This is a genomic window from Novosphingobium sp. BL-S-32 (genome assembly GCF_056857055.1).
On the sequence record NZ_CM166476.1, the window covers coordinates 1,365,956 to 1,423,626 of the forward strand.

At 65.3% G+C, this 57,671-nt stretch carries 41 protein-coding genes and 1 pseudogene (2 of these 42 running past the window's edge); 13 read left to right on the forward strand and 29 right to left on the reverse strand.

Annotation, left to right across the window (positions count from 1 at the left end; genetic code table 11):
- A protein-coding gene (gene cyoA, locus AC1VVK_RS06255; RefSeq protein WP_132387043.1) for a ubiquinol oxidase subunit II crosses the window boundary here: on the reverse strand, window positions 1–750 show its 5' portion. The gene continues 513 nt to the left of window position 1, outside the view; only the first 750 of its 1,263 coding nucleotides appear in the window; it begins with the start codon at window positions 748–750; its stop codon lies beyond the left edge, outside the window.
- Window positions 751–944: 194 nt separating this feature from the next.
- On the opposite strand from cyoA, the gene AC1VVK_RS06260 reads away from it, so the two are divergent.
- Both AC1VVK_RS06260 and AC1VVK_RS06265 read left to right on the forward strand, forming a co-directional pair.
- Window positions 945–2,258: an MFS transporter gene (locus tag AC1VVK_RS06260; protein ID WP_132387045.1), complete on the forward strand. Its 1,314-nt coding sequence runs from the start codon at window positions 945–947 to the stop codon at window positions 2,256–2,258.
- Between the two features lie 242 nt (window positions 2,259–2,500).
- On the forward strand, window positions 2,501–4,945 hold the full coding sequence (locus tag AC1VVK_RS06265) for a TonB-dependent receptor (protein WP_482904795.1): 2,445 nt from the start codon (window positions 2,501–2,503) through the stop codon (window positions 4,943–4,945).
- A 79-nt stretch (window positions 4,946–5,024) separates the two neighbouring features.
- On the opposite strand, the gene AC1VVK_RS06270 is transcribed toward AC1VVK_RS06265, so the two are convergent.
- The 6 genes from AC1VVK_RS06270 to AC1VVK_RS06295 form a co-directional block, all read right to left on the reverse strand.
- Window positions 5,025–6,434 carry an efflux transporter outer membrane subunit gene (locus tag AC1VVK_RS06270; RefSeq protein WP_482904796.1) on the reverse strand — a complete coding sequence of 470 codons (1,410 nt, stop codon included), beginning with the start codon at window positions 6,432–6,434 and terminating at the stop codon, window positions 5,025–5,027.
- 17 nt (window positions 6,435–6,451) lie between these two features.
- Entirely contained in the window at window positions 6,452–9,637 is a 3,186-nt protein-coding gene (locus AC1VVK_RS06275) for an efflux RND transporter permease subunit (RefSeq protein ID WP_482904797.1), read from the reverse strand.
- Between the two features lie 59 nt (window positions 9,638–9,696).
- Window positions 9,697–10,974, reverse strand: coding sequence for an efflux RND transporter periplasmic adaptor subunit (locus AC1VVK_RS06280; protein WP_482904798.1), 1,278 nt, complete (start codon window positions 10,972–10,974; stop codon window positions 9,697–9,699).
- Window positions 10,971–11,366 carry a hypothetical protein gene (locus AC1VVK_RS06285; protein ID WP_132387062.1) on the reverse strand — a complete coding sequence of 132 codons (396 nt, stop codon included), beginning with the start codon at window positions 11,364–11,366 and terminating at the stop codon, window positions 10,971–10,973. Before AC1VVK_RS06285 ends, AC1VVK_RS06280 begins: the two co-directional genes overlap by 4 nt.
- A 467-nt stretch (window positions 11,367–11,833) precedes the next feature.
- Complete coding sequence (locus AC1VVK_RS06290) at window positions 11,834–12,454, reverse strand: TetR/AcrR family transcriptional regulator (protein ID WP_132387063.1); 621 nt, start codon at window positions 12,452–12,454, stop codon at window positions 11,834–11,836.
- A gap of 108 nt (window positions 12,455–12,562) precedes the next feature.
- Window positions 12,563–13,036 (reverse strand): Lrp/AsnC family transcriptional regulator, encoded by a 474-nt coding sequence (locus AC1VVK_RS06295; protein WP_132387065.1) that lies wholly within the window; start codon window positions 13,034–13,036, stop codon window positions 12,563–12,565.
- 148 nt (window positions 13,037–13,184) lie between these two features.
- On the opposite strand from AC1VVK_RS06295, the gene AC1VVK_RS06300 reads away from it, so the two are divergent.
- Entirely contained in the window at window positions 13,185–14,234 is a 1,050-nt protein-coding gene (locus tag AC1VVK_RS06300; protein ID WP_482904799.1) for a Glu/Leu/Phe/Val family dehydrogenase, read from the forward strand.
- A gap of 321 nt (window positions 14,235–14,555) precedes the next feature.
- Here AC1VVK_RS06300 and AC1VVK_RS06305 read toward each other — a convergent pair whose 3' ends face one another.
- The 9 genes from AC1VVK_RS06305 to AC1VVK_RS06345 all read right to left on the reverse strand — a co-directional run bounded on the left by AC1VVK_RS06305 (window position 14,556) and on the right by AC1VVK_RS06345 (window position 24,840).
- Window positions 14,556–15,242: a siderophore-interacting protein gene (locus AC1VVK_RS06305; RefSeq protein ID WP_482904800.1), complete on the reverse strand. Its 687-nt coding sequence runs from the start codon at window positions 15,240–15,242 to the stop codon at window positions 14,556–14,558.
- 74 nt (window positions 15,243–15,316) lie between these two features.
- Window positions 15,317–16,210 carry a substrate-binding domain-containing protein gene (locus AC1VVK_RS06310; RefSeq protein ID WP_482904801.1) on the reverse strand — a complete coding sequence of 298 codons (894 nt, stop codon included), beginning with the start codon at window positions 16,208–16,210 and terminating at the stop codon, window positions 15,317–15,319.
- Between the two features lie 17 nt (window positions 16,211–16,227).
- Complete coding sequence (locus tag AC1VVK_RS06315; RefSeq protein ID WP_482904802.1) at window positions 16,228–17,781, reverse strand: acetolactate synthase large subunit; 1,554 nt, start codon at window positions 17,779–17,781, stop codon at window positions 16,228–16,230.
- A gap of 2 nt (window positions 17,782–17,783) precedes the next feature.
- Complete coding sequence (locus AC1VVK_RS06320; protein WP_159830622.1) at window positions 17,784–18,641, reverse strand: HpcH/HpaI aldolase family protein; 858 nt, start codon at window positions 18,639–18,641, stop codon at window positions 17,784–17,786.
- A 324-nt stretch (window positions 18,642–18,965) separates the two neighbouring features.
- Window positions 18,966–19,964 carry a DODA-type extradiol aromatic ring-opening family dioxygenase gene (locus AC1VVK_RS06325; protein WP_482904803.1) on the reverse strand — a complete coding sequence of 333 codons (999 nt, stop codon included), beginning with the start codon at window positions 19,962–19,964 and terminating at the stop codon, window positions 18,966–18,968.
- A 134-nt stretch (window positions 19,965–20,098) separates the two neighbouring features.
- Complete coding sequence (locus AC1VVK_RS06330; protein WP_482904804.1) at window positions 20,099–21,397, reverse strand: MFS transporter; 1,299 nt, start codon at window positions 21,395–21,397, stop codon at window positions 20,099–20,101.
- 44 nt (window positions 21,398–21,441) lie between these two features.
- Window positions 21,442–22,296: an amidohydrolase family protein gene (locus AC1VVK_RS06335; RefSeq protein WP_482904805.1), complete on the reverse strand. Its 855-nt coding sequence runs from the start codon at window positions 22,294–22,296 to the stop codon at window positions 21,442–21,444.
- Between the two features lie 339 nt (window positions 22,297–22,635).
- A complete protein-coding gene (locus AC1VVK_RS06340; RefSeq protein ID WP_395393560.1) occupies window positions 22,636–23,661 on the reverse strand; it encodes an amidohydrolase family protein in 1,026 nt (341 codons plus the stop codon).
- Window positions 23,662–23,850: 189 nt separating this feature from the next.
- On the reverse strand, window positions 23,851–24,840 hold the full coding sequence (locus tag AC1VVK_RS06345) for an ABC transporter substrate-binding protein (protein WP_482904806.1): 990 nt from the start codon (window positions 24,838–24,840) through the stop codon (window positions 23,851–23,853).
- 452 nt (window positions 24,841–25,292) lie between these two features.
- Here AC1VVK_RS06345 and AC1VVK_RS06350 point away from each other — a divergent pair, with 452 nt between their 5' ends.
- A complete protein-coding gene (locus tag AC1VVK_RS06350; protein ID WP_482904807.1) occupies window positions 25,293–26,540 on the forward strand; it encodes a LysR family transcriptional regulator in 1,248 nt (415 codons plus the stop codon).
- Between the two features lie 243 nt (window positions 26,541–26,783).
- On the opposite strand, the gene AC1VVK_RS06355 is transcribed toward AC1VVK_RS06350, so the two are convergent.
- Entirely contained in the window at window positions 26,784–28,655 is a 1,872-nt protein-coding gene (locus tag AC1VVK_RS06355) for a hypothetical protein (RefSeq protein WP_482904808.1), read from the reverse strand.
- A 324-nt stretch (window positions 28,656–28,979) separates the two neighbouring features.
- On the opposite strand from AC1VVK_RS06355, the gene AC1VVK_RS06360 reads away from it, so the two are divergent.
- Window positions 28,980–31,271: a TonB-dependent receptor gene (locus AC1VVK_RS06360; protein WP_482904809.1), complete on the forward strand. Its 2,292-nt coding sequence runs from the start codon at window positions 28,980–28,982 to the stop codon at window positions 31,269–31,271.
- A gap of 265 nt (window positions 31,272–31,536) precedes the next feature.
- On the opposite strand, the gene AC1VVK_RS06365 is transcribed toward AC1VVK_RS06360, so the two are convergent.
- The 4 genes from AC1VVK_RS06365 to AC1VVK_RS06380 form a co-directional block, all read right to left on the reverse strand.
- Entirely contained in the window at window positions 31,537–33,270 is a 1,734-nt protein-coding gene (locus AC1VVK_RS06365; RefSeq protein ID WP_482904810.1) for a tannase/feruloyl esterase family alpha/beta hydrolase, read from the reverse strand.
- Between the two features lie 138 nt (window positions 33,271–33,408).
- Complete coding sequence (locus AC1VVK_RS06370; protein ID WP_482904811.1) at window positions 33,409–35,199, reverse strand: acyl-CoA dehydrogenase C-terminal domain-containing protein; 1,791 nt, start codon at window positions 35,197–35,199, stop codon at window positions 33,409–33,411.
- Between the two features lie 232 nt (window positions 35,200–35,431).
- Window positions 35,432–37,762, reverse strand: coding sequence for a 3-hydroxyacyl-CoA dehydrogenase/enoyl-CoA hydratase family protein (locus tag AC1VVK_RS06375; RefSeq protein WP_482904812.1), 2,331 nt, complete (start codon window positions 37,760–37,762; stop codon window positions 35,432–35,434).
- Window positions 37,759–38,895: a thiolase family protein gene (locus AC1VVK_RS06380; RefSeq protein ID WP_482904813.1), complete on the reverse strand. Its 1,137-nt coding sequence runs from the start codon at window positions 38,893–38,895 to the stop codon at window positions 37,759–37,761. The genes AC1VVK_RS06375 and AC1VVK_RS06380 overlap by 4 nt, the downstream gene beginning before the upstream one ends.
- Before the next feature lie 295 nt (window positions 38,896–39,190).
- On the opposite strand from AC1VVK_RS06380, the gene AC1VVK_RS06385 reads away from it, so the two are divergent.
- The 5 genes from AC1VVK_RS06385 to AC1VVK_RS06405 all read left to right on the forward strand — a co-directional run bounded on the left by AC1VVK_RS06385 (window position 39,191) and on the right by AC1VVK_RS06405 (window position 43,969).
- Complete coding sequence (locus tag AC1VVK_RS06385) at window positions 39,191–39,526, forward strand: DUF2147 domain-containing protein (RefSeq protein WP_482904814.1); 336 nt, start codon at window positions 39,191–39,193, stop codon at window positions 39,524–39,526.
- A gap of 88 nt (window positions 39,527–39,614) precedes the next feature.
- Window positions 39,615–40,913 (forward strand): OmpP1/FadL family transporter, encoded by a 1,299-nt coding sequence (locus AC1VVK_RS06390; protein ID WP_482904815.1) that lies wholly within the window; start codon window positions 39,615–39,617, stop codon window positions 40,911–40,913.
- 86 nt (window positions 40,914–40,999) lie between these two features.
- Window positions 41,000–42,646, forward strand: coding sequence for a long-chain-fatty-acid--CoA ligase (locus AC1VVK_RS06395; protein WP_482905126.1), 1,647 nt, complete (start codon window positions 41,000–41,002; stop codon window positions 42,644–42,646).
- A gap of 80 nt (window positions 42,647–42,726) precedes the next feature.
- Window positions 42,727–43,122, forward strand: a complete 396-nt coding sequence (locus AC1VVK_RS06400; protein WP_132387487.1) for a MerR family transcriptional regulator — start codon at window positions 42,727–42,729, stop codon at window positions 43,120–43,122.
- Entirely contained in the window at window positions 43,115–43,969 is an 855-nt protein-coding gene (locus AC1VVK_RS06405) for an acyl-CoA thioesterase (RefSeq protein WP_132387101.1), read from the forward strand. The genes AC1VVK_RS06400 and AC1VVK_RS06405 overlap by 8 nt, the downstream gene beginning before the upstream one ends.
- 128 nt (window positions 43,970–44,097) lie before the next feature.
- Here AC1VVK_RS06405 and AC1VVK_RS06410 read toward each other — a convergent pair whose 3' ends face one another.
- On the reverse strand, window positions 44,098–45,258 hold the full coding sequence (locus tag AC1VVK_RS06410) for an isovaleryl-CoA dehydrogenase (RefSeq protein ID WP_482904816.1): 1,161 nt from the start codon (window positions 45,256–45,258) through the stop codon (window positions 44,098–44,100).
- A gap of 113 nt (window positions 45,259–45,371) precedes the next feature.
- Between AC1VVK_RS06410 and AC1VVK_RS06415 the strand changes: the two genes are divergently transcribed.
- From AC1VVK_RS06415 to AC1VVK_RS06425, 3 genes are all read left to right on the forward strand, one after another.
- On the forward strand, window positions 45,372–46,271 hold the full coding sequence (locus AC1VVK_RS06415; RefSeq protein WP_482904817.1) for a LysR family transcriptional regulator: 900 nt from the start codon (window positions 45,372–45,374) through the stop codon (window positions 46,269–46,271).
- Window positions 46,272–46,518: 247 nt separating this feature from the next.
- On the forward strand, window positions 46,519–47,439 hold the full coding sequence (locus AC1VVK_RS06420; RefSeq protein ID WP_482904818.1) for a LysR family transcriptional regulator: 921 nt from the start codon (window positions 46,519–46,521) through the stop codon (window positions 47,437–47,439).
- An 85-nt stretch (window positions 47,440–47,524) separates the two neighbouring features.
- The gene (locus AC1VVK_RS06425) at window positions 47,525–48,058 is read left to right on the forward strand and encodes a phosphoribosyltransferase (protein ID WP_482904819.1); all 534 of its coding nucleotides are present in this window, start codon (window positions 47,525–47,527) and stop codon (window positions 48,056–48,058) included.
- 51 nt (window positions 48,059–48,109) lie between these two features.
- On the opposite strand, the pseudogene AC1VVK_RS06430 reads toward AC1VVK_RS06425, so the two are convergent.
- The 7 genes and pseudogenes from AC1VVK_RS06430 to AC1VVK_RS06460 form a co-directional block, all read right to left on the reverse strand.
- Window positions 48,110–49,102 (reverse strand): annotated as a pseudogene (locus AC1VVK_RS06430) (IS30 family transposase); the annotation flags it as partial.
- Window positions 49,103–49,290: 188 nt separating this feature from the next.
- Window positions 49,291–50,307 (reverse strand): adenosine deaminase, encoded by a 1,017-nt coding sequence (locus AC1VVK_RS06435; RefSeq protein ID WP_482904820.1) that lies wholly within the window; start codon window positions 50,305–50,307, stop codon window positions 49,291–49,293.
- On the reverse strand, window positions 50,304–51,587 hold the full coding sequence (gene guaD / locus AC1VVK_RS06440; protein ID WP_482904821.1) for a guanine deaminase: 1,284 nt from the start codon (window positions 51,585–51,587) through the stop codon (window positions 50,304–50,306). The genes AC1VVK_RS06435 and guaD overlap by 4 nt, the downstream gene beginning before the upstream one ends.
- Entirely contained in the window at window positions 51,587–52,951 is a 1,365-nt protein-coding gene (locus tag AC1VVK_RS06445) for an NCS2 family permease (RefSeq protein WP_482904822.1), read from the reverse strand. The genes guaD and AC1VVK_RS06445 overlap by 1 nt, the downstream gene beginning before the upstream one ends.
- A 94-nt stretch (window positions 52,952–53,045) precedes the next feature.
- Complete coding sequence (locus AC1VVK_RS06450; protein WP_482904823.1) at window positions 53,046–56,621, reverse strand: SdrD B-like domain-containing protein; 3,576 nt, start codon at window positions 56,619–56,621, stop codon at window positions 53,046–53,048.
- Window positions 56,618–57,562, reverse strand: coding sequence for a fimbrial biogenesis chaperone (locus tag AC1VVK_RS06455; protein ID WP_482904824.1), 945 nt, complete (start codon window positions 57,560–57,562; stop codon window positions 56,618–56,620). Before AC1VVK_RS06455 ends, AC1VVK_RS06450 begins: the two co-directional genes overlap by 4 nt.
- Window positions 57,563–57,638: 76 nt before the next feature.
- Window positions 57,639–57,671, reverse strand: the end of a protein-coding gene (locus AC1VVK_RS06460; RefSeq protein ID WP_482904825.1) for a DUF4402 domain-containing protein. Its footprint extends 501 nt past the window's final position; the window shows 33 of its 534 coding nt (coding positions 502–534); its start codon lies off the right edge, out of view — the gene reads right to left on this strand; the stop codon is at window positions 57,639–57,641.

The following is a 57,671-nucleotide window of genomic DNA, read 5'->3' on the forward strand; positions in this document are numbered from 1 at the left end:
TGCCCACTGGTCGAAGCCGGCGTCGGTAACCGCGTGCGTGGCAAAGCGCATGTGCGAGAAGCCCGCGCCCGAGTAGTTGGCCGAGAAGCCGATGAACTCGCCCGGATGGTTGATCACGGCGTGCAGACGCGTTTCCATGCCGGGCATGGCATAGATCTGGCCGGCCATGGCAGGCACGAAGAACGAGTTCATCACGCTCGAAGAGGTGATCTTGAACTGCAACGGACGGTTGGTCGGCACGACCAGTTCGTTGACGGTGGCCACGCCCTGCTCGGGATAGATGAACAGCCACTTCCAGTCGAGGGCGACGACTTCGACCTCAAGCGGCTTGGCGTCGGCGGGAACGGCGGTGGCGGCATCGATACGGCCGATGGTGCGGTAGGGATCGAGAAGGTGCGTGCTCACCCAGGTGATCGCGCCAAGGCAGATGATGATCAGCAGCGGCGCTGCCCAGATCAGGAGTTCAAGCTGGGTCGAATGATCCCAGTGCGGGTCGTAGCGTGCCTCCTTGTTGGATGCACGGTAGTGCCACGCGAAGAACGCGGTGGCGGCCATGACCGGAAGGATGATGATCAGCATCAGCAGCGTGGAAGTGACGACAAGGTCACCCTGCTGCTGCGCGACATCCCCGGAAGGGCTCAGCACTACAGAGTTGCAGGCAGTCAGCGCGCCCGTCAACGACAGGGCGGCAACGATCTTGGCGAGCGCGGATGGATGCCGCGGCTTCGGTCGGGACTCGGGTGGGCGCATGGCGCTGCGCCTAAGCTGATGCCGCGATTGCGAACATAGGACATTTTGTCCAATCCCCTTGAACGCAATCAATGCCGATAGGGCCCCTCCATGTACACGGGCGTTTTCGCGCGTCCGCTTTGATTCGTCCGCGACCGATCGTGCGCGATCCGCATGGCCGGAAACGGACCCGAGACGAAGGCCGCAGATTCGAAATGACCAGCACACCCCAGTCCAGAGACGCCCTGGGCCTGCCGACGTTCAAGGAGCACCACCAGCCCTCCCCGGGTGAGATCGCCATCGGCGTCATCATCGGGCGAACTTCGGAGTTCTTCGACTTCTTCGTCTATGCCATCGCCTCGGTTCTGGTTTTCCCGAAGCTGTTCTTCCCCTTCGTCGACGCGCTGACCGGCACGATCTACGCCTTCGCGGTCTTCGCGCTGGCTTTCGTCGCCCGTCCGATCGGTTCGCTGGTCTTCATGGCGATCGACCGCGCCTATGGCCGCGGCACCAAGCTGACGATGGCATTGTTCATGCTGGGTGGCTCGACCGCGGCGATCGCGTTCCTGCCGTCCTATGCCTCGGCGGGGATGACCTCGATCTACCTGCTCTGCCTGTTCCGCCTCGGCCAGGGCTTCGCCCTTGGCGGCACCTGGGACGGTCTGGCCTCGCTGCTCGCGCTCAACGCGCCCGAGCACAAGCGCGGCTGGTATGCGATGATCCCGCAGCTCGGCGCGCCGTTCGGCCTGATCGTGGCCAGCTCGCTGTTCGCCTTCATGATCGCCGAACTGCCCTCCGCAGACTTCCTTGACTGGGGCTGGCGCTATCCCTTCTTCGTGGCTTTCGCGATCAACGTGGTGGCACTGTTCGCGCGCCTGCGCATCGTCGTCACGGACGAGTTCGAGAACCTCTTCACCACCCGCGACCTTCAGGCGGTGAGCGTCAGCTCGACGATCAGCACCCAGTGGCGCACGATCGTGATCGGTGCCTTCGCCCCGCTCGCCAGCTTCGCGCTGTTCCACATGGACACGGTGTTCCCGCTTTCGTGGGTGTTCCTGTTCACCAACGATTCGCCCACCGGCTTCCTGCTGATCGAAGCCATGGCCGCCGGCTTCGGCGTGCTTGCCATCGTCGCCTCGGGCGTGATCGCGGACAAGTACGGTCGTCGTAACCTGCTCGGCACGTGCGCCGTGGGCATCGCGGTGTTCTCGGGCTTTGCGCCGCAACTGCTCGATGCCGGTCCGCTGGGCGAGATCACCTTCATGGTGATTGGCTTCATCCTGCTCGGCCTGTCGTTCGGCCAGTCTTCGGGCGTCGTCGCCTCGGCCTTCCCGACCGAGCACCGCTATGTCGGCTCGGCGCTCACGAGCGACCTTGCCTGGCTGTTCGGCGCCGGCTTCGCCCCGCTGGCGGCGCTGCTGCTGTCGGCCAACTTCGGCCTGATCGCCTCGGGCGCCTACCTGCTCTCGGGGGCGCTGGCGACGCTGATCGCGCTCTGGCTCAACAAGGGCCTCGCCAGCCGCAACTGATCGGCGGCAACGCTGGCAGATTCGAGGGGGCGCTTCGGCGCCCCCTTTTTTATGCATTTTCTCCCGGCGCGGCAAAGAGAGGCGAATCGCGACATTCCAGTCGCTTGAGCAAGTTTGATCACCTGTTCAAATAACGCCCTCCCGTAGTTTTACAGAAATGAGACCATTTCATTTGACAATCTGCGACGCCCCCTCGCACCCATAGGCATAAGAAAAGTTTATAAAAACCGGAGGGAGAGTTCATGCGCGCTTACAAGCAGCTTCTGTTGGGATCGGTGGGCCTGTTGGGGATGAGCACCCCCGCACTGGCACAGGACCAGCAGCAGCCGGCGGCCGCCGAGGCCGCCGCAAACGAGGCCAGCAACGTCATCATCGTTACCGCGCGTCGCCGCGACGAAGATGTGCAGGACGTGCCTGCGGTGATCGACACGGTAACGGCCGATGACCTCGCCAAGCTCAGCATGCGTGACTTCAAGGAAGTCTCCACGCTGGCACCGGGCCTCCAGCTCGAAACCAATGCCAACGGCATCGGCGGCAGCGCCAAGATGCGCGGCGTCAACTTCGACGTGAACGCCAGCGGCAATAACCCCACCGTCGAATTCTACATGAACGACGCGCCGATCACGGCCGGCGTCATTCTTCAGCAGATGTACGACATCGGCCAGATCGAAGTGCTGCGCGGTCCCCAGGGCACCCTGCGCGGCCGCGCGTCCCCCTCGGGCTCGATCACGATCACCGCGAAGAAGCCGGATCTCTATTCGTACGGCGGCTTCATGGACATGACCGCCAATGACATCGGCACGATCAACGCCAAGGCCGCGCTCAATATCCCGATTGTCGAGGGCATTGCCGCGATCCGCGCCGCCGGCGTCTGGGACGAGAACGAGGGCGACCGCGTCCACTCGATCTACAACAATCCCGATCCGTTCGGCCGGACCAAGAGCGGCCGTCTGTCGGGCCTTATCACGCCGAGCGACTGGCTGCGGTTCGAAGGCATGTACCAGCGGATCGACTTCACCGGCCGCACCTACGACCAGGTCGCCTCGTTCTCCGAGGTCAATCCCGACGCCGATCCGAGCCCGGTGGACATCCGCACCAAGGATCGCCTGTCGATCCAACAGGCTCCGCGCGATATCCGCCAGATCTTCAACATCTACAACTGGCGCGCCGAAGCAAGCCACTGGGGCCAGCGCCTGATCTATCAGGGTCAGCATTACACCCAGAACATCCACTCGACCGACAACGTCGACGACGGCAATTTCTTCGACGGCGACATCAACCAGATCAGCCACACCAAGTCGACCTCGGGATCGCATGAAGTCCGCCTGCAGAACGACGAGCGGCTGTTCGGCATGCTCGATTATGTCGTCGGCTTCTTCGATGCCACCAACAATCCCGATACCGTGCTGAGCAGCCCGACGCCGGTCCGTCTGCCCGATGCACTCGGCGGCGGTATTGCCCAGATCGTCAACACGGCTGTCGAGAGCAAGGGCAAGTCGCACGAACAGTCGATCTTCGGCAACCTGACCGCGCATATCGGCGATCTCGAAATCGCCGGCGGCGCACGCCATATCGACTATACGAACCGGGGCATCCTGCTGGTTGGCGGCACCGCCATTTCCGACCGTACGCAGCATGAGAAGCAGTGGATCTACAGCGGCTCGGTGAAGTACAACTTCACGCACGACCTGATGGTCTATGCTTCGACCGGCAGTTCTTGGCGCCCGGGCATCGACGTGGTGGGTGACTTCAACATTGCCCCGTCCGACCTCGAAAACTCGTTCCTGCACCTGCCGGCGGAAACCTCGAAGTCCTATGAAGTCGGCTTCAAGTCGACGATGCTGGACGGCCAGTTGCGCTTCAACCTCACCGGCTACCACCAGAAGTTCAAGAACTTCCCCTTCCGTGCACCGGGTTCGGGCGTCTATTACATCAACACCGTTGCCGTCCGTGACGCGCTGGGCAACGTAACCAGCACGGCGCAGCAGGTCGGCCAGTTCAACTTCGTCGGCGCCGTTCCGGTGGAGGTCAACGGTATCGAGGGCGACGTCTCCTACACGATCCTTAAGGGCTGGGATCTCAGCGCCGCAGCCAGCTATTCGATGGGCAAGATCAAGAACGGCACGGTGCCCTGTACCGACCTCAATCGCGACGGTGTTCCCGATTCGATCACCAGCGCACCCAGCCTGCAGCAGATGGTGGCGGCCGTCGGTTCGGACAATATCGCGTCCTGCCAGGTCAATCAGCGTTCCGGGTTCATGGCGCCGTTCAGCGCGACCGTGCAGAGCGAATACACCTTCCCGGTCATCAACGGCGGCAATGCCTATATTCGCGGCCTGCTGACCTACTACGGCAAGTCGCAGGTCGATCCGACCAACCCCTATGACGATGTGAGCGACTATGCTCTGGTCAACCTCTTCGCCGGCCTGCGTTCCGACGACGGGGCCTGGGAAATCGGCCTCTATGCGAAGAACGTCTTCGACACCACGAAGACGCTTACTCGCACGACGCCGCTGTCAACCAGCTATCAGCAGCTCGCCTGGGGCGGACAGTTCGATCCGAGCACCGGCCGCCCGGTCTTCACCGGTTCGTCGGGTGCGAACTACACCAGCACCTATACCGGCGTGACCACCACCGCGCCGCGCGAATTCGGTATCAACGTGCGCTACGCCTTCGGCTCGCGCTGATAACCGGAAACGGACACGAAAAGGGGCGGCAAGGCACATGCCTTGCCGCCCCTTTCTGTTTGTGCGGAAGCCGGGAAGATCAGGTTTCCTGCCAGTTCCCGCCCAGCGCGCGGAACAGGTCCACTTGCGCGAAAGCCACCGCACGCGTTGCCGCCGCATAGTCGGCGTCCGCGCTGGCCAAAGTGCGCTGCGCGTCGAGCACATCGAGCGCGTCGATCTGCCCCCTGCTCTGCCGCGCCATGCCGACATCGGCGGCCCGCTGCGCCGCATCGCGCGCAGCGGCGAGCCGGTCCTTGCGCAGCAGCGCGTTGCGATAGGCCGAAAGCGCCGTCTCGGTCTCTTCCAGCGCGCGCAGCACGGTGCCGTCGAAGGTCGCGAGATCGGCCTTGGCATCGGCCCGCGCCCCGCCGATCCGCGAACGGATCGCTTCCTGATTGGGGAACGCCCACGAGATCATCGGCCCCACCAGCCAGCGCAGCGGCCCACCACCGAAGATGTCGGTCGCGCCCAGCGCCGTAGTGCCGATCGATCCGCCCAGCGTGATCTTCGGATAGAGATCCGCCGTGGCCACGCCGATCCGCGCGGTGTCCCCGGCAAGGCGGCGTTCGGCCGCCTTCACGTCCGGACGACGCGCCAGCAGCGCGCGGCCATCGCCCACCGGGATCGGCTGGCCGACATCGGGCGTGGTGGTCCGCTCGCGCACCGAAGCGGGCAAGTCCTGCGGCGTCCGGCCGGTCAGCGTGGCGAGCCGGAACAGCGCCGCATCGCGGGTGGCCTCAAGGCTCGGGATCGCCGCGGCCTGCTGCTCGCGCAGCTGGGTCACGCGGATCACGTCCAGCTTCTGGTTGAGGCCGCGCTCGAAGCGGGCATTGGTGATCCGCTCGGACTTGTCGAGCAGCGCCACGGTATCCTGCGCCACCGCGATCTGCTCGGCCGCGCTGGTGGCATCGACATAGGCGCGCACGGTATCGGCAACGACTGTCACCCGCACCGCGTCGGCATCCTCCTGCGCGGCGCCAAGATCGGCGCGCGAGGCTTCGATCCCGCGCTTTACGCGGCCGAACAGGTCCAGCTCGTATCCGACCGAGAACTCGCCATCGACCGTGCGCCCCTGCCGGTCGGCACCGGGCAGGACCTGGCTTTCCGAAACCCGGCCATATGTCGCGCTGGCGTCGATGCCGGTCTGCGGCAGGGCCTGCGACTTCGATCCGCGCAAGTTGGCGCGTGCCCGCTCGATCCGGGCCACCGCCACGCGCACGTCGGTATTGGCGGCGAGCGCATCGGTGACGAGCCCGTTCAGCACGGGATCGTTGTAGAGCCGCCACCAGTTGTCGTCCGGCGCGGCGGTCGACACTTCGGCGGACTGGACGCCCGTGAAGGGCGCCCCCGCCGTAGCCGGCGGCGTCGGCGCAACATAGTTGGGTCCGACGGCGCAGGCCGAGAGGCTGGACGCGGCAAGAAGTGCCGCGACCAAGGTTTTGATATTCATGGACATCATCCGTCCTTTCATTCCGCCGGGATCACCGCGTGGCTCTCGTGGTGCGGTTCTGCGGGCTTGCGCCGGAGAGCCGCCGCGAGCTTGCGGCAGACGACGTAGAAGGTGGGCGTGAACAGCAGGCCGAAGGCGGTAACGCCAGCCATGCCGAAGAACACCGCCGTACCCAGCGCCTGCCGAAGCTCGGCGCCAGCCCCTGTCGCAATCACCAGCGGCACCGCGCCGAGGATGAAGGCGAACGAGGTCATCAGGATCGGGCGCAGGCGGGTGCGGGCCGCATAGACGGCTGCTTCCACCGGCGAGTATCCCCGCTCCTCTTCGGCCTGCTTGGCGAACTCGACCACGAGGATCGCGTTCTTGGCGGCAAGGGCAATCAACACGACCAGACCGATCTGCGTGAGGATGTTGTTGTCCATCCCGCGCAAGTTCACGCCCAGCATGGCCGCGAACAGACACATCGGCACGATCAGGATGATCGACAGCGGCAGGGTCAGGCTCTCGTACTGGGCAGCCAAGACCAGGAAGACGAACAGCACCGCCATGCCGAAGACGATTCCGGCCGTGTTGCCCGCAGTGGCCTGCTGATAGGCGATACCCGTCCACTCATGGCCGTAGCCCGAGGGAAGCGTTTCGTCCGCCACCTTCTCCATCGTCGCCAGCGACTGGCCCGAGGAATAGCCCTTGCCGTAGCTGCCGTCGATTTCCACCGCCGGGTGCAGGTTGTAGCGCACCACGCGGTAGGGTCCGGTTTCGTCCTTGAAGGTCGCGACCGAGCCGACCGGCACCATCGCACCCGAGTCCGAACGGGCCTTGAGATTGGCGATATCCGCCGTTGATCCGCGATAGGGCGCATCCGCCTGCGCGGTGACGCGATAGGTACGGCCCAACAGGTTGAAGTCGTTGATGTAGGACGAACCGAGGTAGACCTGCATCGCTTCGAAGATCTTCGACGGAGAGACGCCCAGCATGTCTGCCTTGCGGCGGTCCACGTCGGCATAGACACGCGGGGTGTTCATGCTGAACAGGGTATAGACCTGCTGGAGTTGCGGCTGCTGGTTGGCCTGCGCGATCAGGGCGCCGGCTGCCTTCTGGAGTTCACCCAGACCACGGCCTTCCTTGTCCTCCACGATCATGCGGTAACCGCCCGGAGGGACGATGCCGTTGATGGTCGGCGGCGGGATCAGCAGGACCTGTGCCTTGTCGTAACCCTTCATGGCGGCCTGTGCCTGCGCCATGATGCCTTCATAGGTCACGCCGAGTTGCTTGCGCTCCTCGAAGCTCTTGAACGGGAAGTAGATGGCGGCGGCATCGGGCGCCGCGGTCTGCGACGGGCCGTGGAAGCCCGCGAACATAACCGCACCGCGCAGGCCCTTGATGGGCAGCAGACGCTTGGCGACTTCCTGCGACACGGCGTCCGTGCGGCTGAGCGAGGAGCCCGGCGGCAGGAAGATAGCGGCGAGGAAGTAACCCTGGTCCTGCTGCGGAATGAAGCCGGTCGGCGTCGCCCAGAACATGCCCACGGTGGCGGCGATGAGGGCGGCATAGGTCGCCATCATCTTTGCCGGGCGCTTCACCAGCTTGAGCGTCAATTGCGCATAGCGCTCGCTCAACCGTTCGAAGCCGTGGTTAAACTTGTCCGCCGCGCCTTGCAGCGTCCGCTTCCAGCGGGGCGCATCGGCGGGAAGGCCATGCTTTTCCCGCAACAGCAACGCGGCAAGAGCGGGCGAGAGCGTGAGCGAGAGCAGCAGCGAGATCGCGGTCGCCGTGGTGATGGTGACGGCGAACTGCTTGTAGAACTGCCCCGACATGCCGGTGATGAACAGCGTCGGCACGAACACCGCGCAGAGCACGAGGACGATGGCGATCAGCGCGCCGGTCACCTCGTCCATCGAGCGCCGGGCGGCCTCGATCGGCTTCATGCCTTCTTCGATATAGCGTTCGACGTTCTCGACCACGACGATGGCGTCGTCGACGACGATACCGATGGCGAGGACAAGGCCGAACAGGGAGAGGTTGTTGAGTGAGTAGCCGACGGCCGCGAGCATGATCGCAGTGCCGACCAGCGACACGGGGATCGCGATGATCGGAATCACCGCCGCGCGCCAGTTCTGGAGGAAGACGAGGATGACGAGCACGACCAGGATCACCGCCTCGAACAGCGTGTGATAGACCGCGTCGATCGACTGGCCGATGAATTCGGTGGGGTTGTAGATCACCGAATATTCCAGGCCCTTCGGGAAGGACTTGGCGACATCGTCCATCTCGGCGCGCACGGCCTTGGCGGCGTCGAGCGCGTTCGAGCCCGGGCGCTGCAGCACCGCGATCACCACGGTGGGCTTGCCCGAAAGGTAGGTGTTGGTGGTGTAGTCCTGCGCGCCCAGTTCGACACGCGCGACGTCGCGCACGCGGACCTGACGGCCATCGGCGTCGGTCCGCACGACGATATCGGCGAACTGCTCGGGCGTGTTCAGGCGGCCCTGCATCTCGACGCCGACCTGGTAGGCATTGCCTCGATCGAACGGCGGCGCGCCGATCGAGCCGGACGAAACCTGCACGTTCTGCGCCTTCAGCGCGTCCACGATCTCACCCGCCGTCAGGTTCATGGCGGCGGCCTTGTTGGGATCGATCCAGATGCGCATGCCGTAATCGCGCGAGCCGAACAGCTGCACGTCGCCCACGCCGTCAAGGCGCGCAAGGCGGTCCTTCACCTGCGTGAGCGCGTAGTTCGACAGATAGTCGCGGCTTAGCGACCCATCGGGCGATTGCAGGTTCACGACCATCAGGAAGTCTGGCGAGGTCTTGCGGGTGACGACGCCCATGGCGCGCACCGCTTCGGGAAGGCGCGGTTCGGCCACGGCGACGCGGTTCTGCACCAGAACCTGCGCGGCATCGAGGTCGGCACCGATCTTGAAGGTAACGGTGATCGTCACCTTGCCGTCGCCGGTGGACTGCGAGGACATGTAGAGCATGTTGTCGACGCCGTTGATCTCCTGCTCGATGGGAGCAGCCACGGTGTCGGCAACGGTTTCGGCGGAAGCGCCGGGATATTGGGCGGTCACCGTCACCGTCGGGGGGACGATGTCGGGATACTGGCTGACCGGCAGGCCGAAGAACGCAAGCGCACCCACCACGGTGATGAGCACCGCGATGACGCCTGCGAAGATCGGCCGGTCGATGAAGAACCGGGAAAATCGCATGGGAATGTGCCCCTCTCACGGGGAGCGGTCACGGAATGGACCGCCCCCCGATGGGTGGATCAATGGGCGATGGTGGCCTGCGCCGCTGCGGGCGTATCTGGGCCGGAAACGGCCGAAGCCGCATGCGCGTCGGGCGCAATCTGGCCGCGACGGATATTCACCTTGGCGCCGGCAACAGCAGCCTGATAGTTGGAAATGATCACGCGGTCCGTGGGCGTGAGGCCCGTGCGGATCACGCGCAACCCGTCCACCAGCGGGCCGAGTTCGACCGGCTTGGCGGCAACGGTGCCGTCCTTGCCGACCGTCAGCACCACCTTGCGGGCCTGATCGGACTGGATCGCATCATCGGGCACCAGCATGGCCTTGACCGTGCCGCCTTCGGCCAGACGCATGTTGCCGAACATGCCCGGGGTCAGGAAACCGTCCTTGTTGTCGAGCACGGCGCGCACGCGGATCGTGCCCGAACGCGGGTCGAGCCCGTTGTCGGTGAAGTCCAGCTTGCCGTTCCAGCGATAGTCGGCCTCGTCCTGAAGGCGGACCTGCACGCTGGCGGCGTCCTTGTGCTCGGCCTTTTCGCGCTGGGTCTTGAGGAACAGCGCTTCGGATGCGTCGAACGTGAAGTAGATCGGGCTGACCGCATTGATCGTGGTCAGCAGGCTGGCGCCGGTGCCGTTCTCACCCGCGACGAGGTTGCCCACGTCCACGCGGCGGTCCGAGATGCGGCCCGCGATCGGGGCACGCACGGTGGAGAATTCGACATCCAGCGACCGCTGGCTGACGCGGGCCTGCGCGGCGGCAAGCTGCGCGCTGGCGGCGCGAACCTTGGCGCTGAGCTGGTCCACTTCGCTGGCGGCCATCGCCTCGTCACCCTTCAATCCGGCGACGCGGGCATAGTCCGAACGGGCGAGCGCCAGCGCGCTCTGCGCCGAAGCCACGTCCGCCTGCGCTTCGGCAAGCGAGGCGCGATAGGGACGCGGATCGATCACGAAGAGCGGCTGCCCGGCCTGCACGTAGTCGCCGTCGCGGAACAGGATCTGGGTGACCGCGCCCGAGACGCGCGGGCGCACTTCCACCGTCTTGCTGGGCGCGAAGCGGCCAACATAGTCGTCCCATTCGGTCACGTCCTTGACCAGCGGATTGGCGGCCTGCACCAGCGCGGGCGGCATCGGCGCGGCGTCGGCGGGGGCTTCATGGAAGACTTTCCACCCCAGCCCCGCCACCGCGACGACGGCGATCGCGCCGATCGCGACATGGCGCCCGCGCCATCGCTTTCGGCGGGTTTCGCCGCCAAACGGCAGGATCTCGGCCGTTTCTTCGAGTTTTACGGGAAAATTCACGCAGCAAGTCTCCGGACCGGGGCGCGCAGGCGCCCGATGAAATCGATCACCGCACCGACCTTGGCTTCGCTGTGGCCGGCGGCCTGCGCCTCGCGAATGGCCGAGACGGGCAGCGTGTAGCCATGATGCCAGGCCTTCACGGCCAGCTGGCGCAGCGCCTCAAGCTGCTCGTTGGCGAGCATCTTCGAAGGCGGGGTCGGCCCGAAAACGAGACGGGCAAGCCACTTGCGTTCGCGCGGCGGGATGAGGCTCTGAAGCCCGTCTTCGCGCGCCAGCTCGACAACGCGGCGTTCGAGCCGGCTCAGCTGGTCGCCGAAAAGCGAGGCGACAGGGTTGGAATTTGCAACGGGCAGCGCCGGATGCGCTGCATCGGAGAAGTCGATGAAGGCCATGTCTGTGCTCCCTGAAAGGAACCGACGCGCGCCCCGGGACAGGAGGGGGAGGTAAGGGCGCGCGCCGGCGGGCTCCGGCGCAAGGGGCACCGGAAAGTCTTGGGTGCAGACCGGCATCGCACGGAAACAGGGTTCCGCCACGTCGGCTGCTTTCGGTTTTTTCTATGGAGCCGTCCGCGGGGGGTCGGGCGGCGCCGGGGGAGGAACTCCGGCCCCGTGCTCCCGTCTAAACGGCGAGTCGGTCATGCCCTCGTTCTGTACCGATTGGTATATATAGCGGTACAGAAATCGTCAAGCAGTTTTCTGTACCGCTCGGTAAAATTAGGTGCAACGCAGCAATTTCAAGGGCGTGAACGGTGAATGAATAAAATTTTATCCGCCGTTCAGGCTGGAAATCCGCTTTCTGCGGATTTCGGCGCCGCCGCTGTCGTCAAAATCCGCTCGAAGCGGATTTTCAGGCTTACGCCCTACTTGCCGGGCCACATGGTCAGGAAGGTATCGACCACGCTTTTCGCTTCCTGCACGCAAGCACCGCCCTGGGCCTTGACCGACATGCCCTGAAGCACCGTCATGAGGCAGTGCGCCAGCGCGCGGGGATCGATGGTCTCGGGCAAGTCGCCCTCGCCCTTGGCGCGTTCGAAGCGCTGGATCAGCGACTCTTCGGTCGCAAGCCGGCGGGCCGCGATGAAATCGCGGATGGAGGCATCCTCCATCGTGCAGGCCACGGTCGAAATCACGCTGAGGCAGCCGTGCGGGTCGGTACCGTTGCCGCCGCAGTGAGTCGCGACCGCACCATTCAGCAGCCGCTCGGCCACGCCGCGCGCGGTCGGCGCTTCCAGCGCCTTGCCCACATAGGCCATCTTGTCGCGCTCGTAGAGGTCCAGCGCCTTCTTGAAGAGCGCTTCCTTGTTGCCGAAACAGGCATAGAGGCTGGGCTTGGTTATACCCATCGCCTCAGTGAGTTCCGCCATCGAGGCGCTTTCATAGCCGCGCTCCCAGAACACGCGCAGCGCAGCGGTCAAAGCCTGTTCAGGATCGAATTCACGCGGGCGGCCACGAGGGGCGGCAATGGAGTCGGAACATTTCATACCGGTCGGTATATAGTTATCCACACCCACCGCGTCCAGTGGCGTTGCGAGCCAGCGTGAAGCATAGCCCGGTAAAATCCACTGCGGGAGGCATGGGGCAACCCTTCCTTACAAATGGTCCAGCGGCAGCGCCGTGGTGAACTTGATCTCCGAAAGCGCGACCATCGAATTGATTTCCTGCACGCCGGGAACCTGCGACAGCTTCTCGAAGAAGAAGCGCTCGTAGGCCTCGATATCCTCGGTGACAATCCGCAGCATGAAATCGACCGCGCCCATCAGCACGAAACAATCGAGCACCTCGGGAAAGGCGTTCATGGCATCGGCGAACTGCGACAGGTTGGCGCGGCCATGCGCGGTCAGCTTCACTTGCGCGAAGACTTGCGCGCGCAGCCCGATCTTGCGCCGATCGAGCACGCAGACCTCGCTGCGGATATAGCCTTCGTCCTTCAACCGCTGGATCCGCCGCCAGCACGGCGCCTGCGAAAGCCCGATCTCCTGCGCGATGTCCGCCGAGGACCGCGAGGCGTCCACCTGAAGGATCGCGAGAATCTTCTTTTCGAACTCGTCGAGGCCGGATGTCATATTCAATTCCAAAATTAGGCAAACGCGGAATGGATCATTCCAGTCGTAGCCCATATCCGTCGAAATTCGCAATTTTTATCACGCCGAACCCTGCTATTTCGAAGGCTCTTCCGAAGATGGGCTCCCCCGAAGCGAGGATGAAGACGAAATGGTGAACACGGTGGATAGCGAACTGGTCGAACAGTTCGTGGTAATCGACGACCCCGAAAGCGGCGCGAAGGGCGTGATTGCCATTCATTCCACTTCGCTTGGCCCGGCGGCCGGCGGCTGCCGTTTCTGGAGCTATGCCGATCAAGATGCGCTGGCGACCGACGCTCTGCGTCTTGCCCGCGGCATGACCTACAAGAACGCCATTGCCGGCCTGCCCTTCGGCGGCGGCAAGGCCGTGCTTCAGCGTCCCGAAGGTGCGTTCGATCGCGCCGCCATGTTCCGCGCGTTTGGCCGCGCCGTCGAGAAGCTGGGCGGCCAGTACGTGACGGCGGAAGACGTCGGCACCACCATCGCCGACATGCGCGCCATTGCCGAGGAAACCCGCCACGTCGCCGGTCTCGACAAGAAGCCGGGCTTTGCCGGTGGCGACCCCTCGCCCTGGACCGCGCTGGGCATCTTCAAGTCGATGCAGGCCGCCTCGCGCGTGACTTTCGGTTCGGACGTGCGCGGGCTGACCGTGGCGCTTCAGGGTACCGGCAATGTCGGTTCGCACCTTGCCGAACTGCTGCATGAGGCCGGTGCCAAGCTGGTTCTCGCCGACGCCGATCCGGCTCGTGCCGAAGCGCTTGCTGCCAGGTTCGGTGGCCGTGTCGTCTCCGCCGACGAGATTCTGGCGGCCGAGGCCGAAATCTTCGCCCCCTGCGCGCTGGGCGCGGTGCTTAATCAGGCGAGCATCCCCACCCTGCGCGCCCGCCTCGTCTGCGGCGGCGCCAACAACCAGCTGGCCACCGAGCAGGATGGCGAGCGTCTGGCCGCGCGCGGCATCGCTTATGCGCCGGACTATGTGGTCAACGCGGGCGGCATCATCAATGTGGTGGCCGAATACCTCGGCGAAACCGAAGACCAGGTTGGTGGCCGTATCGACCTGATCGCCGAGCGTCTGGGTGAGATCCTCGCCAATGCCGAGAGCGAAGGTCGTCCGAGCCATGTCGTCGCTGACGAGATGGCGCAGAAGCTGGTTGCTCGCGGGCGTCTGGTCGAAGCGTAAGTTGGAGTTGGGGCGGGGTCAGGTACCCTGCCCCCTCACCTTTCGCTTTTGAATGGTGAACTACAGTTCGTCATTGCGAGCGTAGCGAAGCAATCCAGGGGCGGTCGGTGCCGCACTGGATTGCTTCGCTACGCTCGCAATGACGATTCAAAGTGAAGTCATCCCGCACCGACATACACTCCGTCGCCCCCGCGAAGGCGGGGGCCCCGCTTCCTTTCTCCCCGCCGCCAAGAACAAGCGGGATCCCCGCCTACGCGGGGATGACGGGGTGGGTGGTGTGAGGTTGAGGATAGTTTGGCAGGGCAATTGCAGCCCTACCGCTTAGCCCTGCGCTTCGCCGACGGTCCAGTAACCGGACGAGCGCAGCCAACCCAGCGGATGGCCCATCTCATCGGTCAGCTTGGCGCGAATGGCCTGCGCCACCGCCGCTTCCGCCGCGATCCACGCATAGCCCTCGCCGTCCGGCAGCCCGGCATCGCCCAGCGCGGCAAGCAACGGCGCGGCGTCTTCGCCGTGGCCGTCATGCTCCACCCAGACCCAGCTCAGCCCTTCCCGCTCGGCAACCGGCGCACGCTCGATCCCGGGTGCGACCGAGACCAGGGCGGTGACGGGAACGCCAGGGCGCAGTTCCTCGATGCGGCGACAAAACTGCGGGATCGCGGTCTCGTCACCGACCAACAGATACCAATCGAAATCGTCGGTCACTACCGCCGAACCACGCGGGCCGCCGATGTTGAGCACGTCGCCGGGCTTGGCTGCCTTGGCCCATGCCGTGGCGGGACCAGCCGGTTCGTGCAGCGCGAAATCGATGGCGAGTGTACGCGCGGCCGTATCGAACAGGCGCGGCGTATAGTCGCGCATCTCCGGTTTTTCATCAGGGCCGGCGCCCTCGACGGCGAAGAACAGCTTGATATGGTCATCAGGCGATCCGCTTTCGAAATCGGCGAGATCGTCGCCCTCCAGCCAGACCCGCAGCATGGCCGAGCCCAAAGGCTCGACCCGGCTCACTGTAAGGCGGCGTCGCCGGATATCCCGGCGCACGCGTTGAACCGAATGGCGGGCGGGCTGTTCTTCGCTCAGGGTCAGGCTCCGAGGCTTGCCGTCACGTCGTCGAATAGCTGGTCGACAGTGATCTTGTGGGGGATGATCTTCTGCTCGAAGGCCCAGTCGATGGCAAGTTCGATCCCCTTGCGATTGGCCTCAAGGCCGACCGGTGGGAACGGATCGGGCAAACCGCCTTCGGTAAGATCGCGGCTCTCGACTACCATGCGGTAGAGTTCGCGCACCACGTCGGGGCGGGTCTTGGTCAGGTCCTGATGCACCACGAACATGTGGTTGATCGGCACCACGCCTTCGCGCGCGAACCAGTCCTTGGCGGCATTGAAGGGATCGGGGATCAGCCGTTCCACGCGCGGGTCCTTGGGCAGATCGACGCCCTGCAAGGTCGCCGCCAGTTCACCGTCCAGCATCATCTGGCCGATGTCCGAACCCTTGGGCAGGCGCACGCAGTTTGCGGGGTCGGTGTATTCGAGGAGGTGGCCGTCGCCCACGGTCATCCACGTCACCTTGTCGAGATCGACGCCGTATTCATGCTGAAGCACGCCGCGCACCCAGAGGCCGGTGGTCTGCGCATAGGTGCGCACGCCGACCTGCTTGCCCTCGATATCCTTGGGGTCGAGATGGCCCAGCTCGCGGTTGAAGCCCGCGCAGTGGTGCTGGAAACGGCCCGAGATCGGCACCGGCAGCAGCACGAACGGCTTGCCGTAGATCTTCGCCTGAAGGCAGGTGACGATCGCCAGTTCGCCGCAATCGAAGGCGTTCTCACGCAGCATGGCCTTGAAGCCGTTGTGCGCCTTTTCCGGCCCGCAGAAATCGAGGGCAACGATATCGGACGAGACGCGCCCGTCCTTCAGCGCCTTGGTCTGCGGATAGTCCTGTACGTTGGCCTTTAACGTCAGCACGTCGGTCATGGTCATGGTGTTCCTTCTCCCGATCAGTAGAGCTTGACTTCGATCAGGCAGGGGCCGTCCATCTCCGTGGAGCGGGCCATCGCCTTGTGGAAGTCCTCGGCATTGTCGACCTGCACGCCGGGCACGCCCATGGACTTCGCCATGGCGACCCAGTCGATGGTCGGACGGTCGATATCGATCATCGCCATGGCCTGCGGGCCGGGCTGCTGGCCCGCTCCCATGTTGGTGTATTCGGCCTTGAGGATCGCGTACTGGTTGTTCGCGAAGATGATCGTGGTGATCGGCAGCCCTTCGCGCGCCTGCGTCCAGAGCGACTGGATCGTGTACATGGCCGAGCCATCGCCCACCATGCAGAAGGTCCGCCGATCCGGGCAGGCCATCGCGGCGCCGGTGGCGACGGGGGTGCCGTAGCCGATCGAACCGCCCATGTTGTTGATCAGGTCGTGCGGACGCGCGCCCATCGTCAGGCCCATGGTCTGGCGGCCTGTGGTCAGCGATTCGTCGACGAGGATCGCGTTGTCCGGCAGCGCCGCCGAAAGGGCCTGTGCGATGCTTTCGGGATTGAGCGCGCCGCTGGGCGCCGCTGCCTCGATCCGTTCCTGCACCAGCGGCGCGGCGCCCTTCAGGCCCAGCGCGTCGATCAGCATTTCGAGGCCGAGCGCGCTGTCCTCATCGTCCGCGACCAGCGAATGGACCACGGTGCCCGGCGCCTTCAGCAGGCTGGGCTTGTCCGGATAGGCGAAGAACGCGACGGGTTCCTTGGTCTCCAGCGTGACGATGTGCTTGAAGTCCTTGAGGAAGGCCTGCCCCAGCGGCACTGCGTAAGGAATACGCTCCAGCGGCGTGCGCCCTGCGCCGCGCTCGATGCGCGCGGTGAAGAACTGCGAGCCGAGGCGGCAACCGGTGCCGGCCGCGACCACGCCGGCCAGGTCCAGCGCACGGCCACGCGTAGCCTTGTTGCCGAGGATCAGCAGCGTGGGCTCGCCCGAGCGGAGCACCCGCGCCACTTCGTCCACGCGCGCCTGATCGGGCGCGGGGCGAGCGCGGGTCAGACCCTGCGACACGACCGGCGTGCCCGCGTCCTTCCACGCGGTGTCGCCCGGCAGGATCAGCGTGGCGATCTGGCCGGGATGTTCGCTGGCCTTGGCGCAGGCGGTGGCCGTGTCCCAGGCGATGGTCGTCGCGGATTCGGCGCGGCGCACCCAGTGGCTGAGCGGACGGGCCAGCCCTTCGATGTCGGAGGTCAGTGGCGGATCGTACTTCAGGTGCGATGCCGAATGCTCGCCGACCACGTTGACCATGCCGGACGAGGCGCGCTTGGCGTTGTGGATGTTGGACAGGCCGTTGGCGAGGCCCGGCCCCAGATGCAGCAGGGTCGATGCCGGCACGTCCTTCATGCGATACCAGCCATCCGCCGCACCGGTGCAGACGCCTTCGTAAAGGCACAGCACCGACTTCATGCGCGGATTGTCGAGCGCCGCCAGGAAGTGCATTTCCGAGGTGCCCGGGTTCGCGAAGCAAACCTCCACACCGTTGTCGACCAGCGTGTTGACGAGGGTTTCTGCGCCATTGGCCATGATCAGTACCCCGCCAGTTCGCGGCCCTGACCGACCACGCCGTAGCTGCGCGTCGGCGCGGACATCAGGAAGCGGTAGCCCTCGCCGATCAGGCGCTCGACGTTCTTGGCGTTGGTGTGCGGGTTGCCGACGACGACGTTGTGCTTCTTGCAGACCTCGACGATCTTGTTCATCGCGCTCACCACTTCCGGGTGGTCGTACTGGCGGGGGTAGCCGAGCGCCTGCGAAAGATCGCCCTCACCGATCAGCACGAGGCCGATGCCGGGAACATTGGCGAGAATGTCGTCAAGGTTCTCGATCGCCTCGGGGCTTTCGCACATCATGCCCACCAGCAGCTCGCCATGCGGGGCCAGCGGCCAGACGTCGGCCTTGGCGTAGTATTCCGGCTGGGACAGACCCCAATAGCGCGCGGCCGTGGCCGGGCCGTCACCGCGAATGCCCTTGGGCTCATAGAGCGCGGCACCGGTCGGCTTCGCATAGCGGGCGGAGGCGACCATGTTGTAGGCCTGCTCCACGGTCGAAACATGCGGAGTGATCACGCCGTAAACACCGCGATCCAGCACCTGCTTGGCCTGAAACTGGTTCATCTCGCCGCCATTGGCCGGGATGCGCGCGATGGGGGTGACCGACGGCGCGACCGAACCGCTTTCGGCGATCTTCTTGCGGTTGAGCATGTATTGGAGCGCGTCGCCCAGCGCGGCGACGTCGTAAGGGTTGTGCTCCATCTCGAAGACGATGCCGTCATAGGGGGCATCGGTCAGTTCCTGCGCGGTCAGCTTGTCGACCTTCGAGAAGCAGGTGAAAGCGGGCTTGCCGGCTTCGAGAGCGCGGATGATGCCGTTGAGGCGCGTCTGGGTCATTGCTTGGATCTTTCCTTTCGGGCTTGCTCTGCCCGTACCTCGTCCCGGGCGGCATCGCGCGATTGATCCGGCGACCGCCGCCATCGAAAAACCGGCAGGTCCGTTTCGAAACCTGCCCGTGAGGGATGCCTCACTCTCCCGTCAGCCCGCGAGAAAAAGCTCCCACGGCCCAATAAACAAATCCGTCATCCCCGCGAAGGCGGGGATCCCGCTTCTCTTGCGGCATACGAGAGGTCGCAGAAGCAAGCGGGGCCCTCGCCTTCGCGGGGGCGACGATACAATCGTGACCGGCACTCGATGGATGGAGCGCCCGTCACCCCGGTTCTACTCCTCCGGCTGCCAGTACATGAAGCCCATGCCCTCACCCGTGCCGGCCTCCGTGCGCCAGCAGGGCACGTAATCCACCAGAGTCATCTTCGCCCCGGTGTGCTGAAGCGCCATCATCACGATCGAGTAGATCTTCACCTCGCTCGTGCCCGACTGGTAATAGCCGTCCGGGATCGCCGCGAGGCCTTCGTAATCATAGCCCGCCAGCTTCTCCATCACGTCGCGGTCGAACTCCTCGTCGTTGACGAAGTGCGACAGGCCGCCGCTGGCGATCACCGCCACGCGCACGTCTTCCGGCCAGGCCTCGATCGCCTCGCGCAGCACGCGGCCGAATTCGATGCAGCGCGCCATCGAAGGCTGCGTCGGCGGGTAGAACAGGTTGAACAGCACCGGCACATGGCGCGGCACATCGTCGCCCATGATCTGGTGATAGACGAAGCTATAGGCATGCGGGACCACCGGATAGTCCGGCGCGTAGCCCTGCCGTGATTCCATCCAGGTGTTCTGCGGCCACTTCTGCAGATCGTTGAGGTCGAAGTTCTGCTCCTGGAACTTCTTGATCAGATAAGTCGCGAAGTCCGGATAGGCCTGATGCACGACATGATGGTCGGGCGCATAGACCGGGCGCTGCGGCGGGCCGTTGTGCACGTCCTCGCCGGTGTAGATGGTGATCGAGGGCGACTGGTCGGGCCAAATTTCCTTCTGATCCTTGCCCAGCACGATGGCGACATCGACCTTGGCACGCTTGTAGGCCTCGGCCATCTCGTCCAGCGCGGCGCGGCAGCGGGTGGCACGCTCGGTACGTTCCTCAAGCGTCAGGAACGGGGCGAAAGCGGCGCCGCGTTCGGCTTCCAGTTCCGGGTACGTCCACGTGCGATTGCGGTACCAGAGTTCCGGGTTCTTGCGGTCGCGATCGCCGTTGGTCAGCCAGTCCTCGGGGGCCTGCCCCAGCATCCCGCTGTGCGGAACGGCCATGCCGAATACGATCTGCGCCATTGCATCCTCTTTCAGTCAAAAATCTGTTGCGAACCTGTCGCAGCATTAGGGAGCCGCCAGACACGCGGCCAATCCAATCTACGCTTCGGGTGATGCAACCCGCCCCCACGGGAAAGCGTCACCCGGAGCGCAGCTCACTCGCCTGCTGCGAGCGAAATCTTCGGAGCCCACTCCGGGCGCAGCACCAGCCAGGTGGTCAGCGCGCCGATCACGAGGAAGACGAAGATCACCATCATCGGCAGATCGTAGCTGCCCGAAACATGAAGCAGCCAGCCCGAAAGGCTCGCCGCGACGCCGCCGGCAAGGCTGGTCGCCACCTGCTGCACGCCGGTAACAAGGCCCACGGCAGGCGCCGGGATCAGCGTCAGGCGGCAGAGCGCAAGGTTGTTGGCGGTGGCAAGGCCGAGGAACGAGAGCGAGAACACGTTCCAGAACAGCGCCGCATTCAGCGAGTCCGCCTTGGCGCCCAGCAGCACCGTGCAGGCGCCGATGAAGCCGGCGATGACGAAAGCCTTGCGCACGAACACCGGATCTCCGCCGCGTGCGATCAGCTTATCCGCCATCCACCCGGCAATCAGCGCGACGATGGCGATGCCGGCAAAGCTGAAGAAGGTGAACAGGCCGGACTTCTCAAGGCTCAGCCCGCGCTCCTCGACCAGATAGCTGGGCATCCAGGTCATGCAGAAGAAGGTGAAGTAGCCGTAGCAGAAGTTCACTACCAAAGTGCCCCAGACCAGCGGGCTGGAGAGGATGCTGGCGAACGTCACGGACGACGCCTTGCGCTTGATCGCGGCCATATCCTCGCGGCGCGGCAGGTCGTTCTTGACGAGGAACATCCACGGCAGCAGCCAGATCAGGCCGACCGCGCCGGTGGCGATGAACATCACGCGCCAGTCGTAGGACGTGATCAGCCATGCCGCGATCGGCGCGCCGATGGCGGGGCCGAACTTGTTGCCCATCGCGAAGAGGCCGACGGCGGTGCCGCTCTGCCCTTCCTTGAAGTTGTTGCGAATCCACCGATAACTGGCCGGCATCACCACCGCCTCGGCCGCGCCGACGATGAAGCGCATCAGGATCAGCGCGAACATCGTCGAGATCAGGCCGGTCACCGCCGTCGCCAGGCACCAGAGCACGAAGCAGATCGTGTAGGGCGTCTTCACGCCGTAGCGGTCGACCAGCCAGCCGGCCGGAATCTGGATCAGGCCATAGGACCAGAAGAACGCCGCGTTCACCCAGCCCCGGTCCATGTCGGTCATGCCGAAGTGCTGGATGAACGGCGCATCGGCGAGAGCCGACGAGATGCTGGTGCGGTCGACGAAGGCGATCATCACGCCCAGCGCCAGCAGCAGCAGCACCGCCCAGGCGGCCGCGCTGGCAGGTTCGGCTATGCTCGCCGCCCTGCCCGCTCCGCCTCGTTCCAGTGCCTTGTCCATCTCGTCTCTCTCCACGTTATGTCACCTATTGTCGCTTCTGGAGATCAGTCGTCCAGAGCGGGGTAGAGTTTCTGCGCCGTCTTTGCGAAGATCCATTCACGGTCGGTCTCGGTGAGGCAGGCAAGGCGGCTTTCCGCAGTCGCCTTGATTTCGGCCAGCGTGCCGGGCGAGGTCGGATAGTTCGAACCCCAGGCCAGACGCTGCGCGCCGAACACGTCCACCAGCTTGGGGAACAGCGTCTCGGGCGTGGCCTCACCCTTCGTCGAATCGCCCATGATGCGCGGCGTCAGCTTCAGGTAGATGTTCTCGACCGGCGCAAGGTCGAACAGGCTCTGCGCATTCGCATAAGGCGCGCCATCGGTCACATCGGGGCGGCCGAGGTGGTCAAGGATGATCGGCACGTTCGGGAAGCGCTTGGCCAGCGCGGTCACGGCGGCAAGGCCGACCGGGCCGGTCTGGATACACATGGTGAGGCCGAGGTCACCCAGCAGTTCCCACGCCGCATAGGCGCGCGGATCGTCGAGTTCGCTGGGATCGAATTCCTTGGTCGACCCGCCGGTGAACACGCGCAGGCCTTTGAGGCCCTGGTCCACCCACGAACGGATCGTCTGGCCAGCGTCGGGCGCCAGCACGTCCACCGAACCCACCGCGATCAGGCGGCCCGAATAGCGGTTGCACGCATCAACCACGTAGCTGTTGTCGAAGCCGTAAGTGGTGGAGGAATGGACGACGGCGGCCTTGGCAACGCCGGCTTCGTCCATGGAAGCGATCAGCGTCTCTACCGTGCTCGGCCGCTCCTGCGACCAGTCGGACCGTTTTCCGAACAGCGGCGCCGGGGGATAGGCGCCCTCGTCGTCGGAAATGACGTGGGGATGGATATCGACAAACTTGGACGTCATGCACCTGTCTCCGCTGCCGGAAGCGTGCATCGCGCTGCCGGGGCTCTGTTCTGGTTGCTGTCAATTTGCGGGGTGGGCGGCGGCGGCGGGAGTTGATTGTCAGCCGTGAGGCATAACTTCCGCCGCTGTCGTGGGGGCTCTTCCTGCCCACGCTCCCTCACCTAAAACACTTCGTCGCCCCCGCGCAGGCGGGGGCCCCGCTTTCTTTCTGCCCCATAGCGCGAGGCCGGAAGAACAAGCGGGATCCCCGGTTTACCCTGAGCGGCCGGCCTGCCGGCCAGCCGAAGGGCGGGGATGACGAGGTCTATAATTGCGGGGGCGGTAGTGGTCGCCCGAGCCTTAAAGCCCCTTGGCCTTCAGCCGCGCATCGAGGCGCGGATAGACCTTGCGGGCATTGCCTTCGTAGATCGCGAAACGGTCGTCATCCGACAGCGCCTCGCAGGCATCGACGTAGCGCTTGGTATCGTCGAAATAGTGCCCGGTGTTCGGATCGGTGCCACGCACCGCGCCGATCATTTCCGAACCGAACAGTACGTTCGAAGTCGGCACCACCTTGGTCAGCAGTTCGACGCCGGGATGGTGATAGACGCAGGTGTCGAAGTAGATGTTGTCCAGCAGCCCTTCCAGCGGGCGGTCCATCATCTCCAGCGACATGCCGCGATAACGGCCCCAGTGGTACGGCACCGCGCCGCCGCCATGCGGGATCACCAGACGCAGCGTCGGGAAGTCCTTGAACAGATCGCTCTGCAGGATCTGCATGAACACCGAGGTGTCGGCGTTCAGATAGTGCGCGCCGGTGCCGTGGAAGTTCGGATTGCACGATGCGGCGACGTGAACCATGCCCGGCACATCCAGATCGCACATCGCTTCGAACAGCGGATACCATTCCTTGTCGGTGAAGGGCTTGCCGGTCCAGTAGCCGCCGGTGGGATCGGGGTTCACGTTGACGCCCACGAAGCCCAGTTCTTCCACCACGCGGCGAAGCTCGGGAATCGAGTTCTTCGGCGGGGCGCCCGGGCTCTGCGGCAGCATGGCAACCGGCACGAAGTTGTCCGGATACATCTCGGTAACGCGGTAGACGAGGTCGTTGGAGACGCTCGCCCACTCAAGGCTGGTGCGTTCGTTGCCGAGGTGGTGGCTCATCAGGCCGGCAATCGGCGAGAACAGGGTGAGGTCACTGCCGCGCTCCTGCTGGAGCTTGAGCTGGCCGCCTTCGATGCCTTCGCGGATCTGGTCGTCGCTGACATGCGCGTCGGCAACGAGCGGCGCATTCGCCACATCGTCCGCCGCCGCGACTTGCGCACTGCGCCATTCGCGGAAGTGCTTCGGGACCGTCGTGAAGTGACCGTGACAGTCGATAATCATGGGATTCTCCGTGGAATTTTTTGCCCGAGCAGCACGGGTTCGGAACTCAAAATTGCATTGCCAACCTCACTCCGTCGCCCCCGCGAAGGCGGGGGCCCCGCTTTCCTTTTGCCCCACAGCACGAGGCCGGAAGAAAAAGCGGGGTCCCCGCCTTCGCGGGGACGACGAGGCGATTATTGCGACATCAGCTCAAACGCGCACCGGCGCCTTGGCGGGATCGACGAACAGCTCTTCCATCGTCATGCGACGCGGCGTCAGGCCCTGCTTGAAGGCAGTCTGCTCCAGCGCCTCGATGGTCGCGCGGTTTTCCTCGATGCCGTAGGGCAGCGGGTCGGCGCCGACGATGTCCTGCAGCGCGCGGTACTTGTCCGCACCCTTGCCGGTTGCCTCGCCCGAGTTGAGCTTGGCCAGCCACTCGTCCTTGGCGCGGGTGAAGGCATCGTTCAGCGAACGCGCGATCCACGGGTGCTGCTCAAGGATCTCGTCCTTGACGACGATGGTGCCGTGCATCGGATAGACGCCGGTGCGAGCATAGTATTCCGCCTCGGCCTCGGCCGCATTGGGGATCAGGTCCACATACATGCTGGTGTCGACTTCCTGCCAGCCGCCCGTCGGCGCACCGGTGCGGCCGATACCGGCAGCGGCTTCGACGCCGGCCTGGATCTGGTCATTGGCCATCATGTCCGCCAGCGACACGCCTTCGGGCGTGTGCTGCACGTTGGCGGGCAGTTGAAGCTGCGTCACGTGTTCCTCATCGTCGACGATCCAGGTGACCTTGTCGTTGTCCATGCCGTATTCGTCGATGAAGACCTGGCGGATCCACACGCCGGTCGTCACCGAGTAGGCACGCACGCCGACCTTCTTGCCTTCCAGATCCTTGGGGTGGTTGATGCCAGAATCCGGCTTCACCAGCATCCCGCCGTGATGGAAGCGGCGGACCACGAAGATCGGCAGCGCCTTGAACGGGCGGCCATAGGCGCGGGCGATGATGTAAGTGGTGGGCGCCAGTTCGCAGACGTCGAACTCGAGATCGCGCACCATGCGGCGGAACGCGCCGATCTGCGGCTTCACCGTCACGAATTCGGCATCGACGCCTTCGATCTCGATGCTGCCGTCGCGGATCGCGGCGGTGTGCGGATGGTCGGCAATCGCCAACTTCAGGCGGACTTTCTGGCTCAAGGTCGCTCTCCTCGGGGATGAGTAAACATGGCTATCGGCGTTGGCTGCAACGTCCGATGCCGGTTGACCCGCGAAAAGCGCCCGGCCCGCTTCCAAGTCAACGCAGCCCCTATCCGAACCGGTCGGCACGAGCGCACAATTTATAGAGGTCCGGCCCCTTCAGGCCCCGCCAAGTGATAGAATTTATGCCGCCAGCCCTATAAATCCAGCGCCGCGCGCAATAGGTTCACCGGCAGGACTGTCGCAGGATGACGCAGTGCAGACTCCTTCATCGCGATGACGATTCGCCGAAAAACTGGCTGTATTCCCGCAATTTTTCGCCAAATCTGCAATCGGCCGACCACTCACCCTCGCCGCATCATGTCGCAGTCGCGAAGGCCGGGGTGATAGCCCGGCCCGTTGCGGACCCGATAAATTTCGCGCTAGGTCCGGGGTGGAGAGAGGACCTGAACATGGCCAACGAAACGAGTCACAAGACCCCGGGTGCCGAGCGCGCCCAGAGCCTGAGCTTCCGCCAGCTTCGCCTGTTCGAAGCGATCGGCGATCTCAAGTCCGTGCGCCGCGCGTCGGAGGCATGCAGCCTGTCGCAGCCCGCCGTCACGCAGGCGCTCGCCAAGATGGAAGCGCAGCTTGGCGCCACGCTGGTCGACCGGCGTGCCAGCGGCAGTTACCTCAACGAATTCGGCATGGTGTTCCATGCCCGCGTGAAGCGCTTCTTCGAACAGACCGAGCGCGCCGTGATCGAGATCGGCGCCGCCGTGAATGCCGACGGCGCCCGCGCCATCGTCAATCGCCTCACCCGGTCGCAACTGCGCACGCTGGTCGGCGTGATGGAACACGGATCGTTTGAACAGGCGAGCGAGTGCTTCGACATTTCCGCCGCCTCGCTCCAGCGCGCCGCGCGCGATTTACAGGGTAACTTGCGCGTCTCGCTGTTCTATCGCACGGCCGCCGGGATGCTGGTCAGCCCGCAGGGGATCAAGCTGGGCCAGATGATCAAGCTGGCACTGCAGGAAATCGAATGGGGTGTGGCGGAAATCGACGCCGCGCTGGACGGCACCAGCACCCCCATCGTAATCGGCGCCATGCCCTTCGGCGGCAGCGTGCTGCTGGCATCGGTGCTGGACCAGTTCCTGGAAAAGTACCCCAGCGCCGACATCCGGATCATGAACGAAAGCGCGGTCGAAATGACCAAGTGCCTGCGCGCGGGCGAGGTCGATTTCGTGGTCGGCCTGCTGCCCGAGGAAGTGGCGCCGGGCCTCGTCTGCGAGCCGCTGATCGAAACGCCCTATGCCGTGGTGGCGCGCGCCGGCCACCCGCTCGCCCGTGCGGGCAAGGTCTCGGTGGAGGAACTGATGGCCTACGACTGGATCACCGGCACTCCCGGTTCCAGCCGCCGCGCCTGCTTCGACCGGATCTTCGAAGGTACAAAGGGCCCGCAGACCCATGTCGCCACTTGCGCACTGCCGATCATCCGCCACTTGCTCAAGCGGTCCGACCGGTTGACGCTGATGACTACGTATGAACTCACGCATGAGGAAGGCCTGCGCACCTTGCATTGCGGGCAGATCGAGGCGGTGCCCGCCATCGGCATCACCACGCGCGAGGACTGGATGCCAACCCCGGTGCAGTCCGCCTTCATCGACGTGATCCGCGCGCATGTCTGCGCTCCGCCAACCCCGCTGCGGCAGGTGGGGTGAAAGGATCAATCCTCCCCTGCAAGGGGAGGTGGCAGCGCGAAGCGCTGACGGAGGGGTGTAACCGGCACGGTAGTGCGCGACCGAGAGGCTGACACCCCTCCACCACCCTTCGGGCGGTCCCCCTCCCCTTGCAGGGGAGGAACTGGCTCCTCGGCGTCCTTTCAATAGAAGCCCACGAAAAAAGGGAGGACGGCCAGTAGCCGTCCTCCCTCAAGGTTTACCCCGTCAAGGGAGAGAGCGTTTTCAGATCAAAGACTTGTCAATGTAAAGAGGCATTGAGTCCTCCCACTTGCTGTCGGTCAGCAGGCGCTTGTTCCCGCCGTCCGCATCCATGACGTAAATCTGGCCATATTGCTGGAACGTATTGTCGTAGAGCGCGGCCTCGTCCCGGAAGCCGTGTTCGGAGCCGGACCACATGATGCGCCCGTCCGGCGACCATACGGCGTGCCCATCGCTGGCCTTGCTGGTGGTGAGTTCGCGGTAGTCCGAACCGTCCGGGCGGATGGTGCAGACCTGATAATCCTTATCGTCCACCTTGCGGGTGAAGACGATGCGCTGGCCGTCGGGCGACCAGCACGGCAGGTTGTCCAGCTTGTCCGTCAGCACGCGCACCTGCTTGGTTTCCAGGTTCATCACGCGCAGGCCGCGTTCCTCGCTCTGGCCCCACACGCGGAACACCAGTTCCTTGCCGTCGTGCGAGAAGCTGGGGAAGCCGGAATGCACGGTGCCGTCGGTCAGCACTTCAAGGTCGCTGCCGTCCTTGCGCACACGCACGACCACGGCCTTGGCATAGCTGCGTTCGGCGAACCAGGTGCCGACGCCGAAGGCCAGCCACTCGCCATCGGGCGACCAGCAGGGCTGGAAGGCGCCGGCAAGGCCCTTCTTCACCATCTCCACGTTGAGACCGGACTTGGTATTGTCGAACACCACGCGACGTTGCGACCCGTCGGGCTTGCAGGTGACGATAGAGGATGTGCCGGTCTGCTTCTCGGTAAAGGCCAACATCCCCTGATTGGAGAGGATCGGGAACACGTCCATGAACCGATAGTCGTAGTCCGCATCCCAGCTATAGAGCGGCTTGTCCAGCGGACGGACCGGGCGGAATTCTTGCACTTCATACATCACGGACTTGCCATCGGCGGTCCAGTGCGGGGAACGCAGGCCCTTGCGCTTGAAGCCCGGGCGGCCCGAGGTATAGGCGATGCCCTCGTCCGGCCCGCCCTTCACGACATAACCGATCTCGTCCTGCGTCACGTACTGGGGCGAGACTTTCAGATTGGCGCCGCGCGTATGTTCGATGCGCGCGCCGGTCTCGACGTCGACCGAGACGATCTGCGAATCCACGCGGCCGATCCATTCGGGACGGCGGGCGCCCCAGGTCGCCTCGGTGGTCAGTTCGTAGAAGACGATCCGCTTGCCGTCGGGCGACCACGAAGGCGAACCCTGACACCAGTTCTTGCGCGAGGAGACCTTGGCAAAGCCCGTGCCATCAGGACGGATCCTGTAGATCGACAGCTCCTGCGTGTGTTCCCACCCGCGATTCTCGTCATGGCCGCGCCAGCTGGTGTTGGTGTCGCTGGAGAAAGCGATCCACTTGCCGTCCGGCGACCAGGCCGGGCGGAAATAGCAGTCCGGGCTGTCCGGATTGCCCTTCACTTCGCCCACGCCGGTAAGCTGCTTCACCTTGCCGTTGGCAAGATCCATTACCCAGACATTGGCCTTGTAGCCGTTGCGGGTGGAAACGAAGGCCAGCCACTTGCCGTCCGGTGAGATGGCGGCGGCATCGTCCACGCTGGAGCCGCCGGCAATCGCCTTGACGCCGGTGCCGTCGCCCTTGGCAACGAACAGGCTGGAGTTGCCATCCCCCAGACGTTCGGAAGTGAAGGCCATGCGCGCACCGTCGCGCGAAAGGCGCGCGTTATAGTCGTAGGCGCTTTCCGCCAGCACCTTGCGCTCACCCGTGCCGTCAAGGCCGGCGACGTACAGCTCGGACACCGAAGGCGCGATGCGGTTCATCAGCATCACGCCCTTTTTGGTGGGCACCGGCTTGGCAATACCGACCTGGCTGAGCAGCACAGAAGCCGGAACCGCGGCCAGAAAATCTCTACGCTTCACTATGAACTCTCCCTGCAAATCCCCGATTGTTGTCGGAGGCTTCGCAATTCCCGCCAATTCCCGGAGCAGACCGAACCGCCAGCTTCCTGTGCTGGCCTTGGTATTAGGACACCGCCGAGAGGTTTGCATCATGGCCGTCGTGGAAGTTATCGGTGCCGCTCAAGTGCCTATAGCCGCACAAAGGACTTCCCGGACTACATCGGCGGCATACCGCTACTGCCAGGCAGGTAACCAATACTCGCGCCGTAACAATAGGACGGCCGGCAGAAGCGGAAGGGGATAAATCGCTCCGGCATCGACGATGCCGGGAACTGGGAGGAAGCGATGAAAAGCCACACCATGTCCGCAAACCATTTCCTGCGCGCCGCGCTGCTGGCCGGGGTCGCGGGCGGCGCCGCCGCCGTGGCGCTGCTGCCGCAATTCGCTCTTGCGCAAGCCGGCAGCGACCAGAGCCAGAACAGCGGCGGCGTCGAAGAGATCATCGTGACCGCGCAGAAGCGCGACCAGTCGGCGCAGAACGTGCCGATCGCGATCACCGCGCTCAACAACCAGCAGCTTCAGAGCGCCGGGGTGCAGAGCACGCTGGACCTCAAGGCCGCCGTCCCCGCGCTCAACATCACCACCGGCACCGGCGGCATCGGTCTGCCCCGCATTCGCGGCATCGGCGCGACCGGACAGGGCCCGGGCATCGAGAACCCGGTCGCGGTCTATGTCGACGGCGTCTATTACGGCGCCTCGTTCGGCATCCTGCAATCGATGTTCGATACCGATCAGGTCACCGTGCTCAAGGGCCCGCAAGGCACCCTGTTCGGCCGCAACGCCACGGGCGGCCTGATCCAGATCACCACGCTGGGGCCGAGCTTTGACTGGACCGGCAAGGCCGAGATCGGTTACGGCAACTATGACACGATCCACTCCGCCGCCTATGTTTCGGGCGGCCTGACCAAGACCGTCGCGATCAGCTTGTCCGGCCAGTACGACAACCAGCAGGACGGGTTCGGCAAGAACCTCTACACCGGGAACGACATCCAGAACGGCAAGTCATGGGGCGGCCGCGCCAAGCTGCTGTGGCAGCCTTCGGACCAGACCAAGGTGCTGCTGTCCGGTGACTTCAACGGCCGCAATTCGGCCGCACCGGCCTTCCGCAACTTCGGGCTCAACGCGCTCGGCATCGATGTGCCTACCGCGATCGAGGCGCTGGGCGGCGATGTCCACCGCGACATTCTGGCCGATATCGACCCCAAGATGTCCACCCGCGCCTGGGGCACCAGCCTGACCATCGAGCAGGACGTGGGCTTCGCAACGCTGAAGTCCATCACCGCCTATCGCCATTCGAAGTTCAGCTACAACTTCGATCCGGACGGCACCACGATGCCCCGCATCATTGTCGACAACCACCAGTTCGACAAGCAGTTCACCCAGGAACTGAACCTGATCTCGACCGAGGGCGGACCGTTCAAGTGGGTGCTGGGCGGCTTCTACATGCACGGCAATGCGGGCAACGATGCCTCGCGCACAACCGGGCTCTTCACGTTCGGCAACAACGGCTATTCGCAGGACGACAACACCGTCAAGCTGGACTCCTTCGCGGGCTTTGCGGAAGGCACGTACACCTTCGGCGAGTCCACGAACCTGACCGCCGGCCTGCGCTTCACCAGCGACCAGCGCTCGCTGGATGCCACGGTGACGCAGTTCAACGGCAACGTGCCCCCGGCCGGCCTGACCACCGTCACCCAGATCCCGTCCGAGAGCCACACGTTCAACAAGCTGACCTGGCGCCTCTCGCTCGATCACCGCTTCTCGCCCGAACTGCTGGCCTATGCCAGCTACAATCGCGGCTTCCGGGGCGGCACCTACATCACCCAGTCGGACCCGATCGTGCTGCTGAAGCCCGAGCAGGTGGACGCCTTCGAAGTGGGCATCAAGTCAGACCTGTTCGGCCGCAAGGTGCGCCTGAACGTCGCGGGCTATTACTATGACGAGAAGAACATCCAGGTGATGCAGGTCATCTCGGGCGCGCAGACCGTCTACAACGCCGATGCCGCCGAGATTTACGGTATAGACGCCGACCTGACCTGGCGCGTGACCAGCAACTTCCGTCTGTTCGGCGGCATAAACTGGACCCACGCCCGCTACACCGACTTCGACACGGCGGTTATCAGCTATCCGTTCCCGCTCGCCCCGGGCTTCGTGATCCCCACCGGCCAGTCGTGCCTGGGTACGTTCGGCAACCCCTTCGCGCAGCTGGGCGGCAACTGCCTGCTGATCGGCAGCGCTACGGGCAACAAGTTGCAGAACACCCCCAGCTTCACCGCCAGCATGGGCGGTTCGTACGACCTCGAAACCGGCATGGGCAAGTTCACGCTGGCGGGCAATTACTACTACAACTCAGGCTACGTCGGTTCGCCGGACGAGCGGGTGAAGCAAAGCTCGTACAACACTGTCGACGCCTCGCTGACCTGGCGTTCGCTGGACGACAACCTGTTCGTCCGCCTCTGGGGCAAGAACCTGACGAACGCTTTCTACTGGGGCCAGATCGGCGCCACCAACAGCGGCGACAACGGCACTTATGCCGCACCGCGCACTTATGGCGTGACGGCCGGTTTCGACTTCTAAACCGTTACAGGAACCACTCTCCATGGCCGGAGTCCTCTGGACTCCGGCATTTTTTTTGGGCGCGCGGGATGGCCTGTTGCCTACACCAACAACGCCCCTCAACTCCCCGTCATCCCCGCGAAGGCGGGGATCCCGCTTGTTCCTGGCGGCGGGGCAAAAAGGAAGCGGGGCCCCCGCCTGCGCGGGGGCGACGATGCTGTGAAGCTAGCGGTTCACCTTCAAGCGTACACGCACCCGCAACGGGATCGCCGTGCAATTAGAGCAGCTACTGGTTGATGAACGTATAGGGCCCGAACAGATCCGCCCCCGACCAATTATGGGTCAGCACCACTTGCGTAGAGGCACTGCGCGTCCAGCTTGCCGGATCGGTATAGCTGCCGCTGCCGGTATGGCTGGCAACCGCCGGCCAGGGATAGACCGGGCGCAGCATCTCCGGGCGAGCCGGTTCGGATGGCGCAGCGCTCGCCATACCCACCGGCTGGCCGAACGTGCTGCGATGCCGGGTGGTGCCGCTCATGATCGCCTCGGGCGCGTGGCCGCTTTCGACCCAGGTCATCATCGGGGTCAGCAGATCGATGCTGCTCGGCCCCTCACCCCCGCCGCAATGCCCGACGCCGGGCAGCATGTAGAGCCGCTCGAACTGGCCGACCACGCGCTTGCCCATCGTCGAGAACAGCGCCTTCTGGTACGAGACGGTGTTGGCCGGGGCGATATGCTGGTCGGAAAGACCATGCCACATGATGAGCTTGTGCCCCTTGGCCGCAAAGGCGCTGAGGTCCGGGTTGGTGGCATCGAACAGGCGGTGATGGTCGCGCAGTTCGTCAAGCGTGGCGCGCGTGAATTCGAGGCTCTCCAACGTCGCATCGGGGCGCGGCTCCGGGAAGGCGAGGTAGCGCATCACCGGCGGCACCACCATCTGGCTCATCATCCGCCCTTCCGGTCCGCCCGGCACGAAGACGCCCGGCCATTCCAGCTCGGATCCATAGAGCGGCTGCCCGGCGGTGAGGAAAGCATGCGTCTCCGGATCGCGCGGGCCTTCGTAGAACTTGCGCGCGACGTCGGCTTCGGCGGCCGTGAGGCAGGCCGAAGTGTCGGTCGTCCCTGCTGGGCACGTCACGCTCGCCATGTCGAAGCGGCAGGCGGCGGGGAGCGAGATCAGCCCGTCGATCACGCCGTCGGTGCGGTCGCAGGTGGCGACGACGGCCTTGTGCAGGATCGGCAACCGGTCGGCGAGCAGGATCGGATGGCCCGCCGCGTCGAGGTTCGAACGCGCCATCCAGCCATGGTAAAGCGTGTTCTGCACGGTGAAGAGCATGGCCGGAGCCCCGGCGATCACGCCGTCGAAATCGTCGGGGAAGCGCTGGGCCTCCATCAACGCCTCACGCCCGCCGTCGGAGCAGCCGTTGAAGTAGGAATAGCGCACTTCCTGCCCATAGAAGGCGCGGATCAGCGCCTTGGACGCCTGCGAGGTCAGGTGCTGCGCGCGATAGGCGAAATCGGCGCGGCGCACCGGGTCCAGCGCCCATGCGCCGTCGCTTTCGGCCATCGTGTGGCCCATGTCGGTCGCGGCCATCACGAAGCCGCCGTCGTTCAGCACCTTGCAGCCCTCGGACGCGCCCGAACGCAGCGTGATCGCGCCGCACAGGCCGCCGCAGCCGACCTGAAGGTAGCGCTGCGTCCATGTCTTGAGCGGTAGCAGCACCTGGAAATTGACCGCCGGGGCCAGCGTGCCCCTGACCGAGCAGACGCCGATGCCGTCGCTGGTGGTCTCGCTGGCCTGCGTGATCTTGCTGCCCGCGCCGCCGATAGCGGTCATGTCGGTGCCGGTCAGCGAGGCGCAGGTCACCACCGGGCTTATGGCGGCAAGATTGGCGGGGCCCTGATTCTGGCTGTTCGTTGCGGCCGGCGAATCCGCCACGCCCGAGCACGCCGCCAGCGCCAGCACGGCTACGAACGCCGTAACGCGATTCCAAATGACCTGATTCCAACCGCGCGCCATGGAGTCTCCAGTAACGACAAGGGGACGGAACGCCGGAGCGTCCCGTCCCCCCGTTGGGAGCACTTAAATGGGATTAGCAGACCCGCGGCAACCAAAATTTCAGGCGAAATTTCCGACAGCCACCGGGCCTGACCTGAATCAGAACATTTCGACTTCCAGCGCCATCATCGAAGCCTTGCCCGACTTGATCGCCAGGAACGCTGCCGTCGCCTGCGGCAGCAGACGGTCGAAGAAGAACCGGGCGGTCGCGATCTTGGCGGTGTAGAACGCCGCATCCTCGGCGCCTTCGTCCAGCCTGGCCTTGGCGATCAGCGCCGCCTTGGCGAAGCAGTAGCCCATGGCGACAAGCCCCAGCAGGCGCAAGTAGTCGGTCGCGGCGGCGCCGGCTTCCTCGGGGTCCTTCATGCCCTTCTGGGCAATCGTGCCGGTCGAAAGCTGGAGCGCGCCGAAGGCCTTTTCCAGCCCTTCGATCATCTTGCCGAAAGTCTCGTCCGCCTTGTTCGCCTCGATGAAGTCCGAAACGGGGTGGAAGAACGAGCGCAGGTAACGACCGGCATGCGCGGGCATCTTGCGGCCGACAAGGTCGAGCGCCTGAATGCCGTTGGTGCCTTCGTAGATCATGGCGATGCGGGCATCGCGCACGTACTGTTCCACGCCACTTTCGGCGATGTAGCCGTGGCCGCCGTAGACCTGCACGGCCAGGTTCGCGCTTTCATAGGCGCAGTCCGTGAACAGGGCCTTCACCACCGGGGTCATCAGCGCGATGAAGTCTTCCGCGCGGGCCTTCACGGCCGGATCGGTCGAATGCTTTTCGGCATCGAGCGCGCGGCTGACCCAGCCGCCGATGGCACGGCTGCCTTCGTTGTAGGCGCGCGCGGTCATCAGCATGCGGCGCACGTCGGGGTGGACGATGATCGGATCGGCCGGGCCCTTGGGGTTCTTCACGCCCGAAAGCGAGCGGCCCTGCAAGCGGTCCTTGGCGTACCACACGGCCGACTGATAGGCCGCTTCACCCACGCCAAGACCCTGAATGCCCACCGAAACGCGTTCGGTGTTCATCATCTTGAACATGGCTTCCATGCCCTTGCCCGCCGTGCCGACCAGCCAGCCGGTCGATTCGTCGAAGTTGAGCTGGCAGGTGGCCGAGGCCTTGAGGCCCATCTTGTGCTCGATCGCCGCGACCGAAACGCCGTTGGACGGACCGGGCGTGCCGTCTTCCTTGGACAGGTACTTCGGCACCAGGAACAGGCTGATCCCCTTCACGCCTTCCGGCGCATCGGGAAGCCGTGCGAGGACGAGGTGGATGATGTTCTCGGTCAGGTCGTGCTCGCCCGCCGAGATGAAGATCTTGGCGCCGGAGATCTTGTAGCTGTCATCGCCCTGAGGCACCGCCTTGGTGCGCAGCATGCCGAGGTCGGTGCCGCAATGCGGTTCGGTAAGGCACATCGTGCCCGACCAGGTGCCCTCGACCATCTTGGGCAGGTAGGCCTGCTTCAGTTCTTCGCTGGCATAGCCCTCGATCGCGGTAGTCGCGCCGTGGGTGAGGCCGGGGTAGAGGCTGAACGACAGGTTGGAGGAGCAGATCATCTCCTCGGTCAGCTTGTTCAGCGCTTCAGGGAGCCCCTGCCCGCCCCATTCGGGATCGGACGCCAGCGCGCACCAGCCGCCTTCGCGGAACATCTCGTAGGCTTCCTTGAAGCCTGCGGGGGTGCGGACCACGCCGTTTTCGAGCGTGCAGCCCTCGATGTCGCCGCTGCGGTTCAGCGGCAGCAGGACTTCCTGCGCCACCTTGGCGGCCTCTTCCAGCACCGCGTCGACAAGGTCGGGGGTGAATTCGGCCAGGGCTTCGAGATTGCCGAAGCCGTCATCGTTGTGGAGTTCGTGGAGCACGAACTTCATGTCGCGCAGGGGCGCTTCGTAGACTTGCATGTCACTCTCCTCGCGGGTCGAGAGTTGAACTCGCCTGATCCCATCCGGCGTCCCAACGCACCTTCCACTTCGTCTTTGCGAGCGGAGCGAAGCAATCCAGGGCGGCTTGCGACGCCGCTGGATTGCCGCGCGGCTTCGCCGCTCGCAATGACGAGAGAAGGGACGATGGAAGGAGGATGGGATGATGAGTCACGCTCTCGGCCCGGTTTTCCTTTGTATCAGTTACGCAGCATCAGTTGCGAAGGGGCTTGCCGGTTTCGAGCATGTGCTCGACGCGGGCCACCGAACGGCCATCGCGCAGACGGCCCATGAAGGCATCGCGTTCCAGCTTGAGCAGTTCGCCCTCGCTCACCGTGTCGACGAGGTCGAACTCGTCGCCGCCGGTCAGCACATCGGCCAGCACGCCGGAGACGACCACGTCGTAGTCGGTCGCCATGCCGCGCTTGTGGAAGCCCTCGACAGCCAGACCAAGCGCGGTGCGGCCACCGGCACCGGGCAGCTTGAACTCGGGCGCTTCGGGCGGGGTATAGCCTTCCACCAGCGACAGCGCCTTCTGCTTGGCGTCGTAGAGCAGGCGATCGCGGTTCATCGAGATGCCGTCATCCTTGCGCAGGATCATCATCTCGCGCGCCTGCTGGGCAGACTTGGAGACTTGCGCGGTCGAGACCATCTCGAACACCTTGGCCACCGCCGGCATCGGGCCCTTGGGCATGCCCGGTGCCTTGCGCCAGCGGTCGAGCATCTCGCCATTGCCGCCCCAGCCCGGAACGAGGCCGACGCCGCATTCCACAAGGCCGCAGTAGAGTTCGGCATAGGCCTGAATCGCGTCGCAGTGCAGCAGGATCTCGCAGCCGCCGCCCAGCGCCATGCCGGCGGGCGCGCCGACGACGGGGAACGGGGCATACTTCAGGCCCTTGTAGGCGAGCTGGCCACCGGCAACGAGCTTCTCGATCTCGCCCCACGCCGCGATGTTCACCGCGAAGAGCGCGAGGCCAAGGTTGGCACCGGCCGAGAAGGTATCGGCATCGTTGTAGACGACGAGCGCCTTGTACTGCGCCGCCACCAGCGGAATGGCCTGCCCGATCAGCTTCATGACTTCGCCGTCGAGCGCGTTCATCTTGCCGGTGAATTCAAGGCAGACGACGCCGTCGCCGATATCCCAGAGCGCCGCCGAAGCGTTCTTGAGGATCGGCTTGGACGAAAGCTTCACGTCGGCAAGCCGCATCACGCCTTCGGGGCGAACGATGTCGCGGTATTCACCATCGAGGCCGAGGAACTGGCGCTTGCCGTTTTCGATCCGGTAGAACGTGCGGTCACCCGCCACGGTCAGGATTTCCGGCACGGCCTTGCCTTCGGCGGCGAGGCGTTCGGCAAGGTACTTGGCGCCCAGCTTGTCGATCATCTCGAACGGGCCGGCCTTCCAGTTGTAGCCCAGCTTCATCGCGTCATCGACGGCAACCACGTCATCGGCGGCCGAGGGCACGAGGCTGGCGGCATAGGCCAGCGTGGCACCGAGCACGGCCCATGCGTAAGCGCCGATCTCACCCTTGCTTTCGACCAGCGCCTTGAGATCACCACGCGAAGCCGCGCCGCGCGGGCCCTGTGCGGTAATGGTCGGACGGTATTCGCCGGTCTGGAGGTCGATGGCTTCCTTGCGGCGACCGGCCTCCTTATTGAGGCGGTAGAACCCGCCCTTGCCCTTGCGGCCGGTGTAGCCTTCGCCGATCATCTTGTTGATCAGCGGAATGTCGCGGGCGATGCCGTGATAGAGGTCGCCAGCCGGCAGCGTCGAGGTGAGGCTGGCCTGCAAGTGCGGCATCAGATCGATGCCGACCAGATCGACAAGGCCGAAGATGCCGGTCTTGGGCACACCCATCGGCTTTCCGGCAATGGCGTCGGCCAGTTCGACGGTGATGCCCATGTCGAACGCGGCGTTGAGGCCAAGCTGGATCCAGTAGGTGCCGATACGGTTGGCGATGAAGCCCGGCGTATCCTTGGCCGTGACCACCGTCTTGCCCAGCGAAATGTCGGCGAACTGCTCGACCTTGGCGGCGACGGCAGCGTCGGTCGCCGGGCCGGTGACGATCTCCAGCAAGCGCATGTAGCGCGGCGGGTTGAAGAAGTGGGTGATCAGGAAGTCGCGCTTGAACGCGTCCGAACGCCCTTCGACCAGATTGGCAAGCGGGATCGTCGAAGTGTTTGACGAAACGGCGGTGCCGTCGCGCTTCACCGCTTCCAGCTTGGCGTAGAGGCCCTGCTTGATGTCCAGACGCTCGATCACCGCCTCGATCACCCAGTCGCACTCGGCAACTTTGTCGAGGTGGTCTTCGATATTGCCGGTCTCGACCAGCTTGGCGGCCGACTTGCTCATGAACGGCGCAGGCTCGGTCTTGAGCATCTTCGCCACCGCGCCCTCGGCCACCACGTTACGATTGGTGGCATCCTTGGGTACGATGTCGAGCAGCAGCACCGGCACGCCGGCATTGGCGACCTGAGCCGCGATCCCGGCACCCATGGTGCCGGCGCCGATCACGCAAACTTTCTTGATAATGGTGTCGCTCATTCCACCGACTCCAGGATCGTGGCGATGCCCTGACCGCCGCCGATGCACTGGCTGGCGAGTGCATACTTGCCGCCTTCGCGCTTCAGCAGCGAGGCCGCCTTGCCGACGATGCGCGCGCCGGTGGCGCCCAGCGGGTGGCCGATCGCGATCGCGCCGCCGTCGATGTTCACCTTGGCCACGTCGAGGCCGAGGTCCTTGATGCAGGCCAGTGCCTGCGAAGCGAAGGCTTCGTTCAGTTCCACCACGTCGAGATCGCCGGCAGCGATGCCCGCGCGCTCAAGCGCCTTCTGGCTGGAGAGGATCGGGCCAAGGCCCATGGTTTCCGGCGCACAGCCCGAAATCGCCACCGACTTGATGCGGGCGAGGATCGGCAAGCCGTGGGCGCGGGCATATTCCTCGGTGGTGACGAGCACGGCGCTGGCGCCGTCGGTCAGCGGCGAGGAAGTACCGGCGGTAACCGAACCGGCCGCGTCGAACGCGGGCTTGAGACCAGCGAGCGCTTCGGCGGTGGTGTCGCCGCGAATGGTGCCGTCTTCGCTGACGACGCCGCCCTTGGTCTGGATCGGCACGATCTCATCGGTCAGCTTGCCGGCGTCACGCGCGGCGGCGGCCTTGTGCTGGCTGGAGACGGCAAGCGCTTCCTGATCGGCGCGCGAAATCTGGTACTTGGTGGCGACGTTCTCGGCCGTCTCGCCCATCGACATGTAGGCGGCGCTCTTCGCTGCCAGCGCCGGATTGGGCAGCGGGTTGAAGCCCATCATCGGCACGCGGCTCATCGATTCGACGCCCGCGCAGACGAAGACTTCGCCCGCGCCGATGGCGATCTGGCCCATGGCGTAGTGGATCGAGCTCATCGACGAACCGCAGAAACGGTTCACGGTCATGCCGCCGACCGTGATCGGCAGGTCCGCCAGCAACGCCACGAGGCGCGCGATGTTGAAGCCCTGCTCGCCTTCGGGGAATGCGCAGCCGACGACAACGTCTTCGATATCAGCCGATTCGACGCCGGTCTTGGTGATGAGCCCGCGAATCACCTGCGCGGCAAGGTCGTCGGGACGAACACGGGCCAGCGCGCCCTTGTTGGCCAGATGGAAGGGCGAGCGGGCGTAACCCGCGATCACGACACTTTTCATGCACTCTCTCCGTCGGAGCTCGACCGCTCCCCACCTGTCGGAGAGCGTCACCGTTCTTCCCTAAGGGTGCAATTCTTTCCCTATACGTCAAGCAAATTTTCGGTTACGTCTTCGGAACACCCCACCCTAAGGGCACACGCCCCAAGGTGCAGAAGGTGCCCGTTGGAGAGATGATGGAAAGGTCGCTCATGAGACTTTGGAAACCCGTGGGGGTGGCTTTGGTTGCCGCCGTCATTCCGGCAATTCTCGGTGTTAATCCGGCATTTGCGGCCAGCGCCGACCAGGTCGTCGGCAAGTGGCTCACGCCTTCCAAGCACGGCGCGAACTCAGCCGCTGCGGCGAATCGCTCTGCGGACATGTCGTCGATTCGGACGGCGTCAGGGCCAATCCCGACATTCGCGATGTGAACAACAAGGACGCCTCGCTGCGCAGCCGCAAGATCAAGGGCTTGCAGATGGTCGGCGGCTTCAAGCGCCAGGGCGAGGAGTGGGTCGAAGGCCAGATCTACAATCCCGAAGACGGCGGCACCTACAAGGCCACGATCACCCCGGTCGACGCCAACACGCTCAAGCTGAAGGGCTGCATCGTCTGGCCGCTGTGCAAGACGCAGACGTGGAAGCGTATTCCCTAAACGGGACAGGTCCTGTCCCGCACTCCCCCTGATGCGCGACGGACAATTCGATAAAGTTCAGGGAAAAGAGAAGTAAGGGAGATAAAAAATGAAAAAGATTACGGGCCGTATCCTGCTGGCTGGCACTGCTTCGGCCATGGCGCTCGGTGCAGCCGGGGCCGCCCATGCGCAGGCCTTCTACCTTCAGGAACAGTCGGTGCGCGCACAAGGCCGCGCTTTCTCGGGTGAAGCTGCCGATACCGGCGTCGATTCGCTCTGGTGGAACCCGGCAGCCATCGGCGGCCTCGAAGGCGGCCAGGCATCGGTGCACGCCAGCGTAATCCTGCCCAAGGGCAAGGTCGTCGATGACGGCACGGCGATCGTCCGTCCGGGCCAGGCGCCCGCCTCGGTCGGCGGCAATCCAGTGGCCAAGAACCCGATCAACAACGGCGTGCTGCCCTCGGGCTCGATCGCCTATGGCTTCGGCAAGGTCGCCTTCGGCCTGACCGTGACTTCGCCCTACTCGTTCACCACCGACTATGCTTCGGACAGCTGGGCGCGCTATTCGGCCGACAAGACCAAGCTGCGCACCATCGACATCCAGCCGAGCATCGCTTTCCAGCCGGTAGAAGGCCTCTACGTCGGCGCGGCGGCGAACGTCGAGCATGTGGACGCCACCCTTGGCAACTACCTGCCCAACCTTCTGGCAACGCTGCCGGACGGTCATCAGCAGCTCAAGGGCAGCGGCTGGGATGTGGGCTGGTCGGTCGGCGCCCAGTACCACAACGGCCCCGCCTCGATCGGCGTCGCCTACAAGTCTGCCATCAAGCACAAGCTTGACGGTTCGCTGACCATCGACGGCCTGCTTGGTCCGCTGGCCGGCCAGAACATGTCGCTCGACACCACGGCGGAATTCACCACCCCGTGGCAGGCGATCATGTCGGCCCGCGTGAAGGCCACCAAGCAGCTGACGCTGAACGCGCAGGTCGTGGCTTACGGCTGGAGCAAGTTCAACGCCATCCAGCTCGGCGCCCCGGTCAACACCTCCATCCCCGAGAACTACAAGGACGGCTTCTCGTACGCCTTCGGCGCCGATTACGACGTGAACGCGAAGTGGACGGTGCGCGGCGGTGTCCAGTACGGTGAAACCCCGACCAGCAGCGGCGACCGCGATGCCCGCGTGCCGGACAGCAACCGCTGGAACTTCTCGGCCGGTACCACCTACAACATGACCAGCAAGATCGCGATCGATGCGGCCGCCTCGTACATCTCGTTCAAGGACGCCCCCATCAACCGCATCACGGCGGCTTATGTCGGCACGCCGGTACAGACCCCGGTCATCACCAACGGTTCGCTTCAGGACGCCTACGCGATGGTCTTCTCGCTGGGCGCACGGGTGAGCTTCTAATGAGCACAGCGGCGACGATTGACGACAACTCCCCCGTGAATGGAGGTATTTTGGAAACTCCCCTCTCCTCCCATGTCGCGGATGAAATGCCGCCGATCTCGCCGCGCTTGCTTACCGATCTGCTGGACCACGCCGTGGAAGCCCACGGCGCCTGGCCGGCGATCGACTTCATGGGCCGCAAGTGGTCCTATGCCGAAGTCGGAGACCTCGCGCGGCGCGCCGCGCGGGGCCTTCAGGACCTTGGCGTCGTAAAGGGCACCCGCGTCGGCCTCTGCCTGCCGAACACGCCCTATTACGTAGTCTGTTACTTCGCGATCCTGCGCATCGGCGGCATCGTGGTGAACTTCAACCCGCTCTACACCGAGCGCGAGATGGCGCATCTGGTGAAGGATTCGGGCGCCGAGATCATCATCGCCTCCGACCTTGCGCTCTCGCTGCCCAAGATCGAGCCGCTGGTCGGCTCCACCAGCTGCGGCGGCGCGCTGAAGCGCGTGGTGGTCTGCCCGATCGCCGATGCCCTGCCCAAGCTGAAGGGCCGCGCCTATCGCCTGCTCAAGCGCAAGGACATCGCGCATGAGCCGCACGATTTGCGCTTCATTCGCTTTGCCGACCTGATCGCGCGTAATGCCGATCCCGAACCGGTCGAGCGCTCGCCTTCCGACCTTGCCGTGCTCCAGTACACCGGCGGCACCACCGGCGTGCCCAAGGGCGCGATGCTGACGCATGCGAACCTCGCCGCCAATTCGGCGCAGATGGTCGCCCACGTCGGCCACATGCCCGAACAGCAGGAGCGCACGCTGGGCGTCCTACCGCTGTTCCATGTCTTCGCGCTGACGACGGTGCTCAACTACTCGGTCGACACTTCGGCCGAGATGATCCTGCTTCCGCGCTTCGAGATGAAGTCGTTCCTGGCCACTGCCAAGCGCACGCGGCCCACGCAGTTCTTCGGCGTGCCCACGCTCTATACCGCGCTCAACAACCAGACGCTGCACGGCGAATTCGACGAAGTGCGGGTCTGCATTTCGGGCGGCGCGCCGCTGCCGCTGGAAGTGCGCCAGAAGTTCGAACAGCGTACCGGCGTGCGCGTGGTCGAGGGGTACGGCCTGTCCGAAGCCTCTCCGATCATCGCCTGCAATCCGCTTGAAGGGCTGGTCAAGAACAACTCCTGCGGCCCGGCCTTCCCGGGCACCACGCTGGAAATCCGCGACCCCGACAATACCCACCGCCTGATGCCGCAGGGCGAGCGCGGCGAAGTCTGCGCGCGCGGCCCGCAAATCATGACCGGATACTGGAACCGCCCCGAGGAATCGGAAAAGACCTTCATCTTCGGCGCCCTGCGCACCGGCGACATCGGCTATCTGGACGAGGACGGCTATCTGTTCCTGGTGGACCGCATCAAGGACATGATCCTGTGCGGCGGCTACAACGTCTATCCCCGCGTGATCGAGGATGCGCTTTATGAGCATCCGCTGGTGCACGAGGCCATCGTCATCGGCGTTCCCGATGCCTATCGCGGGCAGAGCCCCAAGGCCTTCGTGGCGCTTCATTCGGGCGACGTGCTGGACGAGGCAACGCTGATGGCGTTCCTCAAGGACAGGCTCAACAAGATCGAGATGCCCAGCGCCATCGAATTCCGCGACAGCCTGCCCAAGACGCTGGTCGGCAAGCTGTCCAAGAAGGAACTGGTCGAGGAAGAAGCCGCCAAGCGCGCCGCCGGGGGGCCGGCTGCGTGAACGGGGCGGGGGCAGCCATCGACGGAGACGGGCCGCAGGCGGAAGGTGGGCCGCAGGCGGAAGCGGGCCAGAACGCGGACATGGTCGGCATTCAGGAAGCCGCCACCCAGCTGGGCGTGACCATGCGGACCTTGCGCTTCTATGAAGACAAGGGCCTGATCGCGCCGACCCGCGTCGGCACCACGCGCATCTATTCCAAGCGCGAGATGGGCCGCATGCAATTGATCCTGCGCGGCAAGCGGCTGGGTTTCTCGATCCGCGAGATCAAGGAATTCCTGGACCTCTACGATGTCGATCCCGAGCATCAGGAGCAGGTGCGCCAGCTCCTTGCCCGCATTCGCGACCGGATCGACGAACTGCGCAAGCAGAGCATCGCCATCGAGCAGACCTTGCAGGAACTGCTCTCGATCGAACACCAGTCGCTCCTTTGGCTCAAGGGTACGCCGGGCAATCCGCTGGGCGGCGCCCATGACTGAGGGGCAAACCGCGGTAGCGGCACTGCGCGATCTGCTGAGCGTCGAGGAAATCGATACCGGCATCTTCCGGGGCGCTGCCGTGGCCGAACAGCCGGGCCGCGTCTATGGCGGGCAAGTCGTCGCGCAAGCGCTGGCCGCTGCCGCAAGGGGAATCGATCCCGAACGGCAGGCCCATTCGCTCCACGCCTATTTCCTGCGCGCGGGCGATGCCGGGCGGCCGATCATCTACCGCGTGCTGCCCGATTTCGACGGCAACAGCTTTTCCAACCGCCGCGTCGTGGCCATGCAGGGCGGCAAGCCGATCCTGAATCTGGCCGCCTCGTTCCACCGGCCCGAAGAGGGGCTGTCCCATGCCGTGCCGATGCCGGACGTGCCCGCGCCCGAACAGTGCCCGGACTTCCGCACCGCGCTTACCGCCGCCGGGCAAAAGCTGCCCGCTTTCCTGCTGGAGCGGCTCGCCGCATTCGATATCCGGCCTTGCCCTCCGGTCCCGCAGGGCGGCCTGCCGCACCGCTGCCAGTGGTTCCGGTTGGCCGCGCCGCTGGGCGATGACGCCGTGATGCAGCGCGTGGTGCTGGCCTATGCCAGCGACTTCGCGCTGATCTCCACCGCGCTGATGCCGCACGGGATGGGCTTCTTCTCGCCCGGCGTGTCCGGCGCCAGCCTCGACCATGCGATCTGGTTCCACCAGACCCCGCCGATCGACGACTGGCTGCTCTATGCGATGGACAGCCCCTGGTCCGGCCACGCCCGCGGCTTCGCGCGCGGCGCGATCTACTCGCGCGACGGGACATTGGTGGCCAGCGTGGCGCAGGAAGGCCTGCTGCGGGTCAAGCCGCAGGACTAATACAGCGAACCCGTCGCCCCCGCGAAGGCAGGGGCCCCGCTTCCTTGCAAGGGGGGCTGGATGGAAACGAGGTCCCCACTTGCGCAGGGACGACGGGTAGCTCGCTCGGGGCTCAGGCCCCTATTACCTCAGGCCCCGATCAACTCTCGGCCGATCAGCATGCGGCGGATTTCGTTCGTGCCCGCGCCGATATCGAGCAGCTTGGCATCGCGCAGATAGCGCTCGACCGGCCAGTCCTTGGTATAGCCCGCACCGCCCAGCGCCTGCACCGCCTCGCCCGAGACGCGGAAAGCGTTCTCGCTGGCGAGCAGGATCGCCCCCGCCGCGTCGAAACGCGTGGTCTGCCCGGCATCGCAAGCGCGGGCCACGGCATAGACATAGGCCCGCGCCGATTGCAGCGCGACGTACATGTCCGCCACTTTCGCCTGCATCAGCTGGAACGTGCCGATGGCAGTGCCGAACTGCCGGCGCTCACGCACATAGGGGATCACGGTGTCGAGGCAGGCCTGCATGATGCCGATCTGAAGCCCCGCCAGCACCACGCGCTCGTAGTCGAGGCCGCTCATCAGCACTTTCACGCCGCCGTTCAGCGGGCCCATCACGTTCTCTGCGGGCACGAAGCAGTCGTCGAACACCAGCTCGCAGGTGGGCGAGCCGCGCATGCCCATCTTGTCGATCTTCTGGCCGATGGAGAAACCGGGCATGTCCTTCTCGATCAGGAAGGCGGTGATGCCTTTCGATCCGGCCTCGGCATCGGTCTTGGCGTAGACCACCAGCACTTCGGCATACGTGCCATTGGTGATCCAGAACTTGGTGCCATTGAGGCGGAAACCGCCCTCCACCGCGTCGGCGCGCAGCTTCATGCTGACAACGTCCGACCCGGCGCCGACTTCGGACATGGCCAGACTGCCGACATGCTCGCCCGAGATCAGCTTCGGCAGATACTTCGCCTTCTGCGCGTCATTGCCCCAACGGCGGATCTGATTGACGCAAAGGTTCGAATGCGCGCCGTAGGACAGGCCGACCGAGGCCGAAGCCCGGCTGACTTCCTCCACCGCGATCACATGTTCCAGATAGCCAAGCCCGGTGCCGCCCCACTCTTCCTCGACCGTCAGCCCGTGCAGGCCCAGTTCGCCCATGACAGGCCAGAGTTCGCGCGGAAACCAGTCCTCGGCATCCACTTTGGCGGCGAGCGGCGCGATCTGTTCGTCTGCGAAGCGGGCAACGCTTTCGCGGATCATATCGGCGCTTTCGCCCAGTGCGAAATCGAAGTCGGGGGTGGCCTTCATCTCGTCTTCCCAAAAATTCCACGGCGCGTCGGTGCGGCCTTTGCGCGCAAATTACCGGAAGGTCCTGATGCAAACAAATTGAAACTTACAGGCACATTGAATAGATTTTACCAATGATAAAGCGCGCCCATATCCGGCACTTTCTGGCCGTTGCCGATTCGGGCAGCTTCAAGCAGGCGGCCGCGCGGCTGCACGTCACCCAGCCGACCGTCTCCACCAGCATCGCCGAACTGGAGCGTCTGGTCGGCTCCGCCCTCTTCGTGCGCGACCGGCGCCATGTGCGCCTGACCGAGCCGGGCGGCGCCTTCCTGCCCATCGCCCGCGATCTCGAATCCGGCTTCCGCCGCGCCGACCAGTTCGCCAAATCTTCGCAGCACCCCGAGCAGCAGTGGCCCGAACTCAAGCTCGGCGTGATCCCCACCGTCTCCGGCCCGATGCTGCAAGCGATCGCGGCGGAACTGGCGCGGGACTATGGCGTGGAACTGGTGGAGGGAGACGACCACGAATTGCGCGGCCAACTCGCCAGCGGGAAAATCCAGCTCGCCCTCACCCTGCTGGGCCAGACAGAGAGCGGCCCGGAAATCGTGCCGCTGCTGGAAGAACCCTATGTGATGGTGATGGCCGGAAACCATCCGCTGGCCGAAACCGCCGAAGTCGCCGCCGAGGAACTTGCCAGCGAGATCATGATCGCCCGCCGCTCGTGCGAGGCCCTGCAGCGCACCAGCCGCTTCTTCACCGATGCCGGCGTGCGCCCCCGCTTCGCGCTGCGCAGCGAGAACGAGGACCGCTGCCTGCGCATGGTCGCGGCGGGGCTTGGTATCACGGTGGCGCCGCGCTCGCTGGCCCCGGAAGGGACAGCGACGGCCGAAGTGAGGAATTTCGGCCTGACACGGCGCCTGGGTTTCATCTGCGCGCCGTTCCATCCCGGCAACGCGGACGAAGCGAAAAGGCTAACAACGATCCTGGAGACGATCGTCGTCGGCCATCACTCCCGGCAGGAAATCACCAATTAAATCCGAGCCATGATCCCGCCCCCGCAATGGGGCGCCTTCCCCAGTCCGGGTGTTGGGAAACCCTTGTGGAAATTGCGCCCCCGATCCAACAGCCCACCAGTCCGCCCTCCCGAAAGCGCGAAAATCCGCGCATTTTCGGGAGGGCGTCCGTGCCGCTCCTGTTGCTTCCCATTGCGTAAGGGCTTGACTCACTGCCAGCAAACGCAATGATTTCCACGCAGCGTTGCAAAAATTAGAGCGGGTACCGATGCCGGCATTTTCGCGGTTTCTCCGATATTTCATGGCGGTCGGCCGGCTCGGCTCGATCCGCAAGGCGGCGGACGAGTTGAACGTCTCCGCCTCCGCCATCGACCGGCAGATCCTCAATGTGGAGGCCGAACTCGGCCTGCCGCTGTTCGAACGCCTGCCCACCGGGCTCCGGCTGACGGCGGCGGGCGAGATGATGATGGCATCGGGCGGTCAATGGCAGCACGACATGGCCAGCCTGCGCGCCCGGATCGAGGATTTGCGCGGGCTCAAGCGCGGGCATGTCGACATCGCTGTGATCGACGCGCTGGCCAAGGGCTACGTCCCGGACATGATCCACGCAGTCCAGCAGCGCTATCCCGGCATTACCGTGGGCGTCAGAGTGCTGGGCAACGACAAGGTCCGCCGCGCCATCGCCGAGGGCGAGGTGGACTTCGGCATCCTGTTCGAGCCGCATTCCTACCGCGACCTCACGGTGCGCGCTTTTGTCGAAGTGGTGCCCGGCTTCCTGACGCCGCCGGGGCATCCGCTGGGCGAGAAGGCAGAGGCACGCTTTTCGGTCTGCGCGGGCGAACCGCTGATCGCGCCAGCCGAGCCGCTGGCGGTGTGCCAGCAGCTTGCCGTGCTGGAAGGCGCCACCGGCGTCACGCCTGACCGCAAGATCACCAGCGACAATATCCAGATCATCACCTCGCTGGTCATGCGCGGGGCGGGTCTGGGTGTGCTCACCTCGCTCGATGTCGCCACCGAGGTACGGCGCGGGCTGCTGCAATTCACCCGCATTTCCGACCCCTTGCTGCGGCCGATGACGCTGGCGCTGTGCACCGCCACCGCGCGCACGCCGTCGCATGCGGCCGCGCTGGTGCTGGGCGAGATCGAGAACGGTTTCGCCGATCTGGGCTACGCCGCCGCCGCGAAATAGGGTGCTCGATTGCCCCCGATTGCCCATCGCGCGCGAACCCGATAGTCGGCATAACCAATTCTCTTTTCCGCCAGGATCGAAAGTCATGTCCGACCCCAACGAGCCCCAGCTCCACTTCCTCGAATATTACGAGGACTTCCTCGCCAAGGTACGCCTGCTGGCGCGCAAGGTGCGGGAGGGCGACTGGAAGCCCGACTTCGTGATCGGCGTCGGTCGCGGCGGGCTGGTTCCGGCGGTCTATCTTTCGCACCAGCTGGACCTGCCGATGCTCTCGATCGACCATTCGGCCAAAGTGCCGGGCTTTGCCGACGAACTGCTCGCCAAAGTCGCGGCCATGAGCGCGGCAGGCACGCGCCTGTTGTTCATCGACGACATCAACGATTCCGGCGGCACCATCGAGTACATTCGCGGCCTGCTCGCCAGCAATGGCAGCATGCCGGACAACTTGCGCTTCGCGGTCCTCATCAACAACCAGCGCTCCAAGGTCGAGGTGGACCTGTGGGTCGACGTGATCGACCGCGCCGAGGACAAGCGCTGGTTCGTGTTCCCGTGGGAATCCGTGGGCACGCGCGATTCGATCATGGAAGAGGCGCGCTCGGTTCCCGATCGGCTGGCCTGAGGGATAGCGCGAGTTCCGGATACAAAACCCCCGTCGTCCCCGCGAAGGCGGGGATGTGGATTCACATTCGAAGTGCAACGGTTGAAGAGAGCATGCCTCGGCGGGTGTTTTGAAGTCGAGGCATTTTCGCGGTGTATTGTTGTAGCGTTGGATGATGTCCTCAAAGTGGGCAGGCGAGAGATCCTCGATGTTGGTCTTGCGCGGCAGGTCGCGTCTGAGGCGGCCGATGGCGTTTTCGACGCCGCCCTTTTGCCATGGGGCGTGGGGGTCGCAGAAGAACGTATCGATGCCGAGACGGTGCAACCTGTGGTGCTGTGCAAACTCGGTGCCGTTGTCGAGGGTCAGGGTTTGGCGCAAGGCGGCGGGCCAGGGCCGCAGCATGGCGGCGAGCAGGTCGGCGGTGCGCCGGGCCTTTCGGTCGGGCGGATGGCAGATCAGGGTGTAGCGCGAGGAGCGTTCATGGGCGACGAGGATGGCCTGGCCGTATCGGGCGAAGAGCATGAAGTCGGCCTCCCAGTGGCCGGGCCGGGACCGATCCGCGGCCTCGCCCGGGCGCATGGCGATGGGTTGGCGCTTGGCGATGAAGCGGACCGAGGATCCGCCGGGCTTGCGGCGCCATCCGCGGCGGGCCTTGGCGCGGGGCAGATAATGGCGCCATGATCGATCGTTCGTCCGCCTGATCTGGGCATGGATGAAGCGATAGATGCTCTCGTGACTGATGATACGCACGCCGGCCTCGCGGGCCATGCGGCCGGCGATCTGCTCGGGTGACCAGCCGGCCGCGAGGCGGCCCAGCACGCCCTCGCGCAAGGCCTGATCGCGTTCGAGGCGCATGCCCGACCAGCGCCGGGCGCGCGCCTGCTCTTGCGCATAGCCGGGCCGATAGCCCACCGTGCTGCCGCTGTTGCGCTTCAGCTCCCGAAAGATCGTCGATGCCGAGCGATCCAGAGCTGCCGCGATCTGGCGCAGCGATTGCCCGTCTTCATGAAGACGGGCAATCGTACACCGCTCTTCCAGATCAAGCTGTTCGTAAGCTCTTCCCATGACAACACCATAACCTGGTGTTGCACTTCGTTTGTGAACTTGGCGGACCCCGCTTTTCTTGGCGGGCGGGGTGAAAAGGAAGCGGGGCCCCCGCCTTCGCGGGGGCGACGGAATGTGTTTTGCAAGCTTGGTGTTTGGCCTGCATGACAAAGGTCCGACGCGTCGCCGTCAGCGTGTTCCGGTAAAACTCAGTCCTGCGCCGCCATATAGGCATCGATCCGGTCGAGGTGCGCCGCCACCGCCTCAGCCGGCAGGAACGAGCCGGTGAAGCTGTTGCGCGCCAGTGTCGCCAGCGCCTCCCGGTCCAATCCGCGCGCTGTGGCGACGGCGCGGTAATTGTCCGCCACATAGCCGCCGAAATAGGCCGGATCGTCCGAATTGATCGTGGCCTTCAGGCCATGCGCCAGCATCGCGTCGATCGGGTGATCCGCCAGATCCACCACCACGCAGAGCTTGTGGTTGGACAGCGGACAGACCGTCAGCGTCATCTCCTCACGCACCAGCCGGGCGATCAGCGCGGGATCTTCCAGCGCGCGGTTGCCATGGTCGATGCGGTGGACGCCCAGCAGGTCAAGCGCCTGATGGACATATTCCGGCGGGCCCTCCTCGCCCGCGTGGGCGGTGATCCTGAGGCCCTTATCCCGCGCAGCGGCAAAGACGCGGGCGAACTTTTCCGGCGGGTGCCCCACTTCGGAAGAGTCGAGCCCAACCGCCGCAATGCGGTCCAGCCACGGCTCCGCCTCGGCCAGCGTCGCGAAGGCCGCCGCTTCCGGCAAGTGGCGCAGGAACGAGAGGATCAGGCTGCTGGTCAGGCCGAACCGCGCCTCGGCCGCGGCCATGGCGGAGAGCAGGCCCTCGATCACTTCGGCAAAGGCCACACCGCGATCGGTGTGGGTCTGCGGATCGAACATGATCTCGGCATGGACCACCCCGTCCGCCGCCGCGCGGGCGAAGTAGGCCATGGCCAGATCGTGGAAATCCTGCCGCGTCAGCAGCACTGCGGCCCCGGCGTAATAGATGTCGAGGAAGTCCTGAAGGTTCGTGAAATCGTAAGCCGCCCGCACCTCTTCCACGCTGGCGAAGGGGATCGACACGCCGTTGCGCGCGGCCAGCGCGAACATCAGTTCGGGCTCAAGACTGCCCTCGATGTGGAGGTGCAATTCGGCCTTGGGCAGGCCGGCGATGAAAGTGTCGAGGTCGGTCATGGCGTGTCCCGGTTCCAGGCGCATTGGCCCAGCAGATAAGTGCGCGCGACGGCGCGGTCGTCGCCCAGCACCTGCAATGCGAAAAGCCGCGTCGCAAAGTCCGCGCCTTGCGTCCGCCGTGCCAGCAGCGGTGTCGCCTGCGGATCGAGCACCACGAAATCGGCCTCCTGCCCCACTTCGAGGCTGCCCACGCGGTCATCGATGTGTAGCAGCGCGGCGCTGCCCGCCGTCGCCAGCCACAGCGCCCGGAACGGGTCCAGCGCCATGCCCTTCATCAGCGCGGCCTGATAGGCGATCCCCTGTGTGTGCAGCAGCGAAAAGGTCGTGCCCGCGCCCACATCGGTACCAAGGCCGAGCCGCACGCCGTGCCGGTCCGCCTGCCCGAAATCGAAGAAGCCGGACCCGAGGAACAGGTTGGACGCGGGGCAGACGGCAATGCCCGCCCCGCTCTCGTGCAAGCGGCGGCAGGCCCGATCCGGCAAGTGGACGCCATGCGCGAAGACCGACCGGCCGGTGACGAGACCGAAACGGTCGTAGGCGTCGAGATAGTCCGCCGCCTCGGTAAACCGCGCCGCCACTTCGGCGCACTCGCGCAGGTTTTCGGCAAGATGGGTGTGCATCAGCACCTCGGGATGCTCGGCAAGCAACGCGCCCGCATCCGCCAGTTGCGCGTCGGTCGAAGCCAGTGCGAAACGCGGCGTCACCGCGTAGCCCAGCCGCCCGCGACCGCGCCAGCGGCGGATCAGCGCCTCGCTGGCCGCGCGGCCCGAGGCGAGCGTGTCGTTCAGCCCCTCCGGCCCAAGGTCCATCAGCACTTTGCCCGAGATCACCCGCATGTTCCGTTCGAGCGCGGCTTCGAACAGGGCATCGACCGACTGCTCGTGCACCGTCGGGTAGACCAGCGCGCTGGTGGTGCCGTTCTTCAGCAGTTCGTCAAGGAAGAAGGCCGCCACGGCATCGGCATGGGCCTTGCTGGCGAAAGCCTTTTCGGCAGGGAAGATGTGCCGTTCCAGCCAGTCCAGCAACTGCTCGCCGTGCGAGGCGATGCGGTCCGTCTGCGGGTAGTGGATGTGGGAATCGACGAAGCCGGGCACCACGAGGCCAGGCAAGGTCTCCACCGGGACATCGGCATGGCGCCCGGCCAGTTCGGCATAGGCGCCGCGCGCGATGACCACGCCGTTCTCGACCACCAGCAACCCGTCGGCCTCATGACGGACGGCTTCGGGATCGCTGCGCGGGTCTCGGGAAACGGAGAGGAATTCGCCGCGAAAGGCCCGCATCAGGTGGCACCCATCCAGACGAAGCGGGCCACGAACAGCACTGCCAGCAGAAGCAGGAACCAGTCCTTCTTCTCGACCGTCCCGCGCACGATCTTCAGCGCGGCATGGGCGGTGATGCCGAAAGCGAGGCCGTTGGCGATCGAGAACGTGAACGGGATCATCGCCACCGTCAGGAAAGCGGGAAGCGCCGCCAGCGGGTCTTCCCACTTCACTTCGGTCAGCGGCAGCAGCATCAACCCGCCGACGATAATGAGCGCCGGGGCCGTCGCCGCCAGCGGGATCAGCTGCGCATAAGGCGCCACGAACATGGTCGCCAGGAACAGCAGGCCGGTGACGACGGCGGTCAGCCCGGTGCGCCCGCCCGCCTGCACGCCCGCCGCGCTCTCGACATAGCTAGTGACGGTGCTGGTGCCCGCCAGCGAGCCGACGATGGTGGCCGTGGCATCGGTGATGAGGATGCGGTTGAGGCGCGGGATACGGCCCTCGCTGTCCATCAGCCCGGCGCGCTTGGTGACGGCGACGAGCGTGCCGATATTGTCGAACAGATCCACGAACAGGAACACGAAGAGGATTTCCATCAGGCCCAGCCCGTGGCTGCCGCCCAGCCCGAACACGCCTGCAAGGTCCAGCTTGAACGCGGTGCCGGTCAGCGCCGCCAGCGAATAGGGCTCGGGCGAGACCGAGACCATGCCGAAGAGCCAGGCGACCACGGTGGTCGCCAGAATGCCGATCAGCATGGCCCCGCGCACGTTCCACACGCTGAGCGCTCCGATCAGCAGGAGGCCGAACATCGCCAGCGCCGCGCCGGGGGCCCTGAGATCGCCCAGCGCCACGAACGTTGCCGGATTGGCCACGACGATCCCGGCGTCCTTGAAGCCGATAAAGCCGATGAACAGGCCGATCCCGCCCGCCACCGCCGCGAACAGGTATTGCGGGATCGAGGCGACGATCAACTGGCGCACCCCGGTCAAGGTCAGCACGAGGAAGGCGACGCCCGAGACGAACACGCAGCCCAGCGCGACCTGCCAGGGCACGCCCATCTGCTGCACCACGGTAAAGCTGAAATAGGCGTTGAGCCCCATGCCGGGCGCCAGCGCCAGCGGAGTATTGGCCACGAAGCCCATAAGGATCGACGCGAAAGCCGCCGCAAAGCACGTGGCCGCAGCGACCGAGGCCACCGGCATTCCCGCCGTGCCAAGGATCGCCGGATTGACCAGCACGATATAGGCCATGGTGAGGAATGTGGTCACACCCGCCAGCACTTCGGTACGGGCAGTGGTGCCGCGCGCGCTCAGCGTGAACCAGCGTTCCAGCGGGCCCCGTGGTCCGTCGGGCGTTTCTATCGTCGTAGTGCTCTCGCTCACGCGTCTGCCCCTTGCGGCGGCCCGGTTGTCGCAGCGGGCCGCATTCTCCCCGGACGGTACAACGGAAACGGCGCCGAGAGCAAAAATCGATGCGCTATTGCTGCACCACGAAAACATCGTGCGACAGCGTGCTGCCTTTCGCTCCCACGTCGAGCGCAATCGCGTCGCGCAAGGCGATCTTCAGCCGCGCCGCCTGCTGCGGATCGATGGCCACTGTGTAATGGCCGGGGTGGACTTGCTCGAACAGATAGAACCCGTCTGCCTCGGTACGCGCGGTGGCGACCGTCTCGCCCGAGGCATCGCGCAGGGTGAGTTGCAGCCCCGAAACCCCGCGCGAACGGCCTGCGCCTTCGAAATAGGCGGAGCCCTCGATCTCGCTCATCGCCACTACCGCGAAGTCGGTGCGGTGGATGCGCCCCGGCCGCGGCACCAGCTCGATGCCCCGCGTCACCGGGGCCAGCGCGATATCGGGCAGCGACGTGGGATCGACCTGTACGCTGGCCGGCGTTCCGGCAGGCAGGCCGGTCAGCAGCACCACGCCGTCCTTGTCGGTCTCGCCCGTGCCGGTGCCCGAACCGAAGGCGACTTCGGGCAGCACCTTGTCGCCCGCGTCATACCGGCCGTCGCCGTTGAGGTCCTCATAAGCGCGCAAGGCCACCGCGCCGGACAACGCCTGCCCCGGCGGCGCCACGTAAACCCGGTCGGTCACCGGATCGCGCCCGAAGCCGAAGCCCAGCCGCAGCGCCAGCGAATGGACCTTGTTGCGCAGGCCATAAGTGCCGTCGAACGCCAGCGTGAAGCGGCGGAAGCGGCGCTCTGCGGAAAGCCCGAACTGCGTATCGCTGCGATGAAAGGTCTGCGCTACCGAAGCCCGCACGAGCGTGCGATCGTCCAGCGAACGGTCCACTTCCAGCGACACCGCCTCCAGGCGCGGATCAGGCAACACGGTATAGCTGGTGGAGGCGCGGACTTGCGTGTGCGATCCGTTGAGCGTGGATAGATCGAAAGTGCCGATCAACTGGTTGCTGGCGCCGCCGCCCACGTCTTTGCTGAGCTGATAGCGCGAATATTCCAGCGTATTGGAGGCCAGCACCCCCGCCACCCGCATCGATCCGCGCAGAGAGGCCGTGGTCTGCACTTCGCCAGAGGCATATTCGATCCGCCGCGCCCGCGCATAGAGCGGGATCGACAGCCCGCCCTCGCCCAACGGCCGCAGCGTGGCATTGGCGTCGAGTTCGGTCACGCGGCGCAGCGGCTGCCCGTCGAACACCCGCACTTCGTCGAGGAAATCGCCGCGATATTCGGCATGGGTCAGCGTGAAGGACGCGCCCAGCACGCGCCCACCCAGCCCGGCCTCGATAGCACGCCCGGCCTTGCCGCTGCCGCCCAGCGGCGTCGCCCCGTTCTGCATGGCGAAATCGAGCTTGGCCGCCAGCCCGCCCAGCCCCGTACGCAGGCCCGCACTGCCCAGCCAGCGGTCGCCGAAGTCGCTGTCGAACCAGCCGCCGCTAACCACCGCCGTCACACCCGAAGTCACGCCATAGGCCAGCTGCGCGCTCGCCCGCCAGCGGCCGTAATCGAGCCCCGGAATGAAGCGCGGCGCGGTGACGCCCAGCAGGTTCTCGTCCTTCTGCACCGCGCCCACGGTGTAGACGACCTGCCCTTTCGACAGCCGCCCATCGCCCACCGAGATCCGCCGCACTTCCTCGCTGCGCTGCCCCTGCGGCCCGTAGAACACGAGGCGGAACAGGTTGAGCCCGTAATCGACCGGCACTTGCAGGAACTGGTACTGCCCGTTGACCGCCAGCCGCGTCGATCCCACCAGCACGCCGTTGCGGTAAAGCTCCACCTCGTAGCCATCGGGAAGCTGGCCGCGCAGGTCGATCCTGTCGAACACCGATGCCGCCTCCACCGGGGCATTGGTCACCGTGCCGCCGCGCCCCGCCACGCCGCGCAGGCCGATGGGCAGCGAGGTGGTCGCCACGTCGCCCATCGCGAACGACGTGGCACGGAGCGGCCCCAGCAGATCGGCATCGGGATCGGTGCGACCCAGTTCGATATGCGCCGCCGTCAGCCCATCGCGGGTGGAATGGGTGAGGAAGACTTGCGCGCTCATCCAGGCAAGGTCGCCCGCCAGCCGCAAGTCGGTCTCCACCCGCTCGCCCAGCGTCGTATCGGAAACCGCGCGCGTCTCGATATCGGCCATCGGCACCGAGATCGGCAGCCACGGCGTATCCTCACGCGGGAAGCGGCGTTCGGCATTGGCGGAGGACGCCTGCTCATTGCCCAGCCGCTCGCGCTCGGCCTCACGCGCGAGGCGCTGCTCGAACGGGAACGGTTCGTTCGTCTTGATGGTGATCGACTGGTCGCGCAGGTCCGGCGTGATCGTCAGCGGCAGCAGATCGCCGATACGCTCGGCGCGGACGTAAAGTTCACCGTCGAAGGCCACGGCATCGCCCTTCGGCAGCGAGACGGCCCTGCCGCCTGCCTCAGCCGTGCCTTCGCGCAAGTTGATCGTCAGCCGCCGATTTTCCGAGAGGAACCAGCCGCTGGCGTAATTGCCCTCCTCCCCGACCGAGATCGCCAGATCGAGCGTCCGCGCCAGCGCCCCCAGCGGCAGGTAGAGCCCGCCGCGCGTGCCATAGGCGATCACGGTATCGTCGCCCCCGCTGGTGCCGGTGCCGGTGGCGACTTTCACCGCAAGGATCACCTCGTCGTCGTACGTGATGACGGGCGTGACGTTGGCGGGGAAGGTCTGCGTGGCATTGGCCGGCGCGAGGTTCGCCGTGTCCTTCGCGGCGCCTTGCGGGCCTCCGAGGCCGAAACTGGGTGCAGGCAGCGCGCGCGCCACGGCGAGAGCTTGGGGCGGGGAAGCGCTTGGCACGGGCTCGTGGGCGGGCGGACTTTCAACCGGATGCACGGCCGCCTGCTGCATCGCTCCCGGCACTTCGGTCACGTAGGCCGCTGGCACCAGATGCTCAGGATGTGGCAGCAATGCCGGTTGCCAATCGCTCCCGGCAACCTCCTTGGGCGGTGCCAGCGCAATCAGCGGAACCGGAGCGGGCAAATCGAGCGCCGGAAACGTCGGCTCGGAGACCGATGGCGACGCCAGCCCAACAGGTTCCTCAAACGGTACGAGCGGATACGCCGCATTACGCGGTACAGCGTCCGCCGCTGGGGCTGCGAATGCCGCAGGTCCTGGCGCGTCTTGACGAGTCCCCGCCGCCGTCAGTGCCTGCCCGTTTGCGTCGGTTCCAGTTGCGGCGGCGGACTGGTCCGTCTCGGATGGCTGCGAAACCTGTGGCAACGCCAACCGCAAGGGCGCGGCGCGGACTTCGGCGGGTACCATTGCTATGGAGGCGGTGGAAGCCCGCAAAGCCGCCCTCACCAGCACCGGTCGCGGGGCGGCAATCGGCGAGGCGAAGGGCTCCGCTGCCCGCACCGTCAGCCCCGGCAGTTCGAGCGCAGCGAAGCCCGGGCGTGGAACCGAGCGCTGCGCCAGCGCGTGATGTGGCGCGGGCGGTGCGTCCTCCCCAGCCGCCGCAACGGCCACCGCAGCACGGTCGCCGCGCGCCAGCAGCGAGGCGCCGGCAAGGAACGGTACGAGCCTGGCCGCCCTCGGCAACCCGCCCCGTCCTGCTTCCCGGCCGTCCCCCCGGCCTTGACTCACGGCACGGTGATATCCCGGCTCGCCAGCACTTTGCCGGGATCGACGTCGTCATCGGTGTAAGTGACGGTCAGTTTCGCGCCGCTCGCGAGCAGGCGCGGATCGGCGGCGGGGTCGAGCGGGACAGTCACTTGCCGCGCGTCGATCTCGGTATAGACGCCCAGCCCCTTGAGCACCGCCAGCGGCGCCTTCGCACCCGGCGCGGTCACGGCGATATCGCCGAAGGCGGAGCGCGTGCCGGAGCGGGTGATGGTCAGTTGCAGGCCCCTGCCGCCACCCGACAGCGGCACGAGATGCGCGTTCTCAATCCCCGCCGTCAGCGTGGTCTGGCCGACGCGGACGATCACCGGGATCGAGATGCCGAAGCGGGGCACGATGCGCACGCCGATCGAATTGGGCTTTTGACCGCCCGCCGCCTGCTCGATCGAATAGGAACTATCTTCCGGCGGCACCGCGACGGCGGAAAAGTGCGCGCGATACTCGCCCGGCGGCGTATCGGGCGCGACGCGGGCCATGATGCGGATCGTCTGCGCCTCGCTGCCGCCCAGCACCACGCGGCGCGGCGACCAGCGCAGCATCGCGGCGGCGCCATGGACTTTGGCGCGCTCGGCGAGGTCGGTGACGGTCTCGATATCGAGCAGGCGGCCGTCGCTCGTCATCATCTTGTCGGCAATGGCGATGTCGTACTCGCCGCGCTCGATGCTGCGGTTGTAGAGCCCGACCGAGGCAATGCGCGCGCGGTCGTCGATTACCACGCGCTTGGGATAGAGGTTGATATCGCCCATGCCGCCCACAGCGCCTTCGGGCACGGGTGTAGAGGCTTGAGGTGGGGGGGCTTTAAGCGGTTTGTCCTGCGCCATGGCGGCGCTCGCAACGCAAAGCGTCGCCAAACCGCCGACGCGCAACAGGCGCGCGCCGCTCCCCAGTACCGATGCGACGCGCAAAACTGCGACCCCCGAATGCCCCTAGTAATTCTACCCATGCAACTGCATGGAATCAGGCGCAATCATACTTAGGTCTTTAAAGATAATAGACAGTCAGTGTGAAAGTACC

Coding starts and splice junctions, on each gene's coding strand:
- AC1VVK_RS06390 (WP_482904815.1), top strand. CDS start 39,615: ATGAAAAAGATTACGGGCCGTATCCTGCTGGCTGGCACTGCTTCGGCC.
- AC1VVK_RS06300 (WP_482904799.1), top strand. CDS start 13,185: ATGGTGAACACGGTGGATAGCGAACTGGTCGAACAGTTCGTGGTAATC.
- AC1VVK_RS06425 (WP_482904819.1), top strand. CDS start 47,525: ATGTCCGACCCCAACGAGCCCCAGCTCCACTTCCTCGAATATTACGAG.
- AC1VVK_RS06350 (WP_482904807.1), top strand. CDS start 25,293: ATGGCCAACGAAACGAGTCACAAGACCCCGGGTGCCGAGCGCGCCCAG.
- AC1VVK_RS06435 (WP_482904820.1), bottom strand. CDS start 50,307: ATGACCGACCTCGACACTTTCATCGCCGGCCTGCCCAAGGCCGAATTG.
- AC1VVK_RS06410 (WP_482904816.1), bottom strand. CDS start 45,258: ATGAAGGCCACCCCCGACTTCGATTTCGCACTGGGCGAAAGCGCCGAT.
- AC1VVK_RS06340 (WP_395393560.1), bottom strand. CDS start 23,661: ATGATTATCGACTGTCACGGTCACTTCACGACGGTCCCGAAGCACTTC.
- AC1VVK_RS06320 (WP_159830622.1), bottom strand. CDS start 18,641: ATGACCCAGACGCGCCTCAACGGCATCATCCGCGCTCTCGAAGCCGGC.
- AC1VVK_RS06405 (WP_132387101.1), top strand. CDS start 43,115: ATGACTGAGGGGCAAACCGCGGTAGCGGCACTGCGCGATCTGCTGAGC.
- AC1VVK_RS06290 (WP_132387063.1), bottom strand. CDS start 12,454: ATGAAATGTTCCGACTCCATTGCCGCCCCTCGTGGCCGCCCGCGTGAA.
- guaD (WP_482904821.1), bottom strand. CDS start 51,587: ATGCGGGCCTTTCGCGGCGAATTCCTCTCCGTTTCCCGAGACCCGCGC.
- AC1VVK_RS06395 (WP_482905126.1), top strand. CDS start 41,000: ATGCCGCCGATCTCGCCGCGCTTGCTTACCGATCTGCTGGACCACGCC.
- AC1VVK_RS06275 (WP_482904797.1), bottom strand. CDS start 9,637: ATGCGATTTTCCCGGTTCTTCATCGACCGGCCGATCTTCGCAGGCGTC.
- AC1VVK_RS06265 (WP_482904795.1), top strand. CDS start 2,501: ATGCGCGCTTACAAGCAGCTTCTGTTGGGATCGGTGGGCCTGTTGGGG.
- AC1VVK_RS06365 (WP_482904810.1), bottom strand. CDS start 33,270: ATGGCGCGCGGTTGGAATCAGGTCATTTGGAATCGCGTTACGGCGTTC.
- AC1VVK_RS06295 (WP_132387065.1), bottom strand. CDS start 13,036: ATGACATCCGGCCTCGACGAGTTCGAAAAGAAGATTCTCGCGATCCTT.
- AC1VVK_RS06380 (WP_482904813.1), bottom strand. CDS start 38,895: ATGAAAAGTGTCGTGATCGCGGGTTACGCCCGCTCGCCCTTCCATCTG.
- AC1VVK_RS06370 (WP_482904811.1), bottom strand. CDS start 35,199: ATGCAAGTCTACGAAGCGCCCCTGCGCGACATGAAGTTCGTGCTCCAC.
- AC1VVK_RS06335 (WP_482904805.1), bottom strand. CDS start 22,296: ATGACGTCCAAGTTTGTCGATATCCATCCCCACGTCATTTCCGACGAC.
- AC1VVK_RS06270 (WP_482904796.1), bottom strand. CDS start 6,434: ATGAATATCAAAACCTTGGTCGCGGCACTTCTTGCCGCGTCCAGCCTC.
- AC1VVK_RS06375 (WP_482904812.1), bottom strand. CDS start 37,762: ATGAGCGACACCATTATCAAGAAAGTTTGCGTGATCGGCGCCGGCACC.
- AC1VVK_RS06315 (WP_482904802.1), bottom strand. CDS start 17,781: ATGGCCAATGGCGCAGAAACCCTCGTCAACACGCTGGTCGACAACGGT.
- AC1VVK_RS06360 (WP_482904809.1), top strand. CDS start 28,980: ATGAAAAGCCACACCATGTCCGCAAACCATTTCCTGCGCGCCGCGCTG.
- AC1VVK_RS06285 (WP_132387062.1), bottom strand. CDS start 11,366: ATGGCCTTCATCGACTTCTCCGATGCAGCGCATCCGGCGCTGCCCGTT.
- AC1VVK_RS06310 (WP_482904801.1), bottom strand. CDS start 16,210: ATGACCATGACCGACGTGCTGACGTTAAAGGCCAACGTACAGGACTAT.
- AC1VVK_RS06400 (WP_132387487.1), top strand. CDS start 42,727: ATGGTCGGCATTCAGGAAGCCGCCACCCAGCTGGGCGTGACCATGCGG.
- AC1VVK_RS06420 (WP_482904818.1), top strand. CDS start 46,519: ATGCCGGCATTTTCGCGGTTTCTCCGATATTTCATGGCGGTCGGCCGG.
- AC1VVK_RS06260 (WP_132387045.1), top strand. CDS start 945: ATGACCAGCACACCCCAGTCCAGAGACGCCCTGGGCCTGCCGACGTTC.
- AC1VVK_RS06325 (WP_482904803.1), bottom strand. CDS start 19,964: ATGGCGCAGATCGTATTCGGCATGGCCGTTCCGCACAGCGGGATGCTG.
- AC1VVK_RS06415 (WP_482904817.1), top strand. CDS start 45,372: ATGATAAAGCGCGCCCATATCCGGCACTTTCTGGCCGTTGCCGATTCG.
- AC1VVK_RS06330 (WP_482904804.1), bottom strand. CDS start 21,397: ATGGACAAGGCACTGGAACGAGGCGGAGCGGGCAGGGCGGCGAGCATA.